This is a genomic window from Streptomyces sp. NPDC001728 (assembly GCF_040297565.1).
GTDB lineage: Bacteria > Actinomycetota > Actinomycetes > Streptomycetales > Streptomycetaceae > Streptomyces.
In genome coordinates, this window is record NZ_JBEOZK010000007.1 from 1 (window position 1) to 57,671 (window position 57,671).

Sequence of the window (57,671 nt, forward strand, 5' to 3'; positions counted from 1 at the left end):
CGTCACCGACGGACAGCAGGTTGTTGAAGGTGTTCCATCCGCCACCGATGCGGATGGGGGCGGAGAAGGGCCGCGGCGGCCCACACCCGCTCCGGGGCCTCGTCCCCGCCTCTCCACCTCTTCTCAGCAACACCGCTTCCAGGGAGCTGTTTCCATGAGCGCCGAGACCCCTGCCTCCCAAGGAGTCCGCAAGGAGAACCGGTTCAAGGTCTGGCGGCAGACCCGGCCGTTCTGGGCAGGACTGTTCACCATCCTCGGTGGTCTGCCGATCGCCTACCTCCCCTACGGGGACATGAGGCTCGGCAACATCACCATGGCGATGAAGACGACCGCGGGATCCGGCGCGCTGATCATCGGCGTCCTGCTCGTCACGCTCGGTCTGACGATGTGGTTCCAGCCCATCGTCCGGGTCTTCGCCGGCGTCGCGACGATCGTCCTGGGGCTGGTCTCCATTCCCGTGTCGAACTTCGGTGGTCTGGTCATCGGGTTCCTGCTCGCCCTCATCGGCGGCGGCATGTCCGCCTCGTGGGCGCCCGCGCCACCGGTCGAGGAGGCCGTCGACGCGGAGGGCGACGGCGAGCGCGACCGCGCGTACGAGGACGAGCACGACCGCGAGCCGGCGGAGCCGGCCGGGACCGAGGCCCTGTACGTCGCAGGCGTCCCGGAGCAGCGCGAGGCGGAGCACCACGCGACCGAAACGACGATCGACGCCAACGGCGGGAGGAACAGTGCGGGGTGACGAGAATCAGTCTGCGCTCGCGAAGGAGGGCCCGCGTCACGCGGCCCCGCGCAAGACGCTGCTGAACAGGATCCAGGGCCCCGCGGGCAAGGCGATGGCGCTGGCCGCCATGCCGACCGCTGTGTTCGTGGGGATGGGCCTCACGCCCAAGGTCGCCCTCGCCGACGACAAGGACTTCCCCTTCGCGCCCGGCCCCTGTGTGACCCGCTCCGACGAGCCGGTGACCGACGAGCCGACGAAGCCGGCCGAGACCGCGAAGCCGAGCCCGACGTCGACGGCCTCGGCGTCCCCGACGGCCACGCCGACCACGGGACCGACCGGGACCGCGACGGCCACGCCGACGCCCACGCCGACTTCGACGGAGAGCGGTCAGGCGACGACGCAGCGGACGCAGGAGCGGTCGGGCACGGCGCCGGCCGCGAAGCCGACGGCCACGGCGACACCCACGCCGACCCCGACGCCGACCCCGACGAAGTCGAAGAACCCGCTCGACCCGCTGGGCTGGGGCGACGCCCTGAAGGACCTTCTCGACGGCCCGGACCCGACGGCGACGCCGACACCCACGGCGACACCCACGACGACGCCGCCGGCAGCGGCCCCGACGACCCAGGCGCCCGCTCCGGCCACGACGAAGGCTCCCGCCCAGAAGGCGGCGACCCCCGACGAGCCGAAGGCGACCGCCGATCCGGCCGCCGAGAAGACCAAGGCGGCGATCGAGAAGGCGGCCGAGAAGGCCGGCGTGAAGGTCGAGCAGCTGCCGGACAGCGCCAAGGGCCTCGACGCCAAGAAGGACGAGGACATACCCGAGGGCGCCAAGCCCCGCTTCCCGTGCCCCGAACTCGACGCGAAGGCCCTCGCGGCGGCCGAACTGGAGCCCGGCATCCCGCTGCTCCCGGACGAGTCGTGGCGCCTGGAGAGCTCGCTGCTCACCCTGAGCGGTCTGAAGTACCACGGCATCGTCGAGGTCAGGACGTACGGCGGCAAGACGAAGAAGGTCCTCAAGTTCACCGCGACCTCGGTGGACATCAAGGACCTGCACCAGATGACGGACCACTCCGACGGCCGCACGGCCCATGTGCGCTCCAGGGCGGGTTCGACGTCGACGATCACCGAGGGCACGGTGACGATGTACACCGAGGAGCTGAAGGGCAACCTCATCGGCCTCGTCCCGATCACCTTCAGCGCCCAGTCCCCGCCCCCGGTGGACCTCCCGTGGGTCTTCTTCACCAAGGTGAAGCTCAAGCAGGCAGGACAGTTCGGCGGCACCCTCAGGGTCGAGGACCTCCGCAACACGATCGAACCGAGCTGACCCGGCACCGTCCGGGAGCCGCACACGACGAAGCCCCCGTCCGTATCGGACGGGGGCTTCGTCATGGACCGGGGCGCGTCAGGCGCGTTCGCTGCCGCCCAGGTGGTGGACGCGGACCATGTTCGTCGTGCCCGGGACGCCGGGGGGCGAGCCGGCGGTGATGATCATCGTGTCGCCCTGGTTGTGGCGCTGGAGCTTCAGGAGTTCCGCGTCCACGAGGTCGACCATCGCGTCCGTGTTGTCCACGAACGGGACGAGGAAGGACTCCACGCCCCAGCTCAGGGTGAGCTGGTTGCGGGTGCCCTCGTCCGTCGTGAAGGCGAGGATCGGCTGCTGCGTGCGGTAGCGCGAGAGGCGGCGGGCCGTGTCGCCGGACTGGGTGAAGGCGATCAGGGCCTTGCCGTCGAGGAAGTCCGCGATCTCGCAGGCCGCGCGGGCGACGGAGCCGCCCTGGGTGCGCGGCTTCTTGCCCGGGACCAGGGGCTGGAGGCCCTTGGAGAGCAGCTCCTCCTCGGCCGCGGTGACGATCTTCGACATCGTCTTCACGGTCTCGATCGGGTACGCGCCGACCGAGGACTCGGCCGACAGCATGACCGCGTCCGCGCCGTCCAGGATCGCGTTGGCGACATCGCTCGCCTCGGCGCGGGTCGGACGGGAGTTGGTGATCATCGACTCCATCATCTGGGTGGCGACGATGACCGGCTTGGCGTTGCGGCGGCACATCTCGACGAGGCGCTTCTGCACCATCGGGACCTTCTCGAGCGGGTACTCGACGGCGAGGTCGCCACGGGCCACCATGACCGCGTCGAAGGCCGCGACGACGGCCTCCATGTTCTCGACGGCCTGCGGCTTCTCCACCTTGGCGATGACGGGGACCCGGCGGCCCTCCTCGTCCATCACCTTGTGGACGTCCTTGACGTCGTCGGCGTCGCGGACGAAGGACAGCGCGACCATGTCGCAGCCCATCCGGAGCGCGAAGCGGAGGTCGTCGACGTCCTTCTCCGACAGCGCGGGGACGTTGACCGCCGCGCCGGGCAGGTTGATGCCCTTGTGGTCGGAGATGACCCCGCCCTCGACGACGATCGTCTTGACCCGGGGGCCCTCGACCTCGACGACGCGCAGCTCGACGTTGCCGTCGTTGATGAGGACCTGGTCGCCCTTGGAGACGTCCCCGGGCAGGCCCTTGTACGTGGTGCCGCAGATGGACTTGTCGCCCGGGACGTCCTCGGTCGTGATGGTGAACTCGTCACCGCGGACCAGCTCGACCGGGCCCTCGGCGAAGGTCTCGAGGCGGATCTTGGGACCCTGGAGGTCGGCGAGCACGCCGACGGCGCGGCCGGTGTCCGCGGAGACCTGCCGGACGCGGTCGTACCGCTCCTGGTGCTCCGCCTGGGATCCGTGGCTGAAGTTGAATCGGGCCACGTTCATGCCGGCCTCGATGAGAGCCTTCAGCTGCTCATACGAGTCGACGGCGGGGCCCAGCGTGCAGACGATTTTGGAACGGCGCATGAGGCGGATCCTATCGGTTTGTTTCACTGCGGAATATTCCGACTGGCGGAAAGTACAAATGGGCGCGGGGTCGCTCAGGCGTTCACTCGTTCGAGCCCGCTCTGCTCTGAACGAGCGCGAAGGTCTGGCGGGCGATCTCCAGTTCCTCGTCCGTCGGCACCACCGCGACGGCCACCCGCGCGTAGTCCGGCGAGATCAGCCGCGCCTCGTCGGAACGTACGGAGTTGAGGTCCGCGTCCACCGCCAGACCCAGCTCCTCCAGGCCCGTGATCGCAGCCTCCCGCACCGGGGCCGCGTTCTCGCCGACCCCCGCCGTGAACACCACGGCGTCCACCCGGCCGAGCACCGCGTAGTACGCGCCGATGTACTTCTTCAGCCGGTGGACGTAGATGTCGAAGGCCAGCGCCGCCGCCGGATCGCCCTCGTCCACGCGGCGCCGGATCTCCCGCATGTCGTTGTCGCCGCAGAGCCCGACCAGACCGGACCTCTTGTTCAGGAGTACGTCGATCTCGTCCGCCGACATCCCCGCCACCCGCTTCAGATGGAAGGTGACCGCCGGGTCGATGTCGCCCGAGCGGGTGCCCATGACCAGGCCCTCCAGGGGCGTCAGACCCATCGAGGTGTCCACGCACCGGCCGCCCCGCACCGCCGAGGCGGAGGCGCCGTTCCCCAGGTGCAGCACGATCACGTTCACCTCCTCCGGCGTCTTCCCCAGCAGCTTCGCGGTCTCGCGCGACACGTACGCGTGCGAGGTGCCGTGGAAGCCGTACCGCCGGATCCGGTGCGCGTCGGCCGTCGCCACGTCGATCGCGTACCGCGCCGCAGACTCCGGCATCGTCGTGTGGAAGGCGGTGTCGAAGACCGCGATCTGCGGCAGGTCGGGGCGGAGCGCCATCGCCGTACGGATGCCCGTGAGGTTCGCCGGGTTGTGCAGCGGCGCCACCGGCACGAGCCGCTCGATCTCGGCGAGCACCTCGTCGTCGATCACCGTCGGCTCGGTGAACCGCAGCCCGCCGTGCACCACCCGGTGGCCGATCGCCGCCAGTTCGGGGGAGTCGAGGCCGAGGCCGTCCGCCGCCAGCTCCTCGGCGACCGCCTTGAGCGCCGCCGCGTGATCGGCGATCGGGCCGGTCTTCTCGCGCCTCTCTCCGCCACCGCCCTGGAGCGGGGTGTGCACGAGCCGCGAGGTCTCCTCGCCGATGCGCTCCACGAGCCCCTGCGCCAGCCGACCGCCCTCGCGCATGTCGAGCAGCTGGTACTTCACCGAGGAGGAACCGGAGTTGAGGACCAGTACGCGGGCCGGAACGGTGGCGGACACGGTGGTGGGGGCGGTCATGCGGGGAGCTCCTGACCCTGGGAGGGGACCTGGGACTGGATCGCCGTGATGGCGACCGTGTTGACGATGTCGCTGACGAGCGCGCCCCGCGAGAGGTCGTTCACGGGCTTGCGCAGACCCTGGAGCACCGGGCCGACGGCCACGGCGCCGGCCGAACGCTGCACGGCCTTGTACGTGTTGTTGCCGGTGTTGAGGTCGGGGAAGATCAGCACGGTCGCCTGCCCCGCCACCTCCGAGTCCGGCAGCTTCGTCGCCGCGACCGAGGGCTCGACGGCGGCGTCGTACTGGATGGGCCCCTCGATCCGCAGATCCGGCCGCGCCGCGCGGACCAGCTTGGTCGCCTCCCGCACCTTGTCGACGTCGGCGCCGGAGCCCGAGGTGCCGGTGGAGTACGAGAGCATCGCGATCCGCGGCTCGACGCCGAAGCGGGCGGCGGTGGCCGCCGACTGGACGGCGATGTCGGCGAGCTGCTCGGCGTTCGGGTCCGGGTTGACCGCGCAGTCGCCGTACACGAGGACCTTGTCGGCGAGGCACATGAAGAACACCGAGGAGACGATCGAGGCCTCCGGCTTCGTCTTGATGATCTCGAAGGCCGGGCGGATCGTCGCCGCCGTGGAGTGCACCGAGCCGGAGACCATGCCGTCGGCCAGCCCCTCCTGGACCATCAGCGTGCCGAAGTAGTTGACGTCCGAGACCACGTCGTACGCCAGCTCCACCGTCACGCCCTTGTGGGCCCGCAGCGCCGCGTACCTCTCGGCGAACGAGTCGCGCAGCTCCGAGGTCTGCGGGTCGATCAGCTGTGTGTCCCCCAGCGTGACGCCGAGGTCGGCGGCCTTCTTGCGGATGGTCTCCACGTCGCCGAGCAGGGTCAGGTCGCAGACGTCACGGCGCATCAGCACGTCGGCGGCGCGCAGCACCCGCTCCTCGGTGCCCTCGGGGAGTACCACCCGGCGCCGGTCGGTGCGCGCCTGCTCGATCAGCTCGTGCTCGAACATCATCGGGGTGACCCGGCCGCTGCGGGCCACCGAGACCCGCTTGAGCAGGTCGGCCGTGTCGACATGCCGCTCGAACAGACCGAGGGCGGTCTCCGCCTTGCGGGGGGTGGCCGCGTTCATTTTGCCTTCGAGGGCGAAGAGTTCGGCGGCGGTCGGGAAGCTGTTTCCCGGTACGGAGATGACCGGGGTGCCCGGAGCCAGCCGGGCCGCCAGGGTCAGGATCTCCGCGCCGGGCCGCTCGTCCAGGGTGAGCAGCACACCGGCGATCGGCGGGGTGCCGGCCGAGTGCGCGGCGAGCGCGCCGACGACCAGGTCGGCCCGGTCCCCGGGGGTGACGACCAGACAGCCGGGGGTCAGCGCCTTGAGGAAGTTCGGCAGCATCGCGCCGCCGAAGACGAAGTCGAGCGCGTCCCGCGAGAGCCCCGCATCGTCACCGAGGACGACGGAGGCGCCCAGGGCGTGGGTGATCTGGGAGACGGTGGGCGCGCCGAGCACCGGCTCGTCCGGCAGGACGTAGCAGGGCACGGGCAGCCGGGCGGCCAGCCGCTCGGCGATGGACTCGCGGTCCTCGGCGGCCACCCGGTTGACGACCATCGCGAGGACGTCGCAGCCGAGTCCGTCGTACGCCCGGAAGGCGTTGCGCGCCTCGGCCCGTACGGACTCCGCCGGCTGGCCCTTGCCGCCGACGACCGGGATGACGGAGGCGCCGAACTCGTTGGCCAGGCGGGCGTTGAGCGCGAGTTCGTCGGGGAGCTGGGTGGCGGCGAAGTCGGTGCCGAGGACGAGGACGACCTCGTAGGCGCGGGCCACCGCGTGGAAGCGGTCCACGAGCTGCGACACCAGCTCGTCGGTGCCCTGCTCGGCCTGGAGCGCGGAGGCCTCGTGGTAGTCCATGCCGTAGACCGTGGAGGCGTCCTGCGAGAGCCGGTAGCGGGAGCGCAGCAGGTCGAAGAGCCGGTCGGGGCCGTCGTGCACCAGCGGCCGGAACACCCCCACCCGGTCCACCTGTCGGGTGAGGAGCTCCATGACTCCCAGCTCGACGACCTGGCGGCCGTCACCGCGGTCGATCCCGGTCACGTACACGCTGCGCGTCACGCCGTGGTCTCCTGTCCAGTCCTGCGGAACTCGGGGCCGGCCCCAGTCGTCAACCGGCCGTCCTCAGAAGGCCCCGATAGGGCGGCATTACCCCCTTGACAATACCCCCGCCGATAGTTAAGTCGCCCGCCGGACGAAGGGCCCTGAACCCGGGACGAAAGGCCTCCTCGGAAGCCTCGGGAGGGACGCGCGGAACGGCCGCGAGCGGCCCGGTCAGGTCCGGCGTGTGAGAATTGCGGTGGCTCACAACGGAACGCGACCGAGCAGGAGACACAGCACGATGCGCATCGGAGTTCTCACCGCAGGCGGCGACTGCCCCGGCCTGAACGCAGTGATCCGGTCGGTCGTGCACCGGGCGCTCACCGGCCACGACGACGAAGTCATCGGTTTCGAGGACGGGTTCAAGGGACTGCTCGACGGGCACTACCGCCCGCTCGACCTCAACGCCGTCAGCGGCATCCTGGCCCGCGGCGGCACCATCCTCGGCTCGGCCCGGCTGGAGCGCAACCGGCTCCGCGAGGCCGCCGAGTCCGCCCCCGACCTCGCCCGCACCTACGGCATCGACGTCCTCATCCCCATCGGCGGCGAAGGCACCCTGACCGCCGCCCGGATGCTCTCCGACGCCGGCATGCCCGTCGTCGGCGTCCCGAAGACGATCGACAACGACATCTCGTCCACGGACCGCACCTTCGGCTTCGACACCGCCGTCGGCGTCGCCACCGAGGCGATGGACCGCCTCAAGACCACCGCCGAGTCCCACCAGCGGGTGATGGTCGTCGAGGTGATGGGCCGCCACGCCGGCTGGATCGCCCTGGAGTCCGGCATGGCCGGCGGCGCCCACGGCATCTGCCTCCCCGAGCGCCCCTTCCAGGTGGACGACCTGGTCAAGATGGTCGAGGAGCGCTTCGCCCGCGGCAAGAAGTTCGCCGTCATCTGCGTCGCCGAGGGAGCCCATCCGGCCGAGGGCTCGATGGAGTACAAGAAGGGCGAGATCGACCAGTTCGGCCACGAGCGCTTCCAGGGCATCGGCAACCAGCTCGCCGTCGAGCTGGAGCGGCGCCTCGGCAAGGAGGCCCGCCCGGTCATCCTCGGTCACGTCCAGCGCGGCGGCACGCCGACGGCGTACGACCGGGTGCTCGCCACCCGCTTCGGCTGGCACGCGGTGGAGGCCGCGCACCGCGGTGACTTCGGCCGGATGACGGCGCTGCGCGGCACGAACATCGAGATGGTGCCGCTGGCGGAGGCCGTGACCCAGCTCAAGACGGTCCCGGAGGACCGCATGCTCGAGGCGGAGTCGGTGTTCTAGTCGGCCGGCCGTCTCGGCGGACGGGTCGACCGGTCCGCCGTTCGGCCCTTCGACCGGTCCGCCGTTCGGCCCTTCGGCCGGGCCCTTCGACCGGTCCGCCGTTCGGCCCTTCGGCCCGACCTGTCCCGGATCCCGACCGGGACCCCGGCGGACCCGAGTGGCCCCGACCGTCCCCTCGTGGACGGTCGGGGCCCCTTCTGCGTGCCCGGCATCACCTCCGGAAATGCCGGATTCCACTCTTGAGCCGGAGGGCGCGATCAACAAGGCTTGGGGCCTGTCCCGGACATGTCCCATACCCGTCCGGCGGAAGGGAGACGCGCGGATGAGCCCGGGGGAGCACGCCCCTGACCCGCGGGAGGCACGGACGCCCGCCGAGTTCCTCGCGCGGCTCCAGGCCCTCAAGGACTGGTCGGGCCTGACCTACCGCGATCTGTCGGCGCGGGCGGAGGCGCGGGGGGACGTCCTGCCCCGGTCCACCGTGGCCGACATGCTGGCCCGCGCGACCCTGCCCCGCGAGGAGCTGCTGACCGTCTTCGTCCGCGCGTGCGGGGCGCCGCCGGCGGAGCTGGCGCACTGGCGGACGACACGGAGACGGCTGGCGGGGGTACGGGGGGAGGGGGAGGCGGGCGCGGATCCCGAGGACGGCGTGAGCCCTGATGCGGGTGCGGGTGCGGGTGCGGCTCCGGGTGCAGGCCGTGGCGGTACGGACACGGGGGCGCCCGGCCCCTCGGCCTCGCCGGAAGCCTCCGGGGTGCCCGACGCCTCGGACGGGCCCCGGCCGCCGGATGCACCCTGGCCCTCGGACGGCCCCCTGCCCCCGGACGTTCCCGGTCCCGACCACCGTCCGCCCTCGCCCGTCTGGCCCGTGGGGCCCGATCCCCAGGGCTCCCCCGACCCCGCCCCGTCGCGGATACGGCGCGCCCTCGTCGCCGTCGTCGCCGTGGCCGGGCTCGTGCTCGCCGGGGTCAGCGTGGTCGCGTTCCTGCGCGACGGGCGCACCGGGCCCGCCGGGCAGCCGCCCCGTACCCCCGTCGCCTCCGCCTCCGCGCCCGCCGCCGGGGACGTACGCATCCGGGTGACCGGCACCGGCCTCTGCCTCGGGGAGCGGCGCGGCACCCGGACCGGGCAGGTCCACCAGGTGCCCTGCGCCGAGCCGGGCGTGCCGCTCTACTCGCTGGTGGCGGTGGGCGCCGGCCGGTGGAGGATCGCCTCGGACCACCCGGACCTCGGCCCCGGCTGCTCGGGCATACCGTCCGGCGGGCGCGTCCCCGGTGCCGCGTACGAGGACTCCGAGTGCGGCGATCCGAGCCGGGTGGAGACCTTCGCCCTCGAACCGTACGGCCGTCCCGTCCGGGGCCACCGGATCGTCCCGGTCGGTTCCGCGACGCCCGGCAGCTGCGTCACGGTCACCGGTGACCGTGACGCGGCCTGGGCGCCGCTCGCCCAGGCGCCCTGCGCGCCGGACGCCGCCGGCCAGCTCTTCACCTTCGAGCGCCGGGACTGACCGGGCCGGGCGGCGCGGCGGCTACGGGGCCTCGACGAGCCGGGCCCTGAGCGCCGTCACCACCGCCGGGTCGAGCCCGACATGGCCGGTGACGTACGCGTCCACGGAGCCGTACCGCGCGCGCAGGTCTTCGAGGAACAGCCGGATGATCTCGGCGGGCGCCCGGCCGTACCCCGGCCAGCGCGGCTCCCGGCCGGGGTGCGCCGCCCGCCAGTCGGCGATCAGCCGCTCCGTGGCGAGTTCGGTGAGCGCGAAGTCCGCGAGGATCTCCTCGTCCGGGACGCCGAGGAGGGCGAGGACGACGGCCGCGAGCAGACCCGTACGGTCCTTCCCCGAGGCGCAGTGGAAGACGAGCGGTCCGTCGGCCTGGGCGATGACCTCCAGGGCCGTACGGAGCTCCGCCGCGCCGTCCTCGGCGACCTCGGCGAAGCGGTCCGCGAGGTAGCGCCAGGGGTCGAGCGCGGGGTCGATCTCCGCCTGGTCGTAGGGGCGGTGCTCGATGGAGAGGTTGTGCCAGTCGACGCCCGCGGTCTCCGGCAGGCGGCCCTTGGCGGCGATCTCCCACGGGTAGCGCAGGTCGATCACGGTGGCGACGGCCAGCGCGCGGAAGCGTTCCTGGTCATCCGGTCCGGCGTCCGCGAGCTTGGCGAGGGAGTCGGAGCGGTAGAGGGTCTCCCACCGCACGGTCCCGCCGTCGGCGGTCCGATAGCCGCCCAGGTCACGGAAGTTGTGGAGTCGTTCGAAGGGTATGTGTCGTCTCACGACGCCAAATGTACGGAGCCGCGCCGGCTCAGGCGCCCGTGGCCGCCCAGAAATGGCCGGTGATCCCGTCCAGGTACGCGCGGCCCTCGTCGCCGGTCGCGGCCGAGGCACCCCAGCTGCTGGTCGCCGCCATCCGGGCGTGGTACTCGGTGTGCAGCCGCTGGAGCGCGGACTCCACGGTCCGCTTGGGCAGCGGCAGCATCTTCACCGCCGGTTTCACGTACGCCTGCCAGCGCGTGGTCGCGGCGTCGCGCAGCAGCTCGGCGAGACGCTCGTCGCCGCCGGTCGCGGTGATCAGGGCGCGCGGGCCGAGGCCGAGGACCTCGGCGAGGGCGGCCGTCTGGCGTTCGGTGCCGCGCCAGCGCCCCTCGTCCTCCATCCGCTGGTACGCCTGGGCCGAGAGCCCCACGTGCCGGGCCAGCTCGTCCGCCGTGAGCCCGCGCGCCATGCGGTGCTCGCGCAGGCTGGAGGCGGCGGCCATCAGCTCGGCGGGGGAGCACCACAGCACACCCGCGAGGGCGGTGAGTTCCTGCTCGCCGGGGACGGCGCGGCCACGTTCCCAGGCGAGGACGGTGTCGGGGTGGACGAGGAGGCCGTACTGCGCGCGGAGGCCGTACGCGACATGGCCCGGGGCCATGCCGAGGCCCTCGCGGAGCCGACGGGCGGCCAGGGCGTCGAAGGGCGGGGAGGGTTGGTGCACCCGGCCACGGTAGTGCGGAGGGTGACGGCCGGCTACGGTGCGTTCCGCCAACGTGCGAGGTCGTAGGAACGTGGGAACCGATCAGTAACCGCGGTTCCCGCCGTCCAGCCAGCGGTACTGGAGCTCGGGCCGGCCGATCTGGCCGTACTGCGGGGCGCGTACCGCCCGGCCCCCCGTGACCAGGTGTTCCAGATAGCGGCGGGCGGTGATCCGGGAGATCCCGACGGCCGCTCCGGCCTCGGCGGCGGTGAGCCCGGCGGGGGCGGCCCTGAGGCCACGGGTGACGGCCTCCAGAGTGGGCGCGCTCAGGCCCTTCGGGAGGGTCGCGGGGTGCGGGGCCCGCAGGGTCGCGAGGGCCCGGTCCACCTCGTCCTGCCCGGAGGCCTCGCCGGCGGAGGCCCGGAACTCGGCGTACCGGGCGAGCCGGTCCCGGAGGGTCGCGAAGGCGAAGGGCTTCAGGACGTACTGGACGACGCCGAGGGAGACGCCCTCCCGTACGACGGCGAGGTCGCGGGCGGAGGTCACGGCGATGACGTCGGCGGAGTGCCCGGCGGCGCGCAGCGCGCGGAGCAGCTGGAGGCCGTGGCCGTCGGGCAGGTACAGGTCGAGCAGGATCAGGTCGACCGGCGTCCGGTCGAGCACGCGCACGGCGGCGGCGCGGGAGTGGGCGACACCGACGACGGTGAAGCCCTCGACGCGCCCGGTGTAGAGCGCGTGGGCGTCGGCGGCGACGGGATCGTCCTCGACGACGAGAACACGGAGGGGCGCGACACCACTCATGCGGACACCTCGGTGGTGCGGTTGTCGGTGCTGGGGGTACGGGGGGAGCGGGCGCCCGGGCGGGGGCCGACCCGTGCGGGTGCGTGTGCCTGTGCGGGCGCGGGTGCCGGTGCGGTGCCCGCCAGCGGCAGCCGGACCGTGAACTCCGCCCCGCCCTCCGCCCCGCCCTCCGCCGCGTCCGTGACGTCCAGCGTGCCCGACGCGCGGGAGACCGCCTGGCCGACCAGGGCCAGGCCGAGGCCCCGGCCGGGGCCCCGGGTGGTCCAGCCGCGGCCGAGTACCGCGTCGCGGTCGGCCGGGCGGACGCCGGGGCCGCTGTCGCCGACCCGGAGCAGCAGCTCGCCGTCGCCCGTCCGGGCCGCCACGGTGACCGTCACCCGCGCGTGCGGGGTGCCGCCCGCCGCCTCCACGGCGTTGTCGATCAGATTGCCCAGGATCGTCACCAGGTCACGGGACGGCAGCGTCGCCGGGACCAGGCCGTCGTCGATCCGGCTGTCCTCGGTGAGGACCAGCTCCACGCCCCGCTCGTTGGCCTGCGCCGCCTTCCCGAGCAGCAGTGCCGCGAGCACCGGTTCGCCCACGGCGTCGACGACCCGGTCGGTCAGCGCCTGGGCGAGCTCCAGCTCCGCCGTCGCGAACTCCACGGCCTCCGCCACCCGGCCCAGCTCGATGAGCGACACCACGGTGTGCAGCCGGTTCGCCGCCTCGTGGGCCTGCGAGCGCAGCGCCTCCGTGAACCCCCGCTCCGAGTCCAGCTCGCCGGACAGCGTCTGCAGCTCGGTGCGGTCCCGGAGCGTGACGACGGTGCCGCGCCGCTCCCCGCCCACCACCGGGCGGGTGTTGACGACGAGGACCCGGTCGGCGGTCAGATGGGTCTCGTCGACGCGCGGCTCCGAGGACAGCAGCGCGCCCGTCAGCGGCGCGGGCAGGCCGAGTCCGGTCGCCGGCCGGCCGACGGCCCCCTCGTCCAGGCCGAGCAGCTCCCGCGCGCCGTCGTTGATGAGGGCGATCCGCCGCTGCCCGTCGAGCATCACGAGCCCCTCGCGCACCGCGTGCAGCGCGGCCTCGTGATAGTCGTGCATCCGGCTCAGCTCCGTCGCGTTCATGCCGTGCGTATGGCGGCGCAGCCGCGCGTTGACCACGTACGTGCCCGCGCCGCCGAGCGCCAGCGCCACGCCCGCCATGCCTAGCAGGGCGGTGACCTGCTCCCGTACCTGCTCGCTGATCTTGTCGATGGTGATGCCCGCGCTGACCAGCGCGACCACCCGGCCGCCGCCGTCGAAGACCGGCGCCACCGTCCGTACGGAGGGGCCGAGGATCCCGAGGTGGGTCTCGGAGTACGGCCGGCCGGCCCGCGCCTGCTCGATGTGCCCGAGGTAGGTCCGGCCGATCTGCTCCGGCTCGGGGTGCGTCCAGCGGGTGCCGTCCGGGGCCATGATCACCACGAACGCCACGCCCGCGTGGCGGCGCAGCGACTCGGCGTACGGCTGGAGGGCCGCCGTCGGGTCGGCGGAGCGGGCCGCGGCGACCACCGAGGGGGAGTCGGCCACGGCGGCGGCGGTCGCCGTCGCCTGGCGCCGCGCGGTCTCCTCGGCCTGCGCCCGGTCCGTGACGTACGCGAAGACCGCGCACCCCGCCACGACGACGGCCACCAGCACGACCTGCATCGCGAAGAGCTGGCCGGCCAGGCTGCGGGGGCGGGGAAGGGGGAGACGCATGCGGGTAAGTGTGCACGCCGGAATTTGCTCCTGAGCATTGCGTTCCCGAATCGTTCCCTTCCCGTACGGGCCTCCCGACGTTTCGGCCGTGAACGAAACGTACGCAACGGTGACCCCGGTCACAGGCTGATGGATAGTCGCGGAGTCCACCGGGACGTGGACACCCATCAGCACGAGGAGGACCCCGTGGCCGCACGCCGGGACCGTACCCACTATCTGTATCTGGCCGTCATCGGCGCCGTACTGCTCGGCATCACGGTCGGGTTCCTGGCCCCGGGCGTCGCCGTCGAGCTCAAGCCGCTGGGCACCGGATTCGTCAACCTGATCAAGATGATGATCTCGCCGATCATCTTCTGCACGATCGTCCTCGGCGTCGGCTCGGTGCGGAAGGCCGCCAAGGTCGGCGCCGTCGGCGGACTCGCCCTCGGCTACTTCCTGGTCATGTCGACCGTCGCACTCGCGATCGGCCTGGTCGTCGGCAACATCCTGGAGCCCGGATCCGGCCTCCACCTCACCAAGGAGCTGGCCGAGGCCGGGGCCAAGCAGGCGGAGGGCGCGAGCGAGTCCACGCCGGACTTCCTGCTCGGGATCATCCCCAAGACCATCGTCTCCGCGTTCACCGAGGGCGAGGTCCTCCAGACCCTCCTGGTCGCGCTGCTCGCGGGCTTCGCCCTGCAGGCCATGGGGTCGGCCGGCGAGCCGGTCCTGCGCGGGATCGGGCACATCCAGCGGCTGGTCTTCCGCATCCTCGGCATGATCATGTGGGCGGCGCCCGTCGGCGCGTTCGGCGCGATCGCCGCCGTCGTCGGCGCGACCGGTGTCGACGCGCTCAAGTCGCTGGCCGTCATCATGATCGGCTTCTATCTGACCTGCGCGATCTTCGTCTTCGTCGTGCTCGGCGCGATCCTCAGGCTGGTCGCCGGGATCAACATCTGGTCCCTGCTGAAGTACCTGGGCCGTGAGTTCCTGCTGATCCTCTCCACCTCGTCCTCCGAGTCGGCCCTTCCCCGGCTCATCGCGAAGATGGAGCACCTGGGCGTCAGCAAGCCGGTCGTCGGCATCACCGTGCCGACCGGCTACTCCTTCAACCTCGACGGCACCGCGATCTACCTCACGATGTCCTCGCTCTTCGTCGCCGAGGCGATGGGCGACCCGCTCTCGCTCGGCGAGCAGATCTCGCTGCTCCTCTTCATGATCATCGCGTCGAAGGGCGCGGCGGGCGTGACCGGCGCCGGTCTCGCGACCCTCGCGGGCGGTCTCCAGTCGCACCGGCCCGACCTGGTCGACGGCGTGGGCCTGATCGTCGGCATCGACCGCTTCATGAGCGAGGCGCGCGCCCTCACCAACTTCGCGGGGAACGCCGTGGCGACCGTGCTCGTCGGCACGTGGACCAAGGAGATCGACAAGGCGCGGGTGACGGAGGTGCTGGCGGGGCGGGTGCCGTTCGACGAGAAGACGCTCGTCGACGAGCACGCTGCGGCGGTGCCGGTGCCGGATCAGCGGGCCGAGGGGGGCGAGGAGAAGGCGCGGGCCGGGGTCTGACGGCGGGTCCGACGGGTGGGTGGGGGCGGGGCGGGGGTTCTTTTCCCCACCCCGCCCCTTCCCGAGCCGGGGCTCCGCCCCGGACCCCGGTCCTATGGCGCCGGGTGCGCGGCCCGAGGACCCGGCGTGCGACGGCGGCCGGGCGCGGGGTGTGGCAGACCTGGTCGACGACGACGTCGAAGGTCCGGCCGCCCAGCGCGCGTTCCAGCGCGGCCTCGTCGTCCCGGTCGGCGATCGGCCGCCTCGCACTGACTCCTTGCCTTGACGTCGGCGTCAAGCCGTACGGTCGGGGACATGCGCATCGGAGAGCTGGCCGAGCAGGCGGGGACCACCACGCGGGCCCTGCGGTACTACGAGTCCCGCGGTCTGCTGACCGCCCGGCGTACGGAGCGGGGGTACCGCACGTACGACGAGGACGACCTGCGGCTGCTTCAGCAGATCAGGACCCTTCAGGACTTCGGGTTCGAGCTGGAGGAGACGCGGCCGTTCGTCGACTGCCTGCGCGCGGGGCATCCGGCGGGGGACTCCTGTCCCGCGTCGATCGCCGTCTACCGGCGGAAGGTCGCCGAGCTGGACGGGCTCATCGAACAGCTCCAGGCGGTACGCGCCCAGGTGGGCGCCCAGTTGCTGCGGGCCGAGGCGGAACTGCCGCACGGCCCGGAGCCCCGGTGCGAACTCGAAGCGGTGACGGATACGGAGGGGTGACGGAGTTGACGACGTACACGGAGAGCGTGGCCGAGGTCACGGACGCGGACTTCGGGACGGAGGTGCTGGGGGCCGGGCTGCCGGTCCTGGTGAAGTTCACCGCGGAGTGGTGCGGGCCGTGCCGGCAGCTGAAGCCGGTGCTCGCGGCCATCGCGACGGAGGAGGCGGCCCGGCTGCGGATCGTGGAGATCGACGTGGACCGCAACCCGGAGACCGCGCTGCGGTACGGGGTCCTCGCCACCCCGACGATGATGGTCTTCCGGGCGGGGGAGCCGGTGAAGTCCCTCGTGGGCGCCCGGCCGAAGCGCCGTCTGCTGGCGGACCTGGAGGACGTCCTCGGGTAGCCCCGGCGCCCGGAGCTTCCGCAGGGCGTACGGAAATACCCCGACTAGAATTGACAGTCGGGGTATTTGCTCGCGTATATTAATGGGTTCCGTGTCCGGCACGCCATTCAGGCACACCGAAAACACGGAGAAGTTCAATAAACGCACTGTATCGCGCCGGGAGTCGAATTGTCAACCGAGGAATTTCGGAACGAACAGCAATTCATCACCGATCTCTACGCACGGCTCGACGTCCTGCGGGACGAGGCCGAGGCCGCCGTCGAGCGCGCCCTGCGCACCCCCGGGGTCGGCAGCAACCAGGGCCGTCTCGAACGGGACGTGATGGTCGCCGAGCAGTCCGGGCTCCTCGCGGCGTTCAACGCGGGCGAGAGCGGGCTCTGCTTCGGGCGCCTGGTCTTCAAGGACGGCCCCGACCACCACATCGGCCGGCTCGGCATCCGCGAGGACGACCCGAACCGCACCCCGCTCGTCGTGGACTGGCGCGCCGAGATCGCCCGCCCCTTCTACCTCGCCACCGGGTACGAGCCCATGGGGCTCTCCCGTCGCCGGCACATCACCACCAGGGGGCGCGAGGTCGTCTCCCTCCACGACGAGGTGCTCGACCTCGCCGACGCCACCCGCACCGGTCACGAGAGCCGCGACGCCGACGAGGTGCTGCTCTCCGCGCTCGACGCCGCCCGCACCGGCCGGATGCACGACATCGTGCAGACCATCCAGGCCGAGCAGGACGCCATCATCCGCTCCCCGCACCGTGGGGTCCTCGTCGTCGAGGGCGGCCCCGGCACCGGCAAGACCGCCGTGGCGCTGCACCGGGCCGCGTACCTCCTCTACGCGCACCGCGAGCAGCTCGCCAAGCGGGCCGTCCTCATCGTCGGCCCCAACCCGGCCTTCCTCGGCTACATCGGCAACGTCCTGCCCTCGCTCGGCGAGACCGGCGTCCTCCTCGCCACCCCCGCCGAGCTGTTCCCCGGCGTCCGCGCCACCGGCACCGACACCCCCCGCGCCGCCGCCGTCAAGGGCGACCTCGCGATGGCCGGGGCGCTCGCCGCCGCCGTACGGGACCGCCAGCAGGTCCCCGAGCGCGGCGAACCGCTCGTCGTCCCGCACGAGGACGGCGACCTCGTCATCGACTGGGACATGGCCCTGGAGGCCCGGCACAAGGCCCGTGAGACGGCCCTCCCGCACAACCTGGCCCGCCCCTACTTCGTCTTCCGGATCCTCGACGCGCTCGCCGAGCAGCTCGCCGACCGGATCGGCGCCGACCCCTACGGCGGCCCCAACTTCCTCGGCCCCGACGACATCGCCCTGCTCGCCAAGGGCATCGCCGGCAACCCCGAGGTCCACGCGGCGATCGACACCCTCTGGCCCGTGCTCACCCCGGGGGAGTTCCTCGCCGGCTACCTCGCCGAGCCCACCCACCTCACCGAGACGGACGCCGGCGAGATCCGCCGCGACGGCGGCCCCTGGACCCCCGCCGACGTGCCCCTGCTCGACGAGGCCGCCGAACTCCTCGGCGAGGACGACTCGGCCGTCCGCGCCGCCGAGGAGGCCGAACGGCAGAAGCAGATCCAGTACGCGCAGGGCGTCCTCGACGTCTCCTACGCCTCCCGCACCTACGAGTTCGAGGACAAGGAGGAGTACGACAAGGACGCCTCCGAGGTCCTCTCCGCGCACGACATCATCGACGCCGAGCGCTTCGCGGAGCGCCACGAGGAGGCCGACCACCGCACCGCCGCCGAGCGGGCCGCCGCCGACCGCACCTGGGCCTTCGGCCACATCATCGTCGACGAGGCGCAGGAGCTCTCCGCGATGACCTGGCGGCTCCTGATGCGCCGCAGCCCCAACCGCTCGATGACCCTGGTCGGCGACCCCGCCCAGACCGGCGACCCGGCCGGCGTCGGCGCCTGGGAACGCATCCTCGCCCCCTATGTGGAGGACCGCTGGGAACTGGTGCGCCTCGGGGTCAACTACCGGACGCCCGCCGAGATCATGGCGGTCGCCGCCGAGGTGCGAAGGGCCGACGACCCCGGGTTCCGGCCCCCGAGTTCGGTGCGCTCCACCGGGGTCGAGCCCTGGGACCGTACGGTCGAGGACCCGGTGAAGGAGGCCGCCGACGCGGTGGCGGCCGAGCTGCGCGCCGAGGGCCGGATCGCCGTGATCGCCCCGCCGGAGCTGCTCCCCGGCCTGGTCGCCGCCCTGCCGGAGGCCGCGTACGGACCGGCCCCCGACCTCACCCGGCCGGTGGTGCTGCTCGACCCCCGGCAGGCGAAGGGCCTGGAGTTCGACACCGTCCTCGTCGTCGACCCGGAGGGCATCGTCGCCGGCGCCGCCCACGGCACCAACGACCTGTACGTGGCGCTGACCCGGGCGACCCAGCGCCTCGGGATCATCCGCTCCGCAGCGCGCAGCTGAACAGCGGCTCGCCTGCCTGGTGGCCGGTGACCCGGACCGACCCCGCCGTGCTCCCGGGCTCCGCCCGGAGCAGGCAGGGGCCGCCGTCGAACTCGGCGTACCGGTGGAAGGCGATCCGCAGTTCGGCCGGCACGAAGGGGCGGGGCCAGGCGGCGGCGGTGGCCGCCTGCCGGGCGGCTTCGAGGAAGAGCATCCCCGGTATGTGGTCGTTGGGGCGCTGGAAGAGGGTGGGGTGGCCGGTGTCGACGACCAGTTCCCAGGCGTCCGTCCGGTCGCCCGGGGCGAGCAGCACGTCCTCGGGTCTGGTCCGGCCGGTCCGGTCCGCCGGGATCCGGCGGGCGTCCGGTCCCGGCCGTACGACCCCGGGCTCGACGTGTCCGCCGCGCAGTCTGCGGTAGGCCCCGGGGCCGGCGAACCGGGCGTCGGCCCCGCCGGTCGCGACGACGCCCGCCGCCCGGCGCACGGTCCACTCGACCCGCATGCGACTCAACTCCCCTCCCCTGGAGGTGAGTTCGGTGAACCAGACCTCGATGTCGACGTCCTCGCCGGCCACCGCGAGCCCCGCCGGGTCGCAGGAGAGGGAGATCTCGCCGAGCAGGATGTGCCGGGTCAGCGGCATGCCGTGGGCCGCGTGCAGGAGGGCCATCGTGGCCTGCCGCAGCGTCTCCACGACGAGCAGCGGGTCGTGACACCGCTCGTCGCCCCGGCCGAGCGGGGCGAAGAACGGGTGGTCGGCGGGCCAGGTGGCCCGTACCGCGAAGCGGTCCCGCCCGTCGAGCGGTCGCCACTCGACGGGGAAGGTGTCCTCGCCGCGCGCCCGGTGGCAGAGCTGCGGCGACAGGGGCCGCTCCACGGTCTTCTGCATGGTTGTCCCCACTCGTCCGGATCCGTCGGCACGATCCGAGAGCGAAGATAGCCGAACAGAGGACTGTGTGTCCGAACGAATGAATGATCAAGGAGTGATCGCCGGTCACCGGAAGGCCGCAGACCTTTGCGTCCACGGCCCTCCGCACCGCAGGGCCTCGCCCGGTACCGGGCTCAGGCCGGACGCAGCCAGACCGTCGCCAGCGGCGGCAGCGTCATCCGCAGGCTCGCCGCCCGCCCGTGGTGCGGCACCGACTCGGTCTTCACCGGGTCCCGCCCCACCACGTCACCACCGCCGTACCGGCCTGCGTCCGTGTTCAGGACCTCCGCCCAGGCCACCACGTCCTCCGGCACACCGAGCCGGTAGTCGTGCCGCACCACCGGCGAGAAGTTCGACACCGAGAGCAGCGGCGCCCCGGACGCGTCGAAGCGCAGGAACGCGAACACGTTGTCCTCCGCCGCGTCCCCGGCCACCCACTGGAAGCCCTCGGGGGCCGTGTCCCGCTCCCAGAGCGAGGGCGTCGCCGCGTACACCGTGTTCAGGTCGCGGACCAGATCCCGCACACCCCTGTGGTCGGCCTCCGCCCCGTACGCCGGATCCAGCAGCCACCAGTCCGGCCCGTGGTCCGCCGACCACTCCCCGCCCTGCGCGAACTCCTGCCCCATGTAAAGGAGTTGCTTGCCCGGATGGGCCCACATGAAGCCCAGGTACGCACGGTGGTTCGCCCGCTGCTGCCACCAGTCGCCCGGCATCTTCGACACCAGCGACCGCTTGCCGTGCACCACCTCGTCGTGGGAGATCGGCAGGATGTAGTTCTCGCTGTACGCGTACACCATCGAGAAGGTCATCTCGTGGTGGTGGTACTTCCGGTGCACCGGCTCCTTCCGCACGTACTCCAGCGAGTCGTGCATCCAGCCCATGTTCCACTTCATGCCGAAGCCGAGACCGCCGTGGCCGCCCGGCCCCACCTGGTCCGTCGCCCGCGTCACCCCGTCCCAGGCCGTGGACTCCTCCGCGAAGGTCACGATCCCCGGGCAGCGCCGGTACACCGTCGCGTTCATCTCCTGGAGGAACGCCACCGCGTCCAGGTTCTCCCGGCCCCCGAACTCGTTCGGCAGCCACTCGCCGTGCTCGCGCGAGTAGTCCAGGTAGAGCATCGACGCCACCGCGTCCACCCGCAGCCCGTCGATGTGGAACTCCTGGCACCAGTACACGGCGTTCGCCACCAGGAAGTTCCGCACCTCCTTGCGGCCGTAGTCGAACTCCAGGGTCCCCCAGTCGGGATGGTGCGACCTGCGCGGGTCCTCGTGCTCGTACAGCGGACGGCCGTCGAACTCCGCGAGCGCCCAGTCGTCCTTCGGGAAGTGCGCGGGCACCCAGTCCATCAGGACGCCGATCCCCGCCGCGTGCAGCGCGTCGACCAGGAGCCTGAAGTCGTCCGGGGTGCCCATCCGGGCCGTCGGCGCGTAGAAGCCGGTGACCTGGTAGCCCCACGAACCGCCGAAGGGATGCTCGGTGACCGGCATCAGCTCCACATGGGTGAAACCGAGATCCCGTACGTACGCGGGCAGCTGCTCCGCGAGCTGGCGGTAGGTCAGCCCCGGCCGCCAGGACGGCAGATGGACCTCGTACACGCTGAGCGGCGCCTCGTGGTGGGGGCGCGCCCCGCGCCGCGCCATCCACTCCGCGTCGTCCCAGGTGTAGTGCGACTCGGTGACGATCGACGCCGTGTTCGGCGGGCACTCCGTGCGCCGGGCCAGCGGGTCCGCACGCACCGTGTGCGTACCGTCCGGCCGGGTGATGTCGTACTTGTACACCGCCCCCTCGCCGATCCCCGGCACGAACAGCTCCCACACGCCCGTCGAGCCCAGCGAGCGCATGGGCAGACCCGTGCCGTCCCAGTGCGTGAAGTCACCGGTGACCCGCACTCCCCGCGCGTTCGGCGCCCACACCGCGAACCGGGTGCCGGTCACACCCTCGTGGGTCATGACGCGGGAGCCGAGGGCCGTCCACAGCTCCTCGTGCCGGCCCTCCCCGATCAGATGCAGGTCCAGCTCCCCGAGGGACGGCAGGAAGCGGTACGGGTCGTGCGCGGCGAGCTCGTCCGGCCCGTCGTAGCGGACCCGCAGCTCGTACGCGGGGACCTTGCGCAGCAGCGGGAGCAGCGCGGAGAAGAACCCGTCGCCGTCGTCCGCGAGCGGGACGCGCCGGCCCTTGGTGAGGAGGGTCACCTCCTTCGCCCACGGGCGCAGCACCCGGACCGCCACCCCGCCCCGCACCGGATGCGCGCCGAGCACACCGTGCGGATCGTGGTGCTCCCCGGCGAGCAGCCGGGCCCGGTCGCCCGGGTCGAGCGGTGGCGCCGTCCGGGGCGCGGGGGACTTGGTGCTGCGGGCCGACTTGCCTGCGGGGCGGGCGGTCACCGGGATGCCTCCTGAGGGTCACGGGGGGTACGGATGCGCAACGGTGGGGTGCCGGGGCGGGACACTCGGCCGAACGGGGGCGCGTGCGGTTCCCGCAGGCGGGGGCCGCCGGGGGGCGCCCCGCACTGGTCCGAACGGGGGTACGGCCGGGCCCGGCGGCCCGCGCGTGGCGGGTCATCGGGGGGCCGACAGGCGCTCGATCGCGGACATCGGGACCGGCAGCCAGTCCGGCCGGTGCCGGGCCTCGTAGACGACCTCGTACACCGCCTTGTCGGTCTCGTAGGCGCGCAGGAGAGCGGGATCGGTGCGGGGGTCGGCCCCGGCCGCCTCCGCGTAGCCCGTGCAGTACGCGGCCCGGCAGCGCGCCGCCCAGTCCGCGTTCCAGGGGCGGTGGGTGCGGGCCGCGTAGTCGAAGGAGCGGAGCATCCCGGCGACGTCGCGGACCGTGGGCTGGGGGCTCCGCCGCTCGTCCAGCGGCTTCGCCGGCTCGCCCTCGAAGTCGATGACGGCCCAGCCGCCGTCGGAACCCCGCAGGGTCTGCCCCAGGTGCAGATCGCCGTGGATGCGCTGCACCACACCCCCGCTGCCGGCGCCGCTCGCCGCCTCGAAGATGGCCCGGAGGCCGGGGACGTACGGCATGAGCGCCGGGACGGCCTGCGCGGCGGCGTGCAGCCGCCGGTCCATCGCCGCCGCGAGCTGTTCGGTCTCGGCGCGGGTGAGCCGCCGGGTCGGCAGCGCCTCCGCCAGGGCGAGATGGACCTCGGCCGTGGCCCGGCCGAGGGCCCGCGCCTCGGCGGCGAACTCCCTTCCGTCGGCGAGCGCGTCGAGCGCGAGCCGCCAGCCGTCGCGGGAGTCGCGCAGGAACGGCTGGAGGACGCCGAGCGTGGCCGCCCCCGTCTCGAACCAGGCGACCGGGGCCGGGACCCTGGCGCAGCCCGTCCCGGCGAGGGCGAGCGGCAGTTCCAGGTCGGGGTTGGCCCCCGGGCTGACCCGGCGGAAGATCTTCAGGATGAACGAATCCCCATAGACCAGGGACGAGTTCGACTGCTCGGTGTCGAGCACCCGGGGGGCGAGGGCGGGCGGCAGCGAGGCCGTGGCGTGGAAGCGCAGCGGGCCGGTCCGGCCCGGGGTGCGCAGCCGCTCGTAGAGGAGGCCGGCGAGCCGCGGATCGCGCAGCCCCTCGTACACGGCGCGTCCGGCGAGCGGGCCCTGCCGAATCCGCCCGATCAGGGCGGGGGCGAGGCGGGGCGGCAGCTGGGTCCTTACGCCCAGGAGCAGTTGGTAGCAGTCGGCGGGCGTCCCGGCCGGGCGGCCCGGCTGTTCGACCCGTACGAGCAGATGGAGGAGGCCGGGTCCCGAGCCGTCCAGGGGGAGCAGCTCGGTGGCCGCGTCCAGGGTGAATCCGGTGACCCGGCGGCCCTTGCCCGCGAACCAGCGCTGCCGTGGCAGCCATTCGTGGAGCAGGGGGGCGAGGGACGGAAGGAGGGCGTCCGGGGCCCGGGTGGTGGATGCGGTCTCCGGCATGGCATCGCGTCCTTTCCCCGGGGCGCGCAGTTGGCTGTCGTATGCGTTCAAATGCGCAGAGTGTCCCGGATGGCGGCTGGGGCTGTCCGGATGTGCGGGACGTGTCGGAAGGGGAAGATCCGTACGGGTCCGGCAAGAAGGCCCGTATGGACCTGGATCGACACGTGGAACGTGTGGGGGGACATGGTGCCCGGGGCGGGACGGAGGAAACCGTCCCGCCCCGGATCGCGTCCGAACCGACCGTCGGTCAGCCCTTCTTGAGACGGAACCAGTAGAAGCCGTGACCCGCAAGGGTCAGGAGGTAGGGGAGCTGGCCGATGGCCGGGAACGTCACCCCGCCGATCAGCTCCACCGGGTGGGTGCCGTCGAAGCGCCGCAGATCGAGTTCGGTCGGCTGCGCGAACCGCGAGAAGTTGTTCACACAGAGGACGAGATCGTCGCCGTCCTCGCGGAGGAAGGCCAGCACCGCCGGGTTGGAGGCCGGGAGTTCCGTGTAGATCCCCGTCCCGAAGGCCCGGTTCTGCTTACGGATCTCGATCATCCGCTTCGTCCAGTGCAGCAGCGAGGACGGCGAGGCCATGCCCGCCTCGACGTTGGTCACCTGGTAGCCGTGGACCGGGTCCATGATGGTCGGCAGGGTGAGCCGGCCCGGGTCGCAGGAGGAGAAGCCCGCGTTCCGGTCGGGGGTCCACTGCATCGGGGTCCTCACCCCGTCGCGGTCGCCCAGCCAGATGTTGTCGCCCATGCCGATCTCGTCGCCGTAGTACAGCACCGGCGAGCCGGGCAGCGAGAAGAGCAGCGCGGTGAACAGCTCCATCTGCTTGCGGTCGTTGTCGAGGAGCGGGGCGAGCCGGCGCCGGATGCCGATGTTGGCCCGCATCCGCGGGTCCTTGGCGTACTCGGCGTACATGTAGTCGCGTTCTTCGTCCGTGACCATCTCGAGCGTCAGCTCGTCGTGGTTGCGCAGGAAGATGCCCCACTGGCAGCCGGACGGGATCTCCGGGGTCTTCGCCAGGATTTCCGATACCGGGTGGCGTGACTCCCGCCGTACCGCCATGAAGATGCGTGGCATGACCGGGAAGTGGAAGGCCATGTGGCACTCGTCGCCGCCCGAGCGGAAGTCGCCGAAGTAGTCGACGACGTCCTCCGGCCACTGGTTGGCCTCGGCGAGCAGCACCGTGTCCGGGTAGTGGTCGTCGATCTCCTTGCGGACCCGCTTGAGGAAGGCGTGGGTCGCGGGCAGGTTCTCGCAGTTGGTGCCCTCGCGCTGGTACAGGTACGGCACCGCGTCGAGCCGGAAGCCGTCGATCCCCAGGTCCAGCCAGAACTTCAGCGCGGACAGGATCTCCTCCTGCACCGCCGGGTTCTCGTAGTTGAGGTCGGGCTGGTGCGAGAAGAACCGGTGCCAGTAGTACTGCTTGCGGACCGGGTCGAAGGTCCAGTTCGAGGACTCGGTGTCGACGAAGATGATCCGGGCGTCGGCGTACTGCTTGTCGTCGTCCGCCCAGACGTAGTAGTCGCCGTACGGGCCCTCCGGGTCGCGCCGCGACTCCTGGAACCAGTCGTGCTGGTCGCTCGTGTGGTTCATGACGAAGTCGATGACCACGCGCATGCCGCGCTGGTGGGCCGCGTCGACGAACTCCACGAAGTCGGCCAGGTCGCCGAACTCGGTGAGCACCGACGTGTAGTCGGCGACGTCGTAACCACCGTCCCGCAGCGGGGACTTGAAGAACGGCGGCAGCCAGAGGCAGTCCACGCCCAGCCACTGGAGATAGTCCAGTTTGGATGTGATGCCCTTCAGGTCGCCGACGCCGTCCCCGTTGCTGTCCTGGAAGGAGCGGACGAGGACCTCGTAGAAGACGGCCCGCTTGAACCAGTCGGGGTCGCGGTCCTTGGCGGGAGTGTCCTCGAAGGTGTCGGGGACGGGCTCGTTGACAGTCATGATGTGGGTGACCCTCCGGTCTGCGGGGACGGTCGCAGGACGAGGACGTGCGCGGGTGTGACACCCGGTTCCAGGCGCACGTAGCTGGCCCTGCCCCAGTGATAGGTCTCGCCGGTGAGCTCGTCGCGCACCGGCACGGTCTCGTGCCAGTCGAGGCCGAGTTCCGGCATGTTCAACGAGAGTGAAGCCTCCTGGGTGTGGTGCGGGTCGAGGTTGACGACCACCAGAACGATGTTCGAACCCGAGCGCTTCGAGTACGCGATCACCTGCGCGTTGCCGGTGTCATGGAAGGTCAGGTTCCGCAGCCGGCGGAGCGCCGGATGACGGCGCCTGATCCGGTTCAGAGCGGTGATCAGCGGAGTGATCGTGGCACCCGAGCGCTCCAGCGACTCCCAGTCGCGCGGCCTCAGTTGGTACTTCTCCGAGTCGAGGTACTCCTCGCAGCCGTCCCGCAGCGGGGTGTTCTCGCACAGCTCGTACCCGGCGTACATGCCCCAGGAGGGCGACAGCGTCGCCGCCAGCACCGCCCGCACCTCGAACGCCGGCCGGCCGCCCTCCTGGAGGTAGGCGTGCAGGATGTCCGGGGTGTTCACGAAGAGGTTCGGCCGCATCTGCGCCGCCGTCTCCCCGGACAGCTCCGTCAGGTACTCCGTCAGCTCCTCCTTGGTGTTCCGCCAGGTGAAGTACGTGTACGACTGCTGGAAGCCGATCGCGCCGAGCGTCCGCATCATCGCCGGCCGGGTGAAGGCCTCCGCCAGGAAGATCACGTCCGGGTCCGCCCGGTTGATCTCACCGATCACCCGCTCCCAGAACACCACCGGCTTGGTGTGCGGGTTGTCGACCCGGAAGATCCGCACCCCGTGGTCCATCCAGAACCGCAGCACCCGCACGGTCTCCGCGACGATCCCGTCCATGTGGTCGCCGGCGGCGTCGAAGTCGATCGGGTAGATGTCCTGGTACTTCTTCGGCGGGTTCTCCGCGTACGCGATCGAACCGTCCGGGCGGTGGCGGAACCACTCCGGATGCTTCTCCACCCATGGATGGTCCGGCGAGCACTGGAGTGCGAAGTCGAGCGCGATCTCCAGGCGCAGCTCCCGGGCCCGCGCCACGAAGGCGTCGAAGTCCTCGAAGGTCCCCAGGTCCGGGTGGAGCGCGTCGTGCCCGCCCTCCGGCGAGCCGATCGCCCACGGCACGCCCACGTCGTGCGGCGCCGCCGACAGGGAGTTGTTCGGGCCCTTGCGGTGGGTCTCGCCGATCGGGTGCACCGGCGGCAGGTAGACCACGTCGAAGCCCATCGCCGCCACCGCCGGAAGGCGCTCGGCGGCGGTGCGGAAGTTCCCCGGCACCGTACGGCCCTTGACCTTCCGCACGCCCTCCGAGCGCGGGAAGAACTCGTACCAGGAGCCGAACAGGGCCCGCTCCCGCTCCACCTGGAGCGGCAACGCGGGCGAGGAGGAGAGGAGTTCGCGCAGGGGGTGCCGGTCGAGGGCCTCGGCCACCCGGGGGCTGAGCGCCGCCGCGAGCCGGACCGCCGCCGGGCGCGCGGTGTCGCGCATGGCGTCCGCCGCGGCGAGCACGGCCTCCCGCCCGCCGCCCTTCTTCGGGACGCCCTTGGCGGCCCGCTCGTGCAGCTCGGCCCCCTCGGCGAGGACCAGTTCGGAGTCGATCCCGGCCGGGATCTTGATCTTCGCCGTGTGGCGCCAGGTGGCCACCGGGTCGCTCCACGCCTCGACGGTGTACGTCCAGAGGCCCTCGACGTCCGGAGTGACCTCGGCGCCCCATCGGTCGGTGCCCTCGGCCAGTTCGCGCATCGGCGTCCAGGGGCCGGGGCGGCCCGAGGGGCCGCGCAGCACGACATTGGCGGCGACCGCGTCGTGGCCCTCGCGGAAGACGGTCGCCGTCACCTCGAAGGACTCTCCGGCCACCGCTTTGGCGGGGCGCCGGCCGCAGTCGACCAGCGGGCGTACGTCCAGTACGGGAATGCGTCCCATGAGCGGATTCACAGCATCACCTGACGGGTTACGGGGGTGCGGGTGGTGGTGCGCTCTTTCTAGCTCCGTCGACGGCCGCCGGGTTGCGGGCATGGCCGCTCCTGTCCGCGTTCACCCGGATGGCGGGCACAGAGAGATGAAACGGGACGATCACGGATGAACGGAGGTCGAGGGGAGACGGGTTCGGGGGATTCCGGGGAGGAGCCTTCCCATGCTCCTCGGGTGGGCAATCCCGGAGGTTCGTCAACTACCAGGGCTACTGGGGCGTAAGGACGCGGGCAAGCACCGGACCCGGACAAAGAAGCGGCCCCGCCCTTGTCGGGCGGGGCCGTCTCCGGTGGTCGGCGGCGCGTCGGACCGGCCGCTCAGCGGTGCGGGGTCTCGTCGGCCTCGTCCGGCTCCGAGGCCCACACCTGCCACGGCTGGCGGGCCACCCACTCCTCCACCGGGGCCGGTTCGAGCGCGAGGACCTCCGTCGACACCCCGTCGTCGTCCGCCATCAGCAGCGGATCGGCGCCGCTCGCCATGTAGTGGTAGATCCCCGCCACCCCGGCCGCCGTCTCCGGGCCGAGCAGCCGGCCGAGCCCCCGCTCGAACACGGCCGGATCCAGCTCCTCGTACCGCACCGACCGCCCCAGGCCCCGGGCGAACGCCGCCGCCAGCTGCCCGCCCGTCAGCGCACGCTCCCCGCCGATGTCGAAGGTCCGCCCCTCAAGGCCCTCCCGGGTCAGTGCCGAGAGAGCCGCCAGCGCCAGACCCCGGTGCGAGAGCCACGCCGTCCGCGTGGACTCCGGCAGCGGATACGCGAGGACCCCCTCGTCGACCAGCGACGGGCCGTTCCACGGCGAGAACAGGTTGTCCAGGTACACCGGCGGCCGGATCACCACCAGCGGCACCCCGCTCTCCCGCAGCACCCGCTCCGCCAGCCGCCGCGTCTCGAACGCGGCGACATCCGTCGGACCCAGCGGAATCCGGGTGTTGGTGTTGAGGACCAGCCGGACCGTCCCCGCCTCCCGGGCCGCCTCCCCGATGTGCCGGGCGTACGCCTCCACCCGCTCGGCCTCATAGACCAGCGGCATCGTGACGAACGCGTGCGTGGTCCCCTCGAAGAGCCGCCGCACATCGTCCGGCCGCCCCAGATCGCCGCCGAGGAAGAAGGCCCCCGGCAGCGGCGGCCGGTCGGCCTCGGGACGCCGGGTCAGGGTCCGCACCCGGTGGTGCCGGTCGGCGAGGAGTCGGGCCACCGCACCGCCCTGGAACCCGGTCGCCCCCACGACCGCCACCCTCATCGGAATCTCACTGGACATGTGTCTCTGAGGCCCTTCGATAGACTTCCGCCGCTGCCGTGCCGGCGTCATCCAGGCTCGCCGCGGCGGCTTCGGCCGTTCAATTAACAAACCGGGGCGGAAGTTGAAGGATCGTCCATGGAATCCGTGGGAACCGACCGGCACGACCGACTCGACCAGGGCGGGCACGACGACCTGCTGAGCGAACTCCTCAAACCCCTCCGGCTCACCGGCGTCTTCGACAGCCGCTGGCACGTCCGAGCCCCCTGGGCCATCGAAGGGGACGCCGAACGCAGCTGCGCCGTCCTCCACTACGTCGTCGAGGGCGACTGCTGGATCACCACCGCCGACGAACCCCCCGTCGCCCTGCACGCCGGCGACCTCGTCGTCTTCCCCACCGGCACCGCGCACCGCCTCTCCGACCGCCCCGAACGACAGGGCCTCCCCCTCAAGGCCGTCCTGCCCGAGCGCAGGCCCGGCACCTCGGGCGAGATCGTCATCGACGGCACCGGCCCCGAGAGCCGGCTGCTCTGCGCCGGACTGCACTACGACGCCAGCGCCGCCACCGGCCTCTACACCTCGCTGCCCTGGGCACTCGTCCTCGACCGCGCCCAGGTCGACCGCGAACCGCTGCTCCGCGACACCCTCCGGCTGCTCGCCGCCCCCGACCGGCCCGTCGGGCCCGGCGACCGGCTCATCACCCTGCGCGCCTTCGAGATGGCCCTCGTCCTCGCCCTGCGCCCGCTGCTCCGCGAACTCGCCGACAGCCCGGCCTCCCTGCCGCTGCTCGGACACCCCGGGATCAGCCGGGCCGTCGTCATGATGGCGACCCGGTTCGCCGAACCGTGGACCATCGACTCCCTCGCCCGGGAGGTCGGCATGTCCCGCTCCGCGTTCACCGCCGCCTTCCGCGAACTGGTCGGCGAGTCACCGGCCCGCTACCTCTCCGCCCGCCGGATGCAGGAGGCCGGCCGGCTCCTCGGGGAGACCTCGCTGCCGCAGTCCGCCGTGCCCGCCCGCGTCGGCTACCAGAGCGCCGTCGGCTTCCACCTCGCCTTCCGCAAATGGTTCGGGGTGACCCCGGGGGAGTACCGCGCGGGAGTCGTCCGGGCGGCCTGAACGGCCCCCGCCGCGGCCCGACCTGACATCTTCGCGGGGCGGCTGGACGGTTCTTAAGGAGCCCTGGACGGACGTTCATTGCCGGGGCGGACCGTGCCGGAAAGGCTCGGGTCCGGCAGAGCCGTGACATCCGAGGAGAGGCGACACACCGGTGACGAGGTCCGGGCAGGAGTATCTGGAGGGGCTGCGCGACGGGCGCGAGATCTGGCTCGACGGGCAGCGGGTCGAGGACGTCACCACCCACCCCGCCTTCCGCGCCACCGCGGCCTCCTTCGCCGGGCTCTACGACCTCGCCGACGACCCCGTGCACCGCCCCGTCCTCGTCCGGGGAGGGGTGCGCCGCCCCTACGCCGTGCCCCGCTCGTACGAGGACCTCGTCGCCCGCCGCCGCGCATTCCGGACCACCGCCCGCGCCGGATACGGCTTCCTCGGCCGCACCCCCGACTACATGGCCGCGGGCCTGGCAGGGTTCGCCGCCGCCCCCGACGTCTTCACCGGTGAGTCCTTCGACGGCGCCGAGCACGTCCTCGCCCTTCACCGCCGGCTGGCCGAGGGCGACCTGCACACCGCCTTCACCCTCACCAACCCGGCCCCTGGGCACGGCGAGGACGACCTCACCCTGCGGGTCGTCGCCGAACGGGACGGCGGGATCGTCGTCCGTGGCGCCAAGACCGTCGGCACCGGAGCCGTCTTCGCCGACGAGATCCTCGTCGGCACCATCGAACCGCTCGCCGACGGCGACACCGGGCACGCCGTCACCTTCTCCGTACGGCCGGACGCCCCCGGCCTCAAGCTGGTCTCCCGCACCTCCTACGAGGAACGCTCCCGGTCCGTCTTCGACCAGCCGCTCTCCTCCCGGTACGACGAGAACGACGCGATGCTGGTCTGCGAGGACGTCTTCGTGCCCTGGGAACGGGTCCTCACCTACCGGGACCCGGCCACCACCGGCGCCATCTGGTGGCGCACCCCCGCCTACCCGAACCTCGTCCACCAGTCCGCCACCCGCTTCTGGACCAAACTGGAGTTCCTCACCGGGCTCGCGATCCTCCTCACCCGCTCCAACGGCACCGCGGAACTGCCGCCCGTCACCCAGGCCGTCGGCCGGCTCCTCGGGATGGTCGCCCAGGCCAAGGCGTTCGTGCTCGCCGCGGAGGCCTCGTACGAGCAGGTCGACGGGGGGCGCGGCGGCGTCCGCCCCGGGCAGGAGATCTCCTTCGCCCAGCGGATCATGGCCGGCGAGCTCTACCCGCGCGCCCTCCAGGACATCAGGCTCCTCGCCGGGGGCGCCCTGGTGCAGCTGCCCGCGAGCGGCCGGGATCTGCTGCATCCCGAACTCGGACCGCTGGTCCGCCGCTACTTCGGCGCCCCCGGCCACCCCGCCGAGGACCGGATCAAACTCCTCAAGCTCGCCTGGGACGCGCTCGGTTCCGAGTTCGCCGGCCGCCACGAGCAGTACGAACGCTTCTACCACGGCGCCCCGCACGTCTATCTGACGATGCAGACCTGGGCCGGTTCCGCCGGGGAGTGCGAGCGCCTCGCGCAGGACTGCCTCGACGGGTACGGCCTGGGGACGGCCCGGTGACCGCACCGCCACCGGGACCCCGGCGCGGGGCCCTCGCCCTGCTCGCCGCCACCCAGCTGCTGCTGATCACCGACACCGCGATCGTCAACGTCGCCCTGCCCTCGATCGGCGCGGACCTCGGCTCCGGCCCCACCGGACTCTCCTGGGTCGCCAACGCCTACCTCATCACCTTCGGCGGACTCCTCCTCCTCGGCGGCCGGGTCGCCGACCTCCTCGGCCACCGGCGGGTCCTCCTCGCCGGACTCGCCCTGCTCGCCGTCGCCTCCGCCACGGGCGGGCTCGCCCCCGGCGCCGCCGCGCTCGTCGCCGCCCGCGCCGCCCAGGGCGCCGGCGCCGCCCTCGCCGCCGCCTCGGCCTTCGCCCTGCTGCTCCTGCTCTTCCCCGACGGCCCCGCACGGCACCGGGCGCTCGGCGCGTTCGCCGCGATGGGCGGCCTCGGCGGAGTCCTCGGCACGGTCTGCGGGGGCGTCCTCACCGACCTCCTCGGCTGGCGCACCACCTTCTGGCTGAACGTCGTCCTCGCGGCCGGCCTCGGCGCGCTCGCGCTCCGGGTCCTGGACGGCCGTACGGGCAGCGCCCCAGGCGGCCGTACGGGCGGCGCCGACCGCTCCGGACCGCACCACCGGGGCGGCTTCGACCTCGCCGGGGCCTTCACCGGCACCGCCGGACTCGGACTCGTGGCCTACGCGCTCGTCGGCGCCGCCGGGGCCGGATGGCTCTCCGCCCGAACCCTCACCACCGGGGGCGCGGGCCTCGCGCTGCTCCTCGCCTTCGCCGCCGTCGAGACCCGGGCCGCCACCCCGCTGGTCCCCCCGGCGGTCCTCGGCCGCCCCGGGCTCGGGCTCGCCAACATCCTCGCGGCGCTCGCCCAGATGACGCTGTTCCCGATGTTCTTCCTGGTCAGCCTGCACCTGCAGAGCGTGCTCGGGTACGGGCCGCTGGGCGGCGGCCTCGGCCTGCTGCCGCTCTCCCTGGTCGTCGTCGCGGTCGCCCCACAGACCGGCCGGATCATCTTCCGGCTCGGACTGCCCCGGACCACGACCCTGGGCTTCGTCCTCCTCTGCGCCGGAACCCTCTGGCTGGCCCTCGCCCTCCGGGCGGACGGCACCTTCGCGAGCACGGTCCTCGCCCCCAGCCTCCTCCTGGGCGCCGCCCTGCCGCTGGCCGTCGTCACCACCAACGTGGCCGCCACCGCCGAGGCCGCCCCCGAGGAGACCGGACTCACCTCCGGACTCGTCAACACCAGCCAGCAGTTCGGCTCCGTCCTCGGCCTCGCCGTCCTGGTGGCCGTCGCCGCCGGCCGCACCGGGGCCGTGGACGCCTCCCGCGCGGTCGCCGAGACCGCCGGCCACCGCGCCGCCCTGCTCACGGGCGCCGCGCTCGCCGCCCTCGCCGCCCTCCTCTCCGTACGGCTCCACCGGGGAGAACCGGCGGCCGGGGCCGCCCCGGCACCGGATCCCCGGACGCCGGACCTGCGCACCCCCGGCCCGCGCTGACCCCACCCCCGCAGACCCCGCCCGCCCCACCAGAACACCGCCCACCACCGGCGGGTGAGCCGCGTACCCCCGGCGAACCGAGCCCCCGAAGGAGAGGAGCCCCGCAGTGCCGCTCGGCGATTCGCCCCGCACGACCGAGGACATACGCGCCGCCGACCCGCTCGGCGCCGACGCCCTGCTCGCCGCGGTCCCCGCCATGAACGCGGACGCCGACACGGCCGCCCTGGCCGCCGCCCTGCGCACCCTCCTGCCGGACCCCGGCCGGGCCGCGCGATGGAGCGTCACCGACGCGCTCGCCGCGATGCGCGACCTCGGCATCCTGCTCGGCTCGCTGAAACGTCACGGCGTCCAGCCCCTCGCCGCCGTGCCGCAGGCGCTGCCCGTCCTCGAACTCCTCGGCCACCGCACCGACATGATTCCCCGGGACACCGTCCACCACTACACGACGTGGAACCCGCCGGGCCCGCGCCGCCGCTCGTACACCGGCCACCCCACCGAGGCCCGCCTCCAGGAGGCCGTACGGATGGTGTTCCCCGGCCTGGTCGCCGCCCTCGACGACTGCGGCCGGATCGCCCGCCTCGAACCGCACGACCCCGCGTTCGCCACCACCCTCGACCGGGTGGGCCGCCATGTGCGGACGATGGTCGACTCCATCGACCTCACCGTCGCCCACGTCCCGCCCGAGTACTTCGCGCTCACCCTGCGCCCGTACTTCGAGGAGGTCGACGTGGCCGGCCGCCCCTACCTCGGCCCCGCCGCCGCCCAGGTCCCGCTCTGGCTGGTCGACCTGACGCTCTGGCAGTGCGACCGCCCCGACTCCGCCTACGACGCCTTCCTCGCCGAGTCCCTGCCGTACGCGCTGCCCGCCTGGCGCGCCTTCCACGCCCGCCACCGCGGCGGGGTGTCGGCGGTGAGCAGACTGTCCGCCGCCGTCGGCCGGGAGGGCGCGGACCGGCTGCCGCCCGCGCTCACCGCCTCGGCGCAGGCCCTCGGCCGGGTACTGCGCCTCCTGAAGACCTTCCGCGCCCGGCACCTCGGCATCGCCCGCAAGGCGTACCGCGAGGACGTGCGCCTGTACGAGGAGGGCAGCGGCGGGGCCCCGGTCGCGCTGCTGCGCTCGATCCTGGATCTGACCAGGGAGAACGAGACCATGGTGCGCCGCGCGACCGTGCGGCGCCGTCCCGCCGGTGCCCCTGTCGGGCCGTCCGCCGCCTAGCGGCGCGAAGGAGCAGTCGAGATGTTCCCGCACACGCCCTCCCCCTCCCCGTACCGCTCCGCCCGCGGATACGGCCGGCGGGGACCGCACATCGTGATCGCCGGCGGCGGCATCGCCGGCCTCACGACCGCCCTCGCCCTGCACGCCGCCGGGTTCGAACGGGTCACCGTCGTCGAGGCAGCGCCCGCGATCCGCCCGGTCGGCGCCGGACTCAACCTGATGCCGAACGCGGTCCGCGAGCTCGACGCCCTCGGCCTGCTCGACGCCCTCGAAGCGGGCGCCCTGCGCACCCGCGAGCTGCGCTACTACCACCGCTCGGGCGGGCTGATCTCCCGCGAGCCGCGCGGGCTCGGCGCCGGCTACCGCTGGCCGCAGCTGTCGGTCCACCGCGGCCACCTCCAGCAGGTCCTCGCCGGTGCCGTACGGGCCAGGCTCGGGCAGGCCGCCCTGGTCACCGGGGTCCGGGTGTGCGGCGTGGACCCGCTGCCGGGCGGGCGGCCCCGGCTGCGCCTGGAGCACCGGGCGGGGTCCGTGCACGGCCGGGCCTCCCTCGAAGCGGACGTCCTCGTCGGCGCGGACGGCATCCGCTCGGCGGTACGGGCCGCGCTCCACCCGGCGGAGGGCGCCCCGCCGTGGAACGGGACGCTGATCTGGCGGGGGGTGTCCCGGGTGCCGGCGCGGGCGGTCGGCCCGGCCATGTTCATCGCGGGCGACGACCGGCAGAAGGCCGTCGTGTATCCGATGAGCCGGCCGACGGGACCCGGCGGGGAGGTCCTGGTGAACTGGGCGCTCGCCCGCCCGGCGGCCGGCAGCGGCACGGCGGCGGACCCGCGCGGAGCCGGAGACCCGGACGCGGCCGGGGCGGCCGAGGGCGACGAACGGATGCTCGGCGACTGGAACCGGCCCGTCGCCGTCGAGACCTTCCTGCCGTTCTACGAGGGCTGGGAGTTCGACGGCGTCAGCGTCCCCGCCCTCCTGCGCGCCGCCGACTCCGCCCATGTCTACCCGATGGTCGACCGCGAACCCCTGGACCGCTGGACCCACGGCCGCACCACCCTCGTCGGCGACGCCGCCCACGCCATGTACCCCATCGGCTCCAACGGCGCGACCCAGTCCATCGTCGACGCCCGCGCCCTCGCCCACGCGCTCGCCCAGCACCCCGCCGACCCCGCCGAGGGCCTCGCCGCCTACGAACGCGCCCGCCGCCCCGTCACCACCGCCCTCCAGCGGGCCAACCGCGAACTCGGTCCCGAGGTCGTCATCAACCTCGCCCACGCCCGCGCCCCGCACGGCTTCACCGACATCCACGAGGTCATCCCCGCCGAGGAACTCGCCGCCATCGCCTGCCGGTACGCCGCCACCGGCGCCTTCGACCCGACGACCGTCAACCAGGGCTCCCCGTACGAGGTGCCCCTGCCCGCCATCGGCTGAGGCGCCCCGGCCCGCCCGGCGTGCCACCCCTGCCGTCGGAGCGGCACGCCGGACGCACAGCGTGGTGCGCCCGCTCCGCTCCGTACTCGCCTGCGAAGGTGGACGACGTGAAGGCAATCCGTCGATTCACCGTGCGTCCCGTCCTCCCCGACACCCTCCGACCCCTCGCCGACCTCGCGCACAACCTGCGCTGGTCCTGGCACGAGCCCACCCGGGCGCTCTTCGACTCCCTCGCGCCCGAGGGGCCGGCCGGAGCCGACCCCGTCCGGGTCCTCGGCGCCCTCGAAGCCCCCCGGCTGGCCGCGCTCGCCGCCGACCAGGAGTTCCTGACCCGGCTGCGGGCCGCCGCCGAGGACCTCGACACCTATCTGCACGCCCCCCGCTGGTACCAGGACCGGTCCGGCGACGCGCCCGCCGCCCTCGCCTACTTCTCGCCCGAGTTCGGTGTCGCCGCCGCCCTGCCCCAGTACTCCGGCGGCCTCGGCATCCTCGCCGGCGACCACCTCAAGGCCGCCAGCGACCTCGGCGTCCCCCTGATCGGCGTCGGCCTGCTCTACCGGCACGGCTACTTCCGCCAGTCCCTCGGCCGCGACGGCTGGCAGCAGGAGCAGTACCCCGTCCTCGACCCCGGCGAGCTGCCCGTCGCCCTGCTCCGCGAGGCCGACGGCGCCCCCGCCCGGATCACCCTGGCGCTGCCCGGCGGCCGGAGCCTCCACGCCCATCTGTGGATCGCCCGGGTCGGCCGGGTCCCCCTCCTGATGCTCGACTCCGACGTCGAGGAGAACGCCCCAGGCGAACGCGGCGTCACCGACCGGCTGTACGGCGGCGGCAGCGAGCACCGGCTGCTCCAGGAGATGCTGCTCGGCATCGGCGGCGTCCGCGCCGTCCGCACGTACTGCCGTCTCACCGGCACCCCCGCCCCCGAGGTCTTCCACACCAACGAGGGCCACGCCGGCTTCCTCGGCCTCGAACGCATCCGCGAACTCCAGGGCGAGGGCCTCGACTTCGACGGCGCCCTGGAGACCGTCCGGGCCGGCACCGTCTTCACCACCCACACCCCCGTCGCGGCCGGCATCGACCGCTTCGACCGGAGCCTCGTCGCCCGCCACCTCGGCGAGGACGGCGCCCTCCCCGGCGTCGACACCGGACGGGTCCTCGCCCTCGGCGAGGAGACCCCGCTCGGCGGCGAGCCCGGCGTCTTCAACATGGCCGCCATGGGCCTGCGCCTCGCCCAGCGCGCCAACGGCGTCTCCACCCTCCACGGCGGCGTCAGCCGGTCCATGTTCGCCGGGCTCTGGCCGGGCTTCGACGCCGACGAGGTGCCGATCACCTCCATCACCAACGGCGTCCACGCCCCCACCTGGGTCGCCCCCGAGGTCGGCGAACTCGGACCCGACCCCGCCGACCGGGAGCTGTGGGCGATGCGCCGCACCCTCCGCGAACGGCTGGTGACCGACGTACGGGAGAGGCTGCGGGCCTCCTGGCGGCAGCGCGGGGCCGCAGCCGCCGAACTCGGCTGGACCGACTCCGTCCTCGACCCCGACGTCCTCACCATCGGCTTCGCCCGCCGGGTCCCCTCGTACAAGCGGCTCACCCTGATGCTCCGCGACAAGGACCGGCTGCGGACCCTCCTCCTCCACCCCGAGCGGCCCGTGCAGCTCGTCGTCGCGGGCAAGGCCCACCCCGCCGACGACGGCGGGAAGCGGCTCGTGCAGGAACTCGTCCGGTTCGCCGACGACCCCCGGGTCCGGCACCGGATCGTCTTCCTGCCCGACTACGGCATGGAGATGGCCCGCGGCCTCTACCCCGGCTGCGACGTCTGGCTCAACAACCCGCTGCGCCCCCTGGAGGCCTGCGGCACCAGCGGCATGAAGGCCGCCCTCAACGGCTGCCTCAACCTCTCCGTCCTCGACGGCTGGTGGGACGAGTGGTTCGAGCCCGACTTCGGCTGGGCGATCCCCACCGCCGACGGGGTCGCCGGCGCCGACGAGGACCGGCGCGACGACCTGGAGGCCGCCGCGCTGTACGAGCTGATCGAGCGCCGGGTCGCCCCCCGCTTCTACGACCGGGGCGCCGACGGCGTCCCGGCCGGCTGGACGGCGATGGTCCGGCGCACCCTCACCGACCTCGGCCCGAAGGTGCTCGCCGACCGGATGGTCCGCGAGTACGTCGAGCGGCTGTACGTGCCCGCCGCCGGCGCCTGCCGGGCGCTCACCCCGGAGCGGGCGCGGGACCTCGCCGCCTGGAAGGCCCGGATCAGGGACGCCTGGCCCAAGGTGACCGTCGACCACGTCGAGGTCGGCGACGGGCTCGCCGACGACCTGGCCGACGCGGATCTCGGGGCGACCCCGGTCGTCCGGGTCCGGGTGGCCCTCGGCGCGCTCGGCCCCGAGGACGTCGAGGTGCAGGCCGTCACCGGCCGGGTCGACGCCGACGACACCCTCGCCGACAGCCGCGCCGTCCCGCTGAAGCCGGCGGGCGGCCCGGACCTGGAGGGCCGTCAGCCGTACGCCGGCACCCTGGAACTCGACCGCACCGGCACCTTCGGCTGCACGGTCCGGGTCCGCCCCGCCCATCCACTCCTCGCCCACCCGGCGGAACTGGGCCTGGTGGCCCTGCCGGAGGAGACGAAGGGGGCGGGGGCGGGGGTGCTGCTGCGGTAGCCGTCGGCGGTCACGGCACCTCGGCCTTGTCGGCGAGGTGCCCGTCGACGAAGCACAGCCGGTACACCGGGATCGCCGCGAGCATCGAGGCCCGGTAGTACCGGCACTCGTGCATGCCGGCCGGTTCGGGCGGCACCCCGTGCGGGGGATGGTCGAGCGGGTGGCCGGGCAGGCCGTCGGAGGCCTCGGAGATCTGCGCCAGGCTCGTCCCGACCCGCATCTTCGCGTAGTCCTCCGGCTCCAGATACGACTGGTACTGCGTCCACAGCGCCACCCCGGCCATCAGCAGACCCAGCGCGGCGAGCAGCGCGAGCGGGATCCAGATCGCCCGCGCGAGGCCCTTGCGCACCTCGCGGCGGACCCGGTCCAGCTCCCGGGCCGAGGTGGGCGCGGCGGGCAGCGGGGCGGGGGGCTTCCGGGGCAGCTCCGCCTCCAGGGCGAAGCCGCCGTCCCGGGTGGCCCGGTGGGTGAGCGTGCCGCCGGCAAGCCGGACCCGCTCGCCGAGACCGACGAGCCCGGTGCCGCCGGAATCGGAGCCGGTGCCGGTGCCGGTGCCGGAACCCGGTTCGGGGCGGGGGCCGGAGGTCCGTTCCTGCCCCTCGGGCCCGGCCCCCGTACCCGTACCGGGACCCGTGTCCGTACCCCCGCCGCCCTGTTCCCTGCCGGGCCCGCTGACCACCCTGACCCGGACGTACGTCGGGTTCGGGGTCACGGTGACCGTGACGGCCGCGCCCGGCGCGTGCTTGGCCGCGTTGGTCAGGCCCTCCTGCACGATCCGGTGCAGCGCGAGCCCCGACATCCCCGGCAGGGTGGGGACCGGGCTCGTGGCGAGGGTGACCGCCAGGCCCGAGGCGCGGGCGCGGGCGGCCAGCTCCTCCACCGTCTCGCCGGGCGGGGTGGTGGGCGCCCCCGCGTCCTCCTCGCGGAGCACGCCGATGATGTCCCGAAGCCGGGCCGTGGCGTCCGCCGCCGCCCCGCGCAACTCGCCCGCTGCCCGCTGCTGGTCAGGCCCGAGCGCCGGGGAGACCTCCAGGGCGCCCGCCCGGATCGCGATCAGGGCCAGGTCGTGGCCGAGGGAATCGTGCATGTCGCCCGCGATCCGGGACCGCTCCCGCAGCCGCTCCCGGTCGGCCACGGCCGCCTGCTCCCGTTCCATCCGGTCCGCCAGCTCCCAGCCGCTCCGGACCAGACGGTCGTACTGCCGCACGTACCGGCCGATCAGCCAGGGCGCCACGACGGCCAGCGCGAGGGCGAGCAGCAGGGTGAACCACTGCCCCAGCGAGGTGTGGGTGAGGCGGGTCAGGAGCAGACCGACGGCCGCGACCGCGCCGAACAGCCACAGCGCCGCCCGGGTGTGCTCCTGCCGCCGCCCCGCGAGGTAGCCGAAGGCGATCAGGGCCAGGCTGTACGAGGGGGTGAACAGCTCCAGGGAGGCCGGCAGGCTCGCCGCGACCGTGACGCCGAGCGCGACCAGCGGCCATCTGCGGCTCACCGCGACACAGCCGGCGAGGACCACGACGCCGATGGCGACCAGCGGCCAGCTGCCGCCGTCGTTCGGGTCGGACTTCAGCAGCACCGGCACGCACAGCAGCAGCCACAGGACCACGTCGAAGAGGTGCTCCCGGGCGGCCTGGCGGCGTGGTTCAGGCACCGCGGACCAGCCCCGCCTCGTACGCGAGGACCGCGAGCTGCACCCGGTTGCGCAGGCCGAGCCGGCCGAGGACGGCGCTCACGTGCGCCTTGACGGTGCCCTCCACGACGTACAGCCGCTCGGCGATCTCCTGGTTGGACAGGCCCGCGCCGAGGAGCGCCACGACCTCCCGCTCCCGGCCGGTGAGCGGCTCCAGGCGGGTCCGCGCCTCGGCCGCGCGGGTGAACCGCTCGCCGCCGAGGGTGTCGATGACCCGGCGGGCGACGGTGGGGGAGAGGGCGGCGCCGCCCCCGGCGACGGCCCGGACCCCGGCGATCAGCTCGCGCGGGTCCCCGGACTTCAGCAGGAAGCCGCTGACGCCACAGCCGAGCGCGCGGGCGATGAAGGCGTCCTCGGAGAAGGTGGTGAGCATGACGACGGCCGTCTCCGGCAGGACCCCGCGCAGTTCCTCGGCGGCGCCGAGCCCGTCGAGCCGGGGCATCCGGATGTCCAGGAGGACGACGTCGGGCCGGTGCTCGCGGGCGAGCTCGACGGCCTCGTGGCCGTCACCGGCCTCGGCGACCACCTCGATCCCCGGGTCGGAGGCGAGGATGGCCCGCACCCCGGCTCTGATCATCGTCTCGTCGTCGGCCAGCAGCACCCTGATCATGCGGTCCAGGGTATGCAGACGCGCGGGCGCCCGGAGGGAAGCATCCCTCCGGGCGCCCGCTCCCGTGCCGTGAGGCTTACGGGAAGGTCAGCTTGAAGCTGTTGATGTAGCCGGTGTCCGACCCGGCCTTGTCCTGGACGCGGAGCTTCCAGGCACCGTTGGCGACCTCGGAGGAGGCGTTCACGGTGTAGGTCTGCTGGATGTTGTCCGCGCTGCTGCCGGTCCGGTTGTGCAGGTTGTAGACCGAGCCGTCGGGGGCGATCAGGTCGACGACGAGGTCACCGATCCAGGTGTGGACGATGTCCACGCCGACGGAGAGGTTGCTCGGCGCGTTGCCGGTGATGCCGGTGACGTTGACCGTCGAGGTGACCGCGGCGCCGGCGTCCGGGATGGCGACGTCGGCCGTGTTCTCGAAGGAGGTACCGGTGGGCGGGGTGCCGCCACCGGAGCGCGGGCCCACGTTGATGGCGGCGAAGGAGTCCTCCACGGCCTTGACCTCGGGGCTGCCCGCGCCGTACAGCTCGGTGGCCGCCGCGACGGCACCCGTGCGGGCGCCGGCGTAGTTGGTCGAGGAACCGAACTTGGTGGTGAGCGCCTTGAACCAGATCAGCCGGGCCTTGTCGATGCCGATGCCGGTGACCGGCAGGCCGTCGGAGGTCGGCGAGTCGTAGTTCACGCCGTTGACGGTCTTGGCGCCGCTGCCCTCGGAGAGCAGGTAGAAGAAGTGGTTCGCCGGGCCCGAGGAGTAGTGGACGTCGATCGAACCGATGCCCGAGTACCAGGCGTCCTTGGACGAGCCGTCCTTGCTCGGCTTGTCCATGTAGCGCAGCGGGGTGCCGTTGCCGCGGATGTCGATCTTCTCGCCGACGAGGTAGTCGCCCGGGTCGCTGGCGTTGTTGGCGTAGAACTCGACCGCCGCCGCGAAGATGTCCGAGGTGGCCTCGTTGAGGCCGCCGGACTCGCCGCTGTAGACGAGGCCCGCGGTGTTGGAGGTGACGCCGTGCGTCATCTCGTGCGCGGCCACGTCGATGGAGGTGAGCGGCTTGGCGTTGTTCGTGCCGTCGCCGTAGGTCATGCAGAAGCAGGAGTCGGACCAGAACGCGTTCACGTAGGCGTTGCCGTAGTGGACGCGGGAGTACGCGCCGACGCCGTCACCCTTGATGCCGGTGCGGCCGTGCACGTTCTTGTAGTAGTCCCACGTGAGCGCGGCGCCGTAGTGGGCGTCGGCGCCCGCGGTGGCCCGGTTGGACGTGGTGCCGTTGCCCCACGTGTCCGTGGTGTTGGTGAACAGCGTCCCGGTGCCCGACGAACCGCCGTTGAGGTCGTACGTCTTGTGGTTGCCGCGGGTGGTGTCGGTCAGCGAGTACGAGGGCGCGGTGCCGAGGGTCACCTGGCCGCTGTACTGCGTGTTGCCGACGCCGGTCTCGATGGCCTGCCACTCGTAGAGCTTGGCGCCGGACTTCGCGTCCGTCACGACGTGCAGCTCGTTCGGGGTGCCGTCGTGCTGGAGGCCGCCGACGACGGTCTCGTACGCGAGGACGGGTGCGCCCTGGGCCATCCACACGACCTTGCGCGGGGCGCGGTCGGCGGCGGCCTTCTTCGAGCCCTCCGCGGCGGCGAGGCCGACGGCCTGCTTCTCGGCCGCGGCCGGGGCGACGGTGGCGGCGAGGTCGACGCCCGCCAGCGTGGCGCGGTTGGACTTGATGACTCCGGCGGGGGCACCGGCCTTGGTCTCGGCGACGATCAGGTCACCGCCGAGGACGGGGAGTCCGCCGTAGGTGCGCTCGTAGCGCGTGTGGGTCGTGCCGTCGCGGTCCTGGACGACGTCGCGGACGACCAGCTTCTCCTGGGCGCCGAGGCCGAGGGACTTGGCCGTGGCGGCCTTGTCCGCGTCCGCCGCCTTGATGAGCGCGGCGCGCTCGTTGGGGGAGAGGTCGGCCGGCAGCTTGCCGGGGTTGGGCTTGCCGGCGGACAGCGCCGACGGGGCCGCCGCGAAGGGGTCGGCCGAGGCGGTACCGGCCTGCACACCGATGGTGAGCATGGCGGCGGCAGCGATCAGGGCGCCGGTCGCGGTGGCACGACGGCTGGGCGTGGATCTCACGCAGACTCCTTATGCGAGGGGGGTACCGGCGGACTTGGGTGAGCCCGTCCGGGCGGAGCAAGGAGAGCTGTGGAGCACGTACTTGTGACGCGTTACTCGTTCGGGTGAAGCGGTGAACGGTGGTGCGAAGGACCGGGGAGAGACTGACAGGAATGACGGGGACCTGTCAGGACCGCGTCAACAAGTTGGCCGGAAATCGTCCGGTGCCCGACGGGCCGTGTTCGTTAACCGGACGTTTCGTCGATCATGGCCGCGATGCCGTCCAGCGTTCGCCCGAGCCCGAATTCGAAGAGAGTCCGCAGATCGAGACCGAACCCGCCGTCCCGGGTCACCGAGGCCAGTTCGGGGTACGAGCCCGCCGACTGGATCGCGTCGAATCGTGGCTCGTTCTGTTCCATCCACTCGTCATCGGAGATGCCCGAATCCTGACGCGCCTGCCCCTCCAGGTCGTCCGCCATCGACAGCCCCTGCACATAGGCGAAGATCACCAGATGGGTGTGCAGCTTCTGCGCCGCCGTCAGCGGAGTGCCCCGCAGCGCCCGCAGCACCCACTCCGTGTACGCCATCGCGTTCGGCGTCGCCACCGGCCGCGTGAACGAGGCCATCGCGTGCGCCAGCCACGGATGCCGCGCGTACACCCCGCGCAGCCAGCGTGCCCCCTGCTCCAGACCCGTCCGCCAGTCCGCCGGCACCGGCCCCAACGGCACCTCGCCGCACGCCGCGTCCGTCATCAGCCGCACCAGCTCCGGCTTGCCCGGCACATGGCGGTACAGGCTCATCGTGGACACTCCGAGCACGGTCGCCACGCGGCGCATCGTCAGCGCGTGCAGGCCCTCCGTGTCCGCCAGCAGCAGCGCCGCCGCGACCACCCGCTCCCGCGACAGCGGAGCCGCCTCCGGCGCCGCCCCCGCCTTCGCGCCCGAGGCCGTCACCACCGTGCCCACCCCCGGCTCCGGGCGGACGAGACCCTCCTGGCGCAGCACCGCGAGCGCCTTCGTCGCCGTCGCCATCGCCACCCCCCACTCACGGGTGATCGCCCGCGTGGACGGCACCCGGTCCCCGGGCGACAACTCCCCCGTGTGGACGCGACGGCGGAGTTCGGCGGCGATCTCCAGATAGGGCGACTCGGTCGTCATGGCGGGGAGTGTACTAGTGCACCATGGCTGCTGTACGCGGCTCCGGGCTGCGGCTTCCTGGCGTGCCAACACGGTGCACTAGGACGGGAGTAGCGCCGTACACACCGCGCTGCTTCTCTCCTCGCATGACACTCCTCGCACCCCCCGGTTCCGAGCCCAGCCCCGCCCTCGCGGGCCGCCGCGAATGGACCGCCCTCGGGGTCCTCATGCTGCCGCTGCTGCTCGTCTCCATGGACGTCTCCATCCTCTACTTCGCCATCCCCTCCATCAGCGCCGACCTGAGGCCCGGAGCCACCCAGCAGCTCTGGATCCTCGACACCTACGGCTTCGTCCTCGCCGGCCTCCTCGTCACCATGGGCGCCCTCGGCGACCGCGTCGGACGCCGCAGGATGCTGCTCGGCGGGGCCGCGCTGTTCGGCGTCGCCTCCGTCGCCGCCGCCTACGCCCACACCCCCGGCGCGCTCATCGGCGCCCGCGCCCTGCTCGGCGTCGCCGGAGCCTGCCTCATGCCCGCCACCCTCGCCCTCATCCGGGTGCTGTTCCCCGACCCCGCGCAGCGCGCCAAGGCCGTCACCCTGTGGACCTCCGTCATGGCGAGCGGCATCTCCCTCGGCCCCGTCGTCAGCGGCGCGCTCGTCGAGCACTTCTGGTGGGGGTCCGTCTTCCTGATCAACCTGCCCGCCATGGCCCTGCTCCTGGTCCTCGGACCCCTGCTGCTCCCCGAGTCCAAGGGTGCCGCCGCCACCGGCCGCTTCGACGTGCTCAGCGCGGGCCTCTCGCTCGCGAGCCTGCTGACGCTCGTCGGCGGCATCAAGGAACTCGCCAAGAACGGCTGGGCCCCCCTGCCCGCGCTCGCCGTGCTCCTCGGCCTCCTCCTCGCCGGCGTCTTCCTGCGCCGGCAGACCCGGCTCGCCCACCCCGTGATCGATCTCGGCCTGCTGCGGAACCGGGCCTACGGCGGCTCCGTGCTCGTCAACCTGCTCGCCATGGCGGCGACCGTCGGCTTCGCCGTCTTCCTCACCCAGTACCTCCAGTCGGTCCTCGGCCAGAGCCCGTTCGAGGCGGCGCTGTGGAGCCTCGTGCCCACCGGAGGCGTCCTCCTCGCCGCGCCGACCGCGGCCGCGCTCGCCGGCAGGACCGACCGCGCGTACGTCATGGCCGGCGGGTTCCTCCTCTCAGCCGCCGGCTTCGCCTGGCTCGGTGCCGTCGACCGGGCCACCCCGCTCTGGGTGGTGCTCGTCGGCAGCGCCGTCTACGCGGGCGGCCTGGTCTCCGCGATGACCCTCGCCAACGAACTCGCCCTCGGCGCCGCCCCGCCCGAGCGCGCCGGAGCGGCCGCCGCCGTCCTCGAATCGGGCCAGGAACTCGGCGGGGCGCTCGGCATGGCCGTCCTCGGCGCGGTCGGCGCGGCCGTCTACACCTCCGCGATGCCGACCTCGGCCCCGGCGGCGGCCCGGGAGACGCTGGGCGGCGCGCTGGCCTCCCCGGGACCGGTGCTGGACGCGGCGCGGGACGCGTTCGTGTCGGCGATGAGCGGGGCCGCGGTGGGGGCGGCCGTGCTGATGGCGGGGGCGGCGGTGCTTTCGCTGGTCCTGTTGCGGGCCGCCTCGCGGCGCTGACACCCGTGGGGGTGCCGTGGGTGCCGTTCCGGGGGTCGTATGCGGGACCGCATGAGGTACGGCGCAGGCGACGCCCTTGCTCCATGGGCCTTCCGATGCGCCACAAATCACGCTTTACGTCCCGAACGCGACCCCTTCCACGTCCCCCACTGCTGTGCGTCGGTCGAGTGGCAGCTCGGTCGGTCCCTCAGCCCACCAGGCTCTCCCGCCACGCCCGGTGCAGCCCCGCGTAGTGCCCCTCCCCGGTGACCAGTTCCGACGGCGGGCCGTCCTCGACGACGCGGCCCGACTCCATCACCAGGACCCGGTCCGCCACCTCGACCGTGGACAGCCGGTGGGCGATCACCACGGCCGTACGGCCCGCCAGGACCGTGTCCATCGCCCGCTGCACCGCCCGCTCGCCCGGCACGTCCAGGGAGCTGGTCGCCTCGTCCAGGATCAGCACCGCAGGGTCCGCGAGCAGGGCCCGCGCGAAGGCGACCAGCTGGCGCTGGCCCGCCGAGATCCGGCCGCCCCGCTTGCGTACGTCCGTGTCGTAGCCGTCGGGGAGGCCCGCGATGAACTCGTGCGCCCCGATCGCCCGCGCCGCCTCCTCGATCTGCGCCCGGCTCGCGTCCGGCCGGCCGATCGCGATGTTCTCGGCGACCGTCCCCGAGAAGAGGAACGCCTCCTGCGTCACCATGACGACACCCCGGCGCAGTTCAGGGGTCGCGAGGTCGCGCAGGTCCACCCCGTCCAGCCGCACCGCGCCCTCCGTGGGGTCGTAGAAGCGGGCCAGCAGCTTCGCGAGCGTCGACTTGCCCGCGCCCGTCGCCCCCACCACGGCGACCGTCTGGCCCGCCGGGACCGTCAGGTCGAAGCGGGGCAGGATCTCGCCGCCCGTGCGGTAGGCGAACCGCACGCCGTCGAAGACGACCTCGCGGCCCGGGGAGCCCGGCCGGGCGGGGAGCTCCCGGGGGGCCGTCGTCTCCGGCACCCCCGGCTCCTGCGCCAGCAGACCCGCGATCTTCGCGAGGGACGCGGCGGCCGACTCGTAGGAGTTGAGGAACATGCCGAGCCGGTCGATCGGGTCGTACAGCCGCCGCATGTACAGGACGGCCGCCGCGAGGACGCCCAGCTCCAGGGAGCCCGCGGCCACCCGGTAGGCGCCCCACAGACACATCCCGGCGACCGCCGTGTTGGCGACGAGCCGCGAGCCGGTGACGTAACGGGCCATCTCCAGGAGCGCGTCGCCGTTGCTGCGCTCGTGCCGGTGGTTGAGCACCGCGAACTCGGCGTCGTTGACCGGCTCGCGGCGGAACGCGCGGACCGGGCGGATGCCGTTCATGGTCTCCGCGAACTTCACGATCACGCCGGCGATGGCCGTGGAACGCTCGGCGAACACCCGGCTCGCGCGCCGCCGGTACAGGCTCACCAGGAAGTACAGCGGCAGGAAGGACGCCACCGCCACCGCCCCGATCCCCAGGTCCAGCCAGAGCAGCACCAGGGAGATCGACACGAGGGACAGGACGACGCCGATCAGCTCCTGGAGACCCTCCGAGAGCAGCTCGCGCAGCGACTCGACGTCCGTGGTCGAGCGGGAGATCAGCCGCCCCGAGGTGTAGCGCTCGTGGAAGTCGACGCTCAGGATCTGGGCGTGGCGGAAGATCCGGCCGCGCAGGTCGAGCAGGACGTCCTGGTTGATGTGGGCGGCCCCGCGGACGAAGACGTACTGGAGGAGGCCGGACAGGACCGCGCAGAGCAGATAGCCGAGCGCCACCGCGACGACCGGCCCGTGGTCGCCCGCCCGGAACGCCGGGACGCCCGTGTCGATGGCGTACGCCACGAGGAGCGGACCCGCCTGTACGGCCGCCTCCTTGACGAGCAGGACGAGCGCGGCGAGCGCGACCCGGACGCGGTGGGTGGCCAGGAGGGAGCGGAGCAGCGCGCCCGTCGCCCCGGGCGGGGCCGGCAGGTCGTCGCGGTCGAAGGGATCGCCGGCCGCCGGAGGCGCGGCCGGGGCGGCCTGCGGCTCGGCGGACGCGGGGTCCGTGATCTCGGTGAGTGTGCTGTCGGTCATCGGTTCCCGTTCTCCCCGGCCTTGCCCTCGCCGGACATCAGCCAGGCGTACTCCTCGCTGGTCCGCAGCAGTTCCTGATGGGTGCCCACGGCCGCGATCCGGCCCCGGGACAGCAGCGCCACCCGGTCCGCCAGCATCACGGTGGACGGGCGGTGCGCCACGACCAGGGCGGTCGTCTCCCGCAGGACCTCGCGCAGGGCCGCCTCGACCCGCGCCTCGGTGTGGACGTCGAGCGCGGAGAGCGGGTCGTCCAGCACGAGGAAGCGGGGGCGGCCGACGACCGCCCGCGCCAGCGCGAGCCGCTGCCGCTGGCCGCCGGACAGGCTCAGCCCCTGCTCGCCGACCTGGGTCCCGGTGCCCTCGGGCAGGCGGTCGACGAAGCCGTCCGCCTGCGCGACCCCGAGGGCGCGCCGCAGTTCCGGCTCGCCCGCCGAACCGCCGGCGCCCATCAGGACGTTCTGCCCGACGCTCGCGGAGAACAGGGTGGGCTCCTCGAAGGCCATCGACACCAGGGACCGCAGCCGCTCCCGGGCCATCAGGGCGATGTCCTCGCCGTCCAGCAGGATGCGGCCGTCGGAGGCCTCGTGCAGCCTCGTGACGAGGGCGGTGAGCGTGGTCTTGCCGGAGCCGGTGCCGCCGACCAGGGCGAGGGTCTCGCCGGGGCGGATGTGGAGGTCGACGCCGTCCAGGACGGGCGGGGAGCCCTCCGGGGCGTCCGGGTAGCGGAACGACACGCCTTCGAACCGCACGCCACCGGGTACGGGGTCGGGCGCCGGATCCGTGGCCGCCTTCGTGTCCGGGCCCGGAGCCGCGTCCGGTTCCTCCTCGGCGTCCATCACCTCGAAGTACCGCTCCGTGGCGGTCGCCGCCTCCTGGCTCATCGCCAGCAGGAAGCCGATCGACTCCACCGGCCAGCGCAGCGCCAGCGCCGTCGACAGGAACGCGACGAGCGTGCCCGCCGACAGGTCCCCGTCCGCGACCTGCACCGTGCCGAGGACGAGCGCCGCCCCGATGGCCAGTTCCGGTACGAAGGTGATGACCGCCCAGATCATCGCGAGCAGCCGGGCCTTGGCCAGTTCCGTACCGCGCAGCCGGCCGGACAGCTCGCGGAAGGCCGTGGCCTGGCTGCGGTGCCGGCCGAAGCCCTTGACGATCCGGATACCGAGGACGCTCTCCTCGACGACCGTCGTCAGGTCGCCCACCTGGTCCTGGGCGCGCCGCGCGACCACCCCGTACCGCCCCTCGAAGACCGAGCAGACGATCACGAGCGGGATGACCGGGGTCAGCAGCACCAGGCCGAGCGACCAGTCCTGGGCGAGCAGCAGGGCACAACCCGCGAGGATCGTCACGCCGTTGACCAGGAGGAACGTCAGCGGGAAGGCCAGGAACATCCGGACCAGCATCAGATCGGTCGTACCGCGCGACAGCAACTGCCCGGAGGCCCAGCGGTCGTGGAAGGCGATCGGCAGCCGCTGGAGCCTGCCGTACAGCTCGGACCGCATCCGCGCCTCGACCCACGACAGCGGACGGGCCACCAGCCAGCGCCGGAAGCCGAAGAGAACCGCCTCGGTGATGCCGAGCAGCAGCAGGTACAGCGCCCCCAGCCACACCCCGCCCGGGTCGCGCTCCGCGACCGGCCCGTCGACCATCCACTTCAGGACCAGCGGGATGACGAGCGACAGACAGGAGGCGACGATCGCGACGAACGCGGCGGCGAACAGCCGCGCCCGCACGGGCCGTACGTACGGCCAGAGGCGGAGCAGGACACGGACCGTGGACCGGCCGGTTCCGTCGTCGGCATCAGCGGCGGTACCGGCGGTGACGGGTTCGGACTCGGGACCGGGGGACTCTGGGGCGACAGGTTTCTCGGGCATCAGGTCCGACCATACGGTTCACCACTGACACGCCTCATCCGGTTTTCCGGCCGGCCTTCCCCGACCGGCTCCCGGATTGGTCTTGACCAGACAAACCCGCACGTCGCAGACTTGCCCAGCCCCGCACGGGGGAGGCACAGGGGAGACACGCATGACCACGCTCGACACCTACGAGACCCGCTGCGAGCAGCTGTTCCTCGCCGGCGGCAACGCCGCCGTGCGCCGGGCCGCGCAGGAGGGACTCGACTCCCTCGGCCCGCACGCCGATCTCTACTGCTGGCTCGCCCTCGGGCACGCCGCCGAGGACGAGGACGACCACGACGACCTCGCCGAGGAGGCCTTCCGCGCCGGGCTCGCCCTCGACGGCGACCACCTCGGACTGCTCGCCGGCTACGCCGAGCTGTGCCTGCGCGCCGACGAGTTCGACCACCCGGGCCGCTCCTCCCGCGCCCGCGTCCTCTCCCGGCGTCTGAAGGAGCTCGCCCCCGAGTCCGCCGAGGCCGACCGCCTGGCCTCCGCCGAACGCTGGGCCCGCCGAAGCTACTGGGACGAACTGCGGATGGCCGCCGCCGAGGGGGCCGTCGCCTCCCGGCAGACGCAGGACCAGGCCCGCGCGGTCACCGACGCCCTCGCCGCGGGCGGCACCGACGCGGCCCGCACGGCGGCCCGCGCCGCCGAGTCCGCCGCCCCCACCGACCGCGGCGCCGCCGTGCTCGCCGCGACCGTCGAGGCGCTCGCGGGCCCGTGGAACGCGCCGGTACGCCTGCTGGGACGCCACCGCCCGGCGGCCTGGGCCGTCTCCATGGGCCTGGCCCTCCTCACCAACACACTGCTCCGGCAGAGCGGCGCCGTCGACTCCTTCAGCCTCTGGGGCTACCTCTGGCTGCTCCCGGTCCTCCTCGTCGACCGCCGCTTCTCCTCCGTGCGCAAGGAGGCCGAGGCCCGCCACCTGACCCGCCTCGAAGCGGAGCTCGCGGCCCGCCCCTGAACGTCCCCCGCCCCGGAGTCGTACCCGCCATCAGCCGATCGGCTGATGCCACGTCGAGCGCGATGGCCGATACCCCGGTGCCGGCCGCGCCGACAGTCTGGGGACATGACAGCGATCGAGGTACGGGGACTGCACAAGGCGTACGGCGGCCGGAAGGTCGTGGAGGGGGTGTCCTTCGAGGTCGGTGAGGGCGAGGTCTTCGGGATCCTCGGGCCCAACGGCGCCGGCAAGACCACCATCGTGGAGTGCGTGGAGGGACTGCGGACCCCCGACGAGGGCCTGGTCCGGGTCTGCGGGTACGACCCGGCCACCCAGCGGGCCGAGATCACCCGGCTCCTCGGCGTCCAGCTCCAGGAGAGCGAACTCCAGGCGAAGCTGACCGTCCGCGAGGCGCTCGACCTCTACGCCTCCTTCTACGAGCGGCCCGCCGACCGGCACGCGCTCGCCGAGCGGCTCGGCCTCCAGCCGCATCTGGGGACCCGCTTCGGGGAGCTGTCCGGCGGCCAGAAGCAGCGGCTCTTCATCGCCCTCGCCCTGATCGGCGACCCCCGGGTCGTCGTCCTCGACGAACTCACCACCGGCCTCGACCCGCGCGCCCGCCGGGAGGTCTGGGAACTCGTCGAGTCCATCAGGGACGGCGGCGTGACCGTGCTGCTCGTCACCCACTTCATGGAGGAGGCCCAGCGCCTCTGCGACCGGATCGCCGTTCTCGACCAGGGCAGGATCGCCGCGCTCGACACCCCCGACGGGCTGATCGGGCGGGCCACCGCCGCCAAGACGATCTCCTTCGCGGCCGACACCGCGATCGACCCGGCCGAGCTGCGGTCCCTGCCCGGAGCCGTCTCCGTCGAGACGACGGACGGCCGGACGGTCCTCAGCGGCACGGACGAGACCGTCACCGCCTTCGTCTCCCTCCTCGCCCGCCGGGGCATCACCGCCGGACAGCTCCGGGTGACCGACGCCACCCTCGACGACGCCTACCTCGACCTGACAGGGACCGATCACCGATGAGCACGACCACCGCCGTACCCCGCGCCCCGCGTTCCGCCACCGCCGCCGTCCTGCGCACCGAGGCCCGGCTCTTCACCCGGGAGCCCGGCGCCCTGTTCTGGGTGATGATCGCGCCGACCGTGCTGCTCACGATCCTCGGCCTGATCCCCTCCTTCCGGGAGGCCGTCCCGGAGCTCGGCGGGCGCCGGACCATCGACGTCTACGTCCCCGTCGCCGTGCTCTTCGCCCTCATCATGTCCGGGCTCAACGCCATGCCCCCGGTCCTCGCCGGCTACCGGGAACGCGGCATCCTGCGCCGGATGTCCACCACACCCGTACGCCCCGGAGCGCTGCTCACCGCCCAGCTCGTCCTGCACGCCGTCGCCGCGCTGGTCTCCTCGTGCCTGGTGATCGGGGTGGGCAGGGTCGCCTTCGGCGTCGCCCTGCCGGAGAACCTCGTGGGCTACGGACTCGCCCTGCTGCTCGCCGTGGCGGGGGGCCTGGCCCTGGGCGGCGCGGTGTGCGCGGTCTCCCGTACGCAGAAGATCGCCACGGCGCTCGGCTCGGTCGTCTTCTTCCCCACCATGTTCACGGCCGGTGTGTGGGTGCCGGTCCAGGCCATGCCGGATACGCTGCAGCGGATCGTCCAGTTCACCCCGTACGGCGCCGCTTCCCGGGCCCTGGACGCCGCCGCCTCCGGGGGCTGGCCCGCCGGGGCCGCGCTCGCCGTGATGGCGGTGTGGACGGTGCTGCTGACCGGTGCGTCGGTGCGCTGGTTCCGCTGGCAGTGAGCGCGGCCGACCGCGGCCGGGAGAGGACGGCAGGGACAGCATGCCGATCACCGTCGAGGAACCCTGGCGCCTCTTCTACCGCTGGGGGCCGTACGCCCTGCTCGCCGTCGCCACCTGCATCGCCGTCGCGGCGGACCCGCTGACGGAGGGGACGCGGTTCACCGCGGCGGGCACCCTGGTGGCCGCCGGGCTGCTGCTCCAGGTGGGGTGGGACCGCTACAGCCGCCGGACGGAGGCGGAGACGGCCGGGACCGCGGAGGACCCGGCCGCGCGGGACGGCGTCCCGCACATCGCCGGGCCCGGGTTCCGGCTGGTGCCCGGGGCCGCCGGGCCCGTCTCCGTCGTCTACTTCCTCCTCCGTACCGGCCTCGCCTTCACGCTCACCCTGTTCAACCCCTTCTTCTCGATCTACGCCTCCGTCGGCTTCTTCGACGCCGTCCACCTGCTGCCCCGCCGCCTCTTCCGGGCCGGACTCCTCGCCGTCGCCGTCATCATGGCCGGAGCCCAGTCCGGCGGACTGCCGCCCTCCTCGCTCGTCCAGTGGGTCGCCTTCGCCGGACTGTTCGGCCTGAACGCCGGTCTCGCCGTGCTCTTCTCGCACCTCGGCGCCAAGGAGGCCGAGAAGGCCGTCGAGCGGGCCGCGGCCATCGCCGAACTCGCCCGCGCCAACCAGCGCCTCGAACAGGCCCTCGCCGAGAACGCGGCCCTCCAGGCGCAGTTGTTGCTCCAGGCCCGCGAGGCCGGGATCGCCGACGAGCGGCGCCGGCTCGCCGCCGAGATCCACGACACCATCGCGCAGGGCCTCACCGGGGTCGTCACCCAGCTCCAGGCGGCCCACGCCGTCCCGGGCAGGGAGGCCGCCGAGGTCCACCTCCGGCGGGCCGCCGACCTCGCACGGCACAGCCTCGGCGAGGCCCGCCGCTCGGTGCGGAACCTGAGCCCGGTCGCCCTGGAGCACGACCCGCTCCCCGAGGCCCTGCGCAAGACCGTCGCCGACTGGGCCGAACGCACCGGCGTCGACACCCGCTTCACCGTCACCGGAGCCGAACGGCCGCTCCACGACGAGGTGGCCGCCACCCTGCTGCGGATCGCCCAGGAGGCCCTGTCCAACGCCGCCCGCCACTCGGGGGCCGGCCGGGCCGGCGTCACCCTCTCCTACATGGGCGACGAGATCACCCTCGACGTACGGGACGACGGGCGCGGGTTCGACCCGCTGACCCACCCCGAACGGAGCCGCGCCGAGGGCGGGTTCGGGCTCGACGGCATGCGGGCCCGCGCCGAGCGCCTCACCGGGTCCGTCACCGTCGAGACCGCGCCGGGCGAGGGTACGGCGATCTCCGCTCGCGTACCGTTGGGCGCGCCATGACTGACATCACCCTGCTGATCGTCGACGACCACCCCGTCGTACGGGACGGCCTGCGAGGCATGTTCGCCGCGACCGGTTCCGGCTTCCGGGTCCTCGGCGAGGCCTCCGACGGCGTCGAGGCCGTCGCCCTCGCCCTGCGTCTGGACCCGGACGTCGTCCTGATGGACCTGCGGATGCCCGGCGGGAACGGCGTCGACGCCATCGCCGAACTGGCCCGCCGCGGCGCCCGCTCCCGGGTCCTTGTCCTCACCACCTACGACACGGACACCGACACGCTCCCGGCGATCGAGGCGGGCGCCACCGGCTACCTGCTCAAGGACGCGCCGCGCGAGGAGCTGTTCGGGGCCGTGCGGGCCGCGGCCGAGGGCCGGACCGTGCTCTCCCCGGCGGTCGCCTCCCGGCTCGTCACCGCCGTCCGCGCCCCCGCCACCGGGGCCGAAGGCGGGGCCCTCTCCGCGCGCGAGAGCGAGATCCTCGCCCTGGTCGCGAAGGGCACGGCCAACCGGGCCATCGCCGCCGAGCTGTTCATCAGCGAGGCCACCGTCAAGACCCATCTCACCCACATCTACGGCAAGTTGGGCGTGAAGGACCGGGCGGCGGCCGTCGCCACCGGATACGACCGGGGCATCCTGGGCCGTTCCTGAGCCCGGGAGTGCGCACAGAGTCAACGATCCGTGCGCCGGGGATCAACGACACCGCCGGGCGTCCGGCCGAGACTGGTCCCACACGCGGGTGGCCGGACGGGGGCACGTTCCGGCGGCCCGCGGCGCGGGTGACCGTGCGGGCCGTCCCCGGCCCGCCGGGGGAACACCCGCCCGCCCGGCCACCGCCGTCGCGCCGTGGTGGCCGGGCGGGCCCCCTCACTCCCTGACCCTCAGCAGCACCGTCGAGCGTGCTCCGACGGTGAGCGTCCCGCCGCCCCGGTGGACCGTCCCGGGGGCCGCAGACTGGTCCTCGCGCGCCGTGTCGACGACCAGTTCGTAGGTCTGGGCCCAGGGCGGGCCGGGGAGGCGGAAGTCCAGCGGGCGGGCGCCCGCGTGCAGGACCGCGAGGAAGCTGTCGTCGGTGATCCGCGTACCGCGCTCGTCCCGGCCCGGTATGTCACGGCCCGACAGAAAGAGGCCGAGCGTGGCCGTCGGCGCGTACCAGTCGGGCTCCGTCATCTCGGCGCCCTCCGCCGTGAACCAGGCCAGGTCCCGCAGCCCGTCCGCGCCCTGCGGGCGGCCGGAGAAGAAGGCGCGGCGGCGCAGCACCGGATGGCGGTGCCGCAGGGCGAGGAGGCGGCGGGCGAGGGCGAGGAGCTGGGCCCGGCCGGGGGAGTCCGGGAGGGTCCAGTCGACCCAGCCGGTCTCGTTGTCCTGGCAGTAGGCGTTGTTGTTGCCGCCCTGGGTGCGGCCCATCTCGTCCCCGGCGACGAGCATCGGGACGCCGGTGGAGAGCAGCAGGGTGGTGAGGAGGTTGCGCTGCTGCCGCAGCCGCAGCGCGTTGATCCCGGGGTCCTCGGTCTCGCCCTCCACCCCGCAGTTCCAGGACCGGTTGTCGTGGGTGCCGTCGCGGTTGCCCTCGCCGTTGGCCTCGTTGCGCTTGCGCTCGTAGGTGACGAGGTCCCGCAGGGTGAAGCCGTCGTGGGCGGTGACGAAGTTGACGGAGGCGTACGGGCGGCGCCCGCCCCAGGCGTACAGGTCGCTGGAGCCGGACAGCCGGTAGCCGAGGTCCCGTACGTCGGGCAGGGCGCCGCGCCAGAAGTCCCTTACGGCGTCCCGGTAGCGGTCGTTCCACTCGGTCCACAGCGGAGGGAAGGCGCCGACCTGGTAGCCGCCGTTGCCCACGTCCCACGGTTCGGCGATCAGTTTGACCCGGCGGAGCACCGGGTCCTGGGCGATGACCGCGAGGAAGGGGGAGAGCATGTCGACGTCGTGCATCGAGCGGGCGAGCGCCGCCGCCAGGTCGAAGCGGAAGCCGTCGACGCCCATCTCCGTCACCCAGTACCGCAGCGAGTCGGTGATGAGCCGCAGCACCTGCGGCTGCACGACGTGCAGGGTGTTGCCGCAGCCCGTGTAGTCGGCGTACCGGCGGGCGTCGGACTGGAGCCGGTAGTAGCCCCGGTTGTCGATGCCCTTGAGGGACAGGGTGGGGCCCAGCTCCCCGGCCTCCGCCGTGTGGTTGTAGACGACGTCGAGGATGACCTCGATCCCGGCCGCGTGCAGCGCCCGCACCATCCGCTTGAACTCGCCGACCTGCTGACCGGCCGTCCCCGAGGAGGAGTAGCCGGCGTGCGGGGCGAAGTAGCCGATCGAGTTGTAGCCCCAGTGGTTGCGCAGGCCCCGCCGCAGCAGATGGTCCTCGTGGGCGAACTGATGCACCGGCAGCAGCTCCACCGCCGTCACCCCGAGCCGTACGAGGTGCTCGACCGCCGCCGGGTGCGCCAGGCCCGCGTAGGTGCCCCGCAGCTGTTCGGGGACGCCCGGGTGCAGCCGGGTGAAGCCCTTGACGTGCAGCTCGTAGATGACCGAGTCCTGCCAGGGCGTCTTGGGCCTGTGGTCGTCGGACCAGTCGTCGTCGTCCTGGACGACGACCCCCTTCGGGACGTACGGCGCCGAGTCCCGCTCGTCGCGCACGGTGTCGGCCACGTGCTGCTGCGGCCAGTCCCGGACGTGCCCGTACACCTCCGGCGGCAGCCCGTGCAGGCCGTAGTCGCCGTCGACGGCCCGCGCGTACGGGTCGAGGAGCAGCTTCGCCGGGTTCCAGCGGGCGCCCGTCCACGGGTCCCAGCGGCCGTGCACCCGGAAGCCGTACCGCTGCCCCGGCCCGATGCCGGGCACGAAGCCGTGCCAGATCTCATGGGTCAGCTCGGTCAGCGGCAGCCGCCGCTCCGTGCCGTCCGCGGTGAACAGGCACAGCTCCACCGCCTCCGCCCCGCCCGCCCACAGGGCGAAGTTGGTACCGGCGACCCCTGCCGGGCCGACCCGGCAGCGGGCGCCCAGAGGTGTGGGCGCGCCCGGCCACACCGGTGGCCCCGCCCGCTCCCGGGCATGCTCGGACACCGCCTCCTGCTCGGCTGCGCTCGCCACCGTCCCGGCCTCCCGCGGCTCGTCGGGCCCGCACCCGGGGGAGCGGCGGCGTCCCGGCCGCCGCCCCCTCGGGTGGTCCTCCTCCTGTTCTGCCCGCGCGGCCGTCCTCCCAACATGACCCGCACGCACGTTTCCCCTGGAGGGTGGCCGTCGTTGGGCCGAGCGTGACAGTTGTATGGAAGCGGGCGAGGTACGCCCTCGCGGTGGCGGGACTGATGGCGGGCCTCGTGGGCTGCACGGCGGCGGGCGGCGGAGGCGGGATCGACATCGGCCTGCCGGGGAAGGCGCGGGCCCCCGGTGATGTCATCCGGGTGAGCCCGGAGGACGGCGGACGCGGGGTGCAGGCCGAGGGTCCGGTGGAGGTGAGGGTGGACGCCGGGCGGCTCGAACGGGTGACGGTCGCCCAGGTCGACGACGGCCGCCGGACGGCGGTCGCCGGGGAGATCTCGGCGGACGGGCTGCGCTGGCGGCCCCGGCCGGACACCCGGCTCGCGCTGGCCGCGAAGTACAGCGTGGACGCGGTCGCGCTCGACGCGCACGGGCGCCGCTCCGCCCGGCACACCACCTTCACGACGGTGGTGCCGGAGAGCCGCTTCATCGGCTACTTCAAACCGGAGAACCGTTCCACGGTCGGCACCGGCATGATCGTCTCCTTCGGCTTCAACATGCCGATCGAGAACCGGGCCGAGGTCGAGCGGGCCGTCCGGGTCACCTCCGACCCGCCGGTGGAGGTGGTCGGCCACTGGTTCGGCAAGGAGCGGCTCGACTTCCGGCCCGCCACGTACTGGGCGCCCGGCACGAAGGTCACCGTCGAGCTGGGCCTGCGGGACGTCGAGGGCGCGCCCGGGGTGTACGGCATCCAGCGCAAGACGGTCGGCTTCACCGTCGGCCGCTCCCAGGTCTCCCTGGTCGACGCCGCCGCGCACACCATGGAGGTACGGCGGGACGGCGAGGTCCTCGCGACCCTGCCGATCACGGCGGGGGCGCCGAAGACCACCACGTACAACGGGAAGATGGTCGTCACCGAGCTGTACGACGTGACGCGGATGGACGGGCGCACGGTCGGCTTCGGCGGCGAGTAC

At 73.3% G+C, this 57,671-nt stretch carries 41 protein-coding genes and 1 pseudogene (1 of these 42 running past the window's edge); 21 read left to right on the forward strand and 21 right to left on the reverse strand.

Going from position 1 to position 57,671, the window contains the following annotated elements; all coding sequences use genetic code 11:
* Window positions 1–154: 154 nt before the first annotated feature.
* A complete protein-coding gene (locus tag ABT154_RS12855; protein ID WP_351856440.1) occupies window positions 155–739 on the forward strand; it encodes a DUF6114 domain-containing protein in 585 nt (194 codons plus the stop codon).
* Window positions 729–2,048 (forward strand): hypothetical protein, encoded by a 1,320-nt coding sequence (locus ABT154_RS12860; protein WP_351856442.1) that lies wholly within the window; start codon window positions 729–731, stop codon window positions 2,046–2,048. The genes ABT154_RS12855 and ABT154_RS12860 overlap by 11 nt, the downstream gene beginning before the upstream one ends.
* Window positions 2,049–2,126: 78 nt before the next feature.
* Here the strand turns inward: ABT154_RS12860 and pyk are convergent, their stop codons facing one another.
* The 3 genes from pyk to pta all read right to left on the reverse strand — a co-directional run bounded on the left by pyk (window position 2,127) and on the right by pta (window position 6,983).
* Entirely contained in the window at window positions 2,127–3,557 is a 1,431-nt protein-coding gene (gene pyk, locus ABT154_RS12865; RefSeq protein ID WP_351856444.1) for a pyruvate kinase, read from the reverse strand.
* Window positions 3,558–3,639: 82 nt separating this feature from the next.
* On the reverse strand, window positions 3,640–4,893 hold the full coding sequence (locus tag ABT154_RS12870; protein WP_351856445.1) for an acetate kinase: 1,254 nt from the start codon (window positions 4,891–4,893) through the stop codon (window positions 3,640–3,642).
* A complete protein-coding gene (pta, locus tag ABT154_RS12875; protein WP_351856447.1) occupies window positions 4,890–6,983 on the reverse strand; it encodes a phosphate acetyltransferase in 2,094 nt (697 codons plus the stop codon). The genes ABT154_RS12870 and pta overlap by 4 nt, the downstream gene beginning before the upstream one ends.
* Window positions 6,984–7,263: 280 nt before the next feature.
* On the opposite strand from pta, the gene ABT154_RS12880 reads away from it, so the two are divergent.
* The gene (locus ABT154_RS12880) at window positions 7,264–8,289 is read left to right on the forward strand and encodes an ATP-dependent 6-phosphofructokinase (RefSeq protein ID WP_351856449.1); all 1,026 of its coding nucleotides are present in this window, start codon (window positions 7,264–7,266) and stop codon (window positions 8,287–8,289) included.
* 322 nt (window positions 8,290–8,611) lie between these two features.
* Window positions 8,612–9,793, forward strand: coding sequence for a helix-turn-helix domain-containing protein (locus ABT154_RS12885; protein WP_351856451.1), 1,182 nt, complete (start codon window positions 8,612–8,614; stop codon window positions 9,791–9,793).
* 21 nt (window positions 9,794–9,814) lie between these two features.
* Here the strand turns inward: ABT154_RS12885 and ABT154_RS12890 are convergent, their stop codons facing one another.
* The 4 genes from ABT154_RS12890 to ABT154_RS12905 form a co-directional block, all read right to left on the reverse strand.
* The gene (locus ABT154_RS12890) at window positions 9,815–10,555 is read right to left on the reverse strand and encodes a tyrosine-protein phosphatase (RefSeq protein WP_351856453.1); all 741 of its coding nucleotides are present in this window, start codon (window positions 10,553–10,555) and stop codon (window positions 9,815–9,817) included.
* 28 nt (window positions 10,556–10,583) lie between these two features.
* Window positions 10,584–11,192: a helix-turn-helix transcriptional regulator gene (locus ABT154_RS12895; protein ID WP_351856858.1), complete on the reverse strand. Its 609-nt coding sequence runs from the start codon at window positions 11,190–11,192 to the stop codon at window positions 10,584–10,586.
* A 144-nt stretch (window positions 11,193–11,336) separates the two neighbouring features.
* Entirely contained in the window at window positions 11,337–12,035 is a 699-nt protein-coding gene (locus ABT154_RS12900; RefSeq protein ID WP_351856455.1) for a response regulator, read from the reverse strand.
* Window positions 12,032–13,753: a sensor histidine kinase gene (locus ABT154_RS12905; RefSeq protein WP_351856457.1), complete on the reverse strand. Its 1,722-nt coding sequence runs from the start codon at window positions 13,751–13,753 to the stop codon at window positions 12,032–12,034. The genes ABT154_RS12900 and ABT154_RS12905 overlap by 4 nt, the downstream gene beginning before the upstream one ends.
* Before the next feature lie 129 nt (window positions 13,754–13,882).
* On the opposite strand from ABT154_RS12905, the gene ABT154_RS12910 reads away from it, so the two are divergent.
* Window positions 13,883–15,295: a cation:dicarboxylate symporter family transporter gene (locus tag ABT154_RS12910; RefSeq protein ID WP_502969492.1), complete on the forward strand. Its 1,413-nt coding sequence runs from the start codon at window positions 13,883–13,885 to the stop codon at window positions 15,293–15,295.
* 94 nt (window positions 15,296–15,389) lie between these two features.
* On the opposite strand, the pseudogene ABT154_RS12915 reads toward ABT154_RS12910, so the two are convergent.
* Window positions 15,390–15,530 (reverse strand): annotated as a pseudogene (locus ABT154_RS12915) (reductase); the annotation flags it as partial.
* 59 nt (window positions 15,531–15,589) lie between these two features.
* On the opposite strand from ABT154_RS12915, the gene ABT154_RS12920 reads away from it, so the two are divergent.
* From ABT154_RS12920 to ABT154_RS12930, 3 genes are all read left to right on the forward strand, one after another.
* Complete coding sequence (locus ABT154_RS12920) at window positions 15,590–16,000, forward strand: MerR family transcriptional regulator (RefSeq protein ID WP_351856461.1); 411 nt, start codon at window positions 15,590–15,592, stop codon at window positions 15,998–16,000.
* A 5-nt stretch (window positions 16,001–16,005) separates the two neighbouring features.
* On the forward strand, window positions 16,006–16,344 hold the full coding sequence (locus ABT154_RS12925; protein WP_351856860.1) for a thioredoxin family protein: 339 nt from the start codon (window positions 16,006–16,008) through the stop codon (window positions 16,342–16,344).
* A 168-nt stretch (window positions 16,345–16,512) separates the two neighbouring features.
* Window positions 16,513–18,756 (forward strand): HelD family protein, encoded by a 2,244-nt coding sequence (locus ABT154_RS12930; RefSeq protein ID WP_351856463.1) that lies wholly within the window; start codon window positions 16,513–16,515, stop codon window positions 18,754–18,756.
* Here the strand turns inward: ABT154_RS12930 and ABT154_RS12935 are convergent.
* From ABT154_RS12935 to ABT154_RS12960, 6 genes are all read right to left on the reverse strand, one after another.
* Window positions 18,731–19,621 (reverse strand): ScbA/BarX family gamma-butyrolactone biosynthesis protein, encoded by an 891-nt coding sequence (locus tag ABT154_RS12935; protein ID WP_351856465.1) that lies wholly within the window; start codon window positions 19,619–19,621, stop codon window positions 18,731–18,733. The two genes, ABT154_RS12930 and ABT154_RS12935, sit on opposite strands and share 26 nt — an antisense overlap.
* Before the next feature lie 173 nt (window positions 19,622–19,794).
* Window positions 19,795–22,044 carry a 1,4-alpha-glucan branching enzyme gene (gene glgB, locus ABT154_RS12940; RefSeq protein WP_351856467.1) on the reverse strand — a complete coding sequence of 750 codons (2,250 nt, stop codon included), beginning with the start codon at window positions 22,042–22,044 and terminating at the stop codon, window positions 19,795–19,797.
* 174 nt (window positions 22,045–22,218) lie between these two features.
* Entirely contained in the window at window positions 22,219–23,568 is a 1,350-nt protein-coding gene (locus tag ABT154_RS12945) for a maltokinase N-terminal cap-like domain-containing protein (RefSeq protein ID WP_351856469.1), read from the reverse strand.
* A gap of 247 nt (window positions 23,569–23,815) precedes the next feature.
* Window positions 23,816–25,510, reverse strand: coding sequence for a maltose alpha-D-glucosyltransferase (gene treS, locus ABT154_RS12950; RefSeq protein WP_351856471.1), 1,695 nt, complete (start codon window positions 25,508–25,510; stop codon window positions 23,816–23,818).
* A complete protein-coding gene (locus tag ABT154_RS12955) occupies window positions 25,507–27,501 on the reverse strand; it encodes an alpha-1,4-glucan--maltose-1-phosphate maltosyltransferase (protein WP_351856472.1) in 1,995 nt (664 codons plus the stop codon). The genes treS and ABT154_RS12955 overlap by 4 nt, the downstream gene beginning before the upstream one ends.
* 365 nt (window positions 27,502–27,866) lie before the next feature.
* Window positions 27,867–28,808 (reverse strand): SDR family oxidoreductase, encoded by a 942-nt coding sequence (locus ABT154_RS12960; protein ID WP_351856474.1) that lies wholly within the window; start codon window positions 28,806–28,808, stop codon window positions 27,867–27,869.
* Between the two features lie 117 nt (window positions 28,809–28,925).
* Between ABT154_RS12960 and ABT154_RS12965 the strand changes: the two genes are divergently transcribed.
* The 6 genes from ABT154_RS12965 to glgP all read left to right on the forward strand — a co-directional run bounded on the left by ABT154_RS12965 (window position 28,926) and on the right by glgP (window position 38,294).
* Window positions 28,926–29,906 (forward strand): AraC family transcriptional regulator, encoded by a 981-nt coding sequence (locus ABT154_RS12965; RefSeq protein ID WP_351856476.1) that lies wholly within the window; start codon window positions 28,926–28,928, stop codon window positions 29,904–29,906.
* Window positions 29,907–30,057: 151 nt separating this feature from the next.
* Complete coding sequence (locus ABT154_RS12970) at window positions 30,058–31,488, forward strand: 4-hydroxyphenylacetate 3-hydroxylase family protein (protein WP_351856478.1); 1,431 nt, start codon at window positions 30,058–30,060, stop codon at window positions 31,486–31,488.
* Window positions 31,485–32,984 (forward strand): MFS transporter, encoded by a 1,500-nt coding sequence (locus ABT154_RS12975; RefSeq protein ID WP_351856480.1) that lies wholly within the window; start codon window positions 31,485–31,487, stop codon window positions 32,982–32,984. The genes ABT154_RS12970 and ABT154_RS12975 overlap by 4 nt, the downstream gene beginning before the upstream one ends.
* Before the next feature lie 106 nt (window positions 32,985–33,090).
* Window positions 33,091–34,200 (forward strand): monodechloroaminopyrrolnitrin synthase PrnB family protein, encoded by a 1,110-nt coding sequence (locus tag ABT154_RS12980; protein WP_351856482.1) that lies wholly within the window; start codon window positions 33,091–33,093, stop codon window positions 34,198–34,200.
* A 21-nt stretch (window positions 34,201–34,221) separates the two neighbouring features.
* Window positions 34,222–35,631 (forward strand): FAD-dependent monooxygenase, encoded by a 1,410-nt coding sequence (locus tag ABT154_RS12985; protein WP_351856484.1) that lies wholly within the window; start codon window positions 34,222–34,224, stop codon window positions 35,629–35,631.
* A 107-nt stretch (window positions 35,632–35,738) separates the two neighbouring features.
* Window positions 35,739–38,294 (forward strand): alpha-glucan family phosphorylase, encoded by a 2,556-nt coding sequence (gene glgP, locus ABT154_RS12990; protein WP_351856486.1) that lies wholly within the window; start codon window positions 35,739–35,741, stop codon window positions 38,292–38,294.
* 10 nt (window positions 38,295–38,304) lie between these two features.
* Here the strand turns inward: glgP and ABT154_RS12995 are convergent, their stop codons facing one another.
* The 4 genes from ABT154_RS12995 to ABT154_RS13010 form a co-directional block, all read right to left on the reverse strand.
* On the reverse strand, window positions 38,305–39,945 hold the full coding sequence (locus ABT154_RS12995) for a sensor histidine kinase (protein WP_351856487.1): 1,641 nt from the start codon (window positions 39,943–39,945) through the stop codon (window positions 38,305–38,307).
* Window positions 39,938–40,594, reverse strand: a complete 657-nt coding sequence (locus ABT154_RS13000; RefSeq protein ID WP_351856489.1) for a response regulator — start codon at window positions 40,592–40,594, stop codon at window positions 39,938–39,940. Before ABT154_RS13000 ends, ABT154_RS12995 begins: the two co-directional genes overlap by 8 nt.
* Window positions 40,595–40,670: 76 nt before the next feature.
* The gene (locus ABT154_RS13005; RefSeq protein WP_351856491.1) at window positions 40,671–42,695 is read right to left on the reverse strand and encodes a M4 family metallopeptidase; all 2,025 of its coding nucleotides are present in this window, start codon (window positions 42,693–42,695) and stop codon (window positions 40,671–40,673) included.
* A gap of 224 nt (window positions 42,696–42,919) precedes the next feature.
* Window positions 42,920–43,831, reverse strand: coding sequence for a TetR/AcrR family transcriptional regulator C-terminal domain-containing protein (locus ABT154_RS13010; RefSeq protein WP_351856493.1), 912 nt, complete (start codon window positions 43,829–43,831; stop codon window positions 42,920–42,922).
* 125 nt (window positions 43,832–43,956) lie between these two features.
* Between ABT154_RS13010 and ABT154_RS13015 the strand changes: the two genes are divergently transcribed.
* Window positions 43,957–45,450: an MFS transporter gene (locus tag ABT154_RS13015; RefSeq protein WP_351856495.1), complete on the forward strand. Its 1,494-nt coding sequence runs from the start codon at window positions 43,957–43,959 to the stop codon at window positions 45,448–45,450.
* Between the two features lie 187 nt (window positions 45,451–45,637).
* On the opposite strand, the gene ABT154_RS13020 is transcribed toward ABT154_RS13015, so the two are convergent.
* Both ABT154_RS13020 and ABT154_RS13025 read right to left on the reverse strand, forming a co-directional pair.
* Window positions 45,638–47,509, reverse strand: a complete 1,872-nt coding sequence (locus tag ABT154_RS13020; protein WP_351856497.1) for an ABC transporter ATP-binding protein — start codon at window positions 47,507–47,509, stop codon at window positions 45,638–45,640.
* Window positions 47,506–49,383 (reverse strand): ABC transporter ATP-binding protein, encoded by a 1,878-nt coding sequence (locus ABT154_RS13025; RefSeq protein WP_351856498.1) that lies wholly within the window; start codon window positions 49,381–49,383, stop codon window positions 47,506–47,508. The genes ABT154_RS13020 and ABT154_RS13025 overlap by 4 nt, the downstream gene beginning before the upstream one ends.
* A gap of 151 nt (window positions 49,384–49,534) precedes the next feature.
* Here ABT154_RS13025 and ABT154_RS13030 point away from each other — a divergent pair, with 151 nt between their 5' ends.
* The 5 genes from ABT154_RS13030 to ABT154_RS13050 all read left to right on the forward strand — a co-directional run bounded on the left by ABT154_RS13030 (window position 49,535) and on the right by ABT154_RS13050 (window position 54,162).
* On the forward strand, window positions 49,535–50,371 hold the full coding sequence (locus ABT154_RS13030; RefSeq protein ID WP_351856500.1) for a hypothetical protein: 837 nt from the start codon (window positions 49,535–49,537) through the stop codon (window positions 50,369–50,371).
* A gap of 105 nt (window positions 50,372–50,476) precedes the next feature.
* Window positions 50,477–51,382 carry an ABC transporter ATP-binding protein gene (locus ABT154_RS13035; protein ID WP_351856502.1) on the forward strand — a complete coding sequence of 302 codons (906 nt, stop codon included), beginning with the start codon at window positions 50,477–50,479 and terminating at the stop codon, window positions 51,380–51,382.
* Window positions 51,379–52,152 carry an ABC transporter permease gene (locus ABT154_RS13040; RefSeq protein ID WP_351856504.1) on the forward strand — a complete coding sequence of 258 codons (774 nt, stop codon included), beginning with the start codon at window positions 51,379–51,381 and terminating at the stop codon, window positions 52,150–52,152. The genes ABT154_RS13035 and ABT154_RS13040 overlap by 4 nt, the downstream gene beginning before the upstream one ends.
* A 40-nt stretch (window positions 52,153–52,192) precedes the next feature.
* On the forward strand, window positions 52,193–53,518 hold the full coding sequence (locus ABT154_RS13045) for a sensor histidine kinase (RefSeq protein ID WP_351856506.1): 1,326 nt from the start codon (window positions 52,193–52,195) through the stop codon (window positions 53,516–53,518).
* The gene (locus ABT154_RS13050; RefSeq protein ID WP_351856508.1) at window positions 53,515–54,162 is read left to right on the forward strand and encodes a response regulator; all 648 of its coding nucleotides are present in this window, start codon (window positions 53,515–53,517) and stop codon (window positions 54,160–54,162) included. The genes ABT154_RS13045 and ABT154_RS13050 overlap by 4 nt, the downstream gene beginning before the upstream one ends.
* A gap of 216 nt (window positions 54,163–54,378) precedes the next feature.
* Here the strand turns inward: ABT154_RS13050 and glgX are convergent, their stop codons facing one another.
* A complete protein-coding gene (gene glgX / locus ABT154_RS13055; protein ID WP_351856510.1) occupies window positions 54,379–56,589 on the reverse strand; it encodes a glycogen debranching protein GlgX in 2,211 nt (736 codons plus the stop codon).
* 143 nt (window positions 56,590–56,732) lie between these two features.
* Between glgX and ABT154_RS13060 the strand changes: the two genes are divergently transcribed.
* A protein-coding gene (locus ABT154_RS13060; protein ID WP_351856512.1) for a L,D-transpeptidase crosses the window boundary here: on the forward strand, window positions 56,733–57,671 show its 5' portion. Its footprint extends 300 nt past the window's final position; the window shows 939 of its 1,239 coding nt (coding positions 1–939); it begins with the start codon at window positions 56,733–56,735; its stop codon lies beyond the right edge, outside the window.

Bases quoted from the DNA above. Each gene is read 5' to 3' on its own strand.
- ABT154_RS12905 (WP_351856457.1), bottom strand. From the start codon at position 13,753: ATGCGTCTCCCCCTTCCCCGCCCCCGCAGCCTGGCCGGCCAGCTCTTC.
- ABT154_RS13015 (WP_351856495.1), top strand. From the start codon at position 43,957: ATGACACTCCTCGCACCCCCCGGTTCCGAGCCCAGCCCCGCCCTCGCG.
- ABT154_RS12935 (WP_351856465.1), bottom strand. From the start codon at position 19,621: ATGCAGAAGACCGTGGAGCGGCCCCTGTCGCCGCAGCTCTGCCACCGG.
- ABT154_RS13000 (WP_351856489.1), bottom strand. From the start codon at position 40,594: ATGATCAGGGTGCTGCTGGCCGACGACGAGACGATGATCAGAGCCGGG.
- ABT154_RS13020 (WP_351856497.1), bottom strand. From the start codon at position 47,509: ATGACCGACAGCACACTCACCGAGATCACGGACCCCGCGTCCGCCGAG.
- ABT154_RS12885 (WP_351856451.1), top strand. From the start codon at position 8,612: ATGAGCCCGGGGGAGCACGCCCCTGACCCGCGGGAGGCACGGACGCCC.
- ABT154_RS12945 (WP_351856469.1), bottom strand. From the start codon at position 23,568: ATGCCGGAGACCGCATCCACCACCCGGGCCCCGGACGCCCTCCTTCCG.
- ABT154_RS12910 (WP_502969492.1), top strand. From the start codon at position 13,883: ATGGATAGTCGCGGAGTCCACCGGGACGTGGACACCCATCAGCACGAG.
- ABT154_RS13010 (WP_351856493.1), bottom strand. From the start codon at position 43,831: ATGACGACCGAGTCGCCCTATCTGGAGATCGCCGCCGAACTCCGCCGT.
- ABT154_RS12955 (WP_351856472.1), bottom strand. From the start codon at position 27,501: ATGGGACGCATTCCCGTACTGGACGTACGCCCGCTGGTCGACTGCGGC.
- ABT154_RS12895 (WP_351856858.1), bottom strand. From the start codon at position 11,192: ATGGCCCCGGGCCATGTCGCGTACGGCCTCCGCGCGCAGTACGGCCTC.
- ABT154_RS12965 (WP_351856476.1), top strand. From the start codon at position 28,926: ATGGAATCCGTGGGAACCGACCGGCACGACCGACTCGACCAGGGCGGG.
- ABT154_RS12985 (WP_351856484.1), top strand. From the start codon at position 34,222: ATGTTCCCGCACACGCCCTCCCCCTCCCCGTACCGCTCCGCCCGCGGA.
- ABT154_RS13025 (WP_351856498.1), bottom strand. From the start codon at position 49,383: ATGCCCGAGAAACCTGTCGCCCCAGAGTCCCCCGGTCCCGAGTCCGAA.
- ABT154_RS13045 (WP_351856506.1), top strand. From the start codon at position 52,193: ATGCCGATCACCGTCGAGGAACCCTGGCGCCTCTTCTACCGCTGGGGG.
- ABT154_RS12900 (WP_351856455.1), bottom strand. From the start codon at position 12,035: ATGAGTGGTGTCGCGCCCCTCCGTGTTCTCGTCGTCGAGGACGATCCC.
- pyk (WP_351856444.1), bottom strand. From the start codon at position 3,557: ATGCGCCGTTCCAAAATCGTCTGCACGCTGGGCCCCGCCGTCGACTCG.
- ABT154_RS13035 (WP_351856502.1), top strand. From the start codon at position 50,477: ATGACAGCGATCGAGGTACGGGGACTGCACAAGGCGTACGGCGGCCGG.
- ABT154_RS13030 (WP_351856500.1), top strand. From the start codon at position 49,535: ATGACCACGCTCGACACCTACGAGACCCGCTGCGAGCAGCTGTTCCTC.
- ABT154_RS12960 (WP_351856474.1), bottom strand. From the start codon at position 28,808: ATGTCCAGTGAGATTCCGATGAGGGTGGCGGTCGTGGGGGCGACCGGG.
- ABT154_RS13050 (WP_351856508.1), top strand. From the start codon at position 53,515: ATGACTGACATCACCCTGCTGATCGTCGACGACCACCCCGTCGTACGG.
- ABT154_RS12880 (WP_351856449.1), top strand. From the start codon at position 7,264: ATGCGCATCGGAGTTCTCACCGCAGGCGGCGACTGCCCCGGCCTGAAC.
- treS (WP_351856471.1), bottom strand. From the start codon at position 25,510: ATGACTGTCAACGAGCCCGTCCCCGACACCTTCGAGGACACTCCCGCC.
- ABT154_RS12870 (WP_351856445.1), bottom strand. From the start codon at position 4,893: ATGACCGCCCCCACCACCGTGTCCGCCACCGTTCCGGCCCGCGTACTG.
- ABT154_RS13040 (WP_351856504.1), top strand. From the start codon at position 51,379: ATGAGCACGACCACCGCCGTACCCCGCGCCCCGCGTTCCGCCACCGCC.
- ABT154_RS12855 (WP_351856440.1), top strand. From the start codon at position 155: ATGAGCGCCGAGACCCCTGCCTCCCAAGGAGTCCGCAAGGAGAACCGG.
- ABT154_RS12920 (WP_351856461.1), top strand. From the start codon at position 15,590: ATGCGCATCGGAGAGCTGGCCGAGCAGGCGGGGACCACCACGCGGGCC.